This is a genomic window from Alteromonas ponticola, assembly GCF_012911815.1.
In the GTDB taxonomy this organism is placed as follows: Bacteria; Pseudomonadota; Gammaproteobacteria; order Enterobacterales; family Alteromonadaceae; genus Alteromonas; species Alteromonas ponticola.
In genome coordinates this window covers 229,903-287,573 of sequence record NZ_JAATNW010000006.1, presented here as the reverse complement: position 1 = coordinate 287,573, position 57,671 = coordinate 229,903, and the positions used below count along the sequence as shown (strand labels likewise).

Genomic DNA, 57,671 nt, shown 5'->3' with positions numbered 1-57,671 from the left:
GGGGTACCCAAAGAATACTTTCTGTCACGCTCATTTTCCCATTATTACCCAAAAGCCCAGGTTAGCTATCACCCCGGGTTTTATCCCGATGCACGGCCTGCATAGCTACCTATGCAGACCCTGTAAGGCGGCTTGGGGAGCCTGTTTGGTGAGGGTAAAGTCTATACTGGGCAAGGTAGTTTCAGTTTGTATACCTTCCAGATACTCATTAACACAAACAAGCCCAGCCATATCACGACACATTAATTTTGGCGTCTCGGCTAAATGTAAATTGGGCTGGGTGAACCAAATCACCATTTTTTCACTGTCACCATCTGACAACGCATACAGTAAATGATAAAGACGAATAAAGGCGAGCTGAATTTCAGCTTCTTTCGATTCAACTTCAAACCCAACCAGTGCCGTTTGTAACAGGCCACGCTCACTGACGCCTAACATAACCGAAGCTTCATAGGGTGTTAACCCCAGCTCCTCATATGCCCAGGTAAACGCTTTCATAATCACTGCGGGTTGGTAATGTGCGATTGTCATTAGAGCTACCTTCTCATGCTTGCAACTGATACATAGGAAAAGCTTTAGCCAGATTCGTTCCAAAATTGTTGTAATCTTACAAAGTGTTAACGTTTTTGTGTAAAATTCATACCACTGTTAAGCCTCTATTGCATGATTGCAGCGGGCTGCGTTTACAGTTCGTTAACAAATTACGATGGCGAGCTACCCTATGTGTGGATAACTTGAGCACCTCACTATGTTCATCTTTAACGTGAATATATAAGAAAAATTTTCAATAGCGGCGGGAATTAAATTCCTGTCGGTCTAACATTCTATTTTTCAGAACCATAAACTCAATTTAATGAGTTGTTTATGCTAGCAATTTTCTACTATTGTAAGATAACAGCAGGAAACGGCACGGGGAGAACTCATTGAAACACACATCTTCAGGGTGGGGATGGTTACTGATCACAATTCACTGGTTAACTGCCCTGACCGTATTCAGCATGTTCGCAGCAGGTTTGTGGATGGTAGACCTGAATTACTACAGCGATTGGTACAAAACCGCGCCTCACTGGCACAAAAGCATTGGATTGTTGTTGGCTGCATTAACCCTTTTCAGGGTGGTATGGCGACTGGTTGGCCGCCGTCCACAGAAGTTCGGAAGTAAACTTGAACAGCGTGTGGCCAGCCTGGCTCATCTGTTTATTTACCTGCTGCTGTTTACGCTATTTTTAAGTGGATACCTCATCTCTACCGCCGATGGCAGAGCAATTGATGTCTTTAACTGGTTCACCGTTCCTTCACTTGGGGAACTTATTGATGATCAAGAAGATATCGCCGGGAGTATCCATTTTTATGTGGCATGGGCGTTAATTGGTTTGGTCAGCCTGCATGCGTTGGCCGCTTTAAAGCATCACTTTTTCGATAAAGACGCAACACTCAGACGTATGTTGGGTCAGAAACAAACACCTTAATTAGGAGAAACAAATGAAAAAACTGGCATTAGCATTAGCACTTTCACTCAGTGCAAGTATCGCCAACGCGGCTGAATACGTCATTGACACTAAGGGTGCACATGCTTCCATCAATTTTAAAATTCAACATCTAGGGTATTCATGGTTAGTTGGCAGATTTAATGACTTTAGCGGTGAATTCAGCTACGAAGATGGTGAACCTAAAATGTCAAAAGTTAATGTGACCATCCAAACGGACAGTATTGATTCTAATCACGCAGAACGTGATAAACACTTACGTGGCGATGACTTTTTAAATGTGAAAAAATTTCCGGAAGCTAAATTTGTCAGTACTACGGTTACAGACGAAGGTGATGGCCAAATGACGATTATCGGTGATCTGACCTTACATGGCGTAACTAAATCAATATCCATAGATGCGCATAAAATTGGTGAAGGCAAAGATCCCTGGGGTGGCTACCGCGCAGGTTTCGCTGGCGAAACCAAAATTGCGTTAAAGGACTTTAACATCGATTATGATCTGGGTCCGGCATCAACCGAAGTTGAATTGATGCTGCACGTGGAAGGTGTGAGACAGTAATATCTGCCATCTAAATGTACGGTTGACTGATCGTTAAACCGCTTTTATTTGATCCACCAGCAAGATAAAGGCGCTTCTTTCAAGCTAAAGAAGCGCTTTTTTATTCATCTCAGTAACCCGTCAAAGCACAAAACCACATACTATCAGGCCCATACGCTTACATTGTTCAATGTAATTTCAGGCGCATGCCAACAATATTGCCCAGTTTACGACTAAGCAGGACGATCACGCCGCGTAAATAGCCATGAATGGCAAATTGGTGCATGTTGTATAGCGACAGATACACGATTTTTGCGAGCCGCCCCTCAATGAACATGCTGTTATTAGACAGTGCCCCCATCAAACTTCCCACTGTACTGTAGCGACTTAAATGCACCAGTGAGCCATAGTCACGATAGTAGAATGGTTCCAGCTCACGCTGCTTGAACAAATTGAGCAGATTCTTACTTGCGGTGGCTGCCATCTGATGCGCAGACTGAGCCCGGGGAGGTACCCAGTTGTTATTCTCCTGCTTAAATCCACAGCAATCACCTATCGCGAAAATGTTATCGAAGCGCGTGCTTTGCAACGTGGGCTTCACCAAAATCTGATTTGCGCGGTTGGTTTCAAAAATATCTAATGCGGTTAAGAAGTCAGGGGCTTTCACTCCTGCTGACCACACCAGCAAATCCGCGTTCAGTCGTTCACCATCAGCGGTTTCAAAACCCGATTTGTAGGCACTGGCCACGCGGGTATTTTCCAATACATCGACGCCTAACTTGACCAACGCTTTTCTCGCCGAGTCTGCAATTCGTTCAGGTAGTGCAGGTAATATCCGTTTGTCAGCTTCAATGATGGATACTTTGATGCGCTTGGAGGACATTTCAGGCATGCCATAGGCTCGTGCAAGATTCGCAACATGATATAACTGAGCCGCCAGCTCAGTTCCGGTGGCTCCGCCGCCTACAATAGCCACATGCAACACACGATTATCAGTGGCATCATTATTGATTTTTAGCAGCTGATTTAGCAACGCTTTATGAAAGCGCTCAGCCTGCACCAGAGAGTCTAAGAAAAAACAATGCTCTTTCACGCCCGGGGTATTGAAGTCGTTACTTTTGCTGCCTAGTGCCATTATCAGGTAGTCATAATTCAGACTCCGCTCCGGCAGAATTTGATGCCCGTCTTCATCATTAAGTGCTGATAAGGTAATTGACTGTAATTCGGCATTCAGGCTTTTCATCTCGCCCAGCTCGAAACGGTAGCGGTGTTTTACCGCGTGCATACGATAATCCACACCATCAGAATATTTATCGATAACCCCAGCCGCCACTTCGTGCAGCAACGGTTTCCACACATGCGTGCGACTTTTGTCTACCAGTATAATTTCAGCTTGTTGCTGTTTTCCTAACGATTTAGCCAGTTTCGTGACCAGTTCGAGTCCGCCTGCGCCGCCTCCCACAACTACTATCTTTTTCATGGATAACTACTCTTTTTAATTGAAAACCGGTTATCACCACGAATACTCCGCTGAAAGAAGAAAATGACGGGGTTGGCCGGGAAAATAGCGCGGCCCGGTGAAGGTGGTCAAATCAGCGCGCTCAGCATAGCGGGTATCGAGCAGATTATAGATGCGAAAATGCAAAGTTGTTTGCGGGTTTAACTGATAATGGCTGCGCACGTGCAAGATGTCGTGTCCTGGATAGCTCTGCGTATTTTCAGCATCAAGAAAGTACTTATTGATATGCTGCCATTCCAGGGTAATTTCAAGTGGCAAGGTCGACGCCCAGGTTAATTGGGTATTGGCCATTTGTCGGGGCGCAGTGTCCATTTCATTACCCACAATGGAAGTTTGCGTCCCTTCAGCCTGACTGGTGTAAGTATGTTCTGCGTAGGTCATTGCGGAGCTAACTGCCCACTGCGGGTGCAGTTGCCAGCGCAGTGAAAGCTCAACGCCTTCGTGTCGGGTTTCGCCATCGCTGACGTTAAAAAAGTCATCGTCGCGATAAATAACATTTTCCTTATCAAGCAAGTAGTACGCTAGCTCCAAGGACAGATTAGTGTCCGAATAGTGAGCGCCCACTTCTCTAAATACCCCGCTTTCAGGGGAAAGGTCGGCAACCGTTTGTTCTCGTTGCAAACGAAATAGTTCTGTCGCCTGCGGCATCCTGTAACCGTCAGCCACACTGGCAAAGAAGTTGACGTTGTCACCCAGGGTATAGTTAACCGATAGCTTGGGTGAAAAACGATTGAAATCAACATTAGTATCGGCGGGACGAGAATAGCGACAGCCTCCAAAACCACACGCTTCACCGTTTTCTTTTAATCTTCCTGGTGCTATCAATGTATTATAATCATATGTCATCGTTTCGTAGCGCGCACCGACAGCAATTGTCCAGTTGTCCCAGCGCTGGGACACCTGAAATAGCGGCGCAAGCATTCGTGCATCCACTTCGTAATCGTAATGCGTGCCTTGCGGGATTGTCGCCATTAAAAAATCTGAACCCAGGGTAGGCCCATCCTGAAACTGTTTCAGTGTTCCTTGGGTATATTCAGCATCAAGTCCCGCAACAACCTTCAATCCATCGGACCGGTATTGCCATAATGATTGCAATCCCCCCCCTTGCTGGCTATTTAACTCCAGCGGCTTACCCGGTAAAAAGTGCATAATGAACTGCATGTCCTGATCACGGTAATAAGGCGTTATGGTGAAACGTTGGTTATTGCTGTGGCGCCATTCAAGCTGCGACCATACTCTCAGCGCTCTGGCCCATCGATAGGCTTCGGGGTTTTCGTTCAGATTGATTAACTCATCGCTCTTGTAGCTGTCTTCACCAGTTAGGTAACCTGCGGTTTGTTGATCCAGGTGGGTATAGGTGATACCTGAATTGACTGAAAAGGACGCCAGGTCATAACGGTGACGCAAATTTATTTTTTCCTGATAAACCGATTCGTCGTCGCGAAACCCGTTATCGCGGGTGATGCTGACGTTTGCTCCTAATCCTGAGTCGCCCTGATCAACGCCGTAACGTCCTTTTATTCTTTTGTAGCCGTACGAACCTACATCCACGCCTAACCATTTCGCCCCCCGGGTGGTGTCTGGGGTGACTACGTTGATCACACCATGTAACGCATTAGAACCGTAAACCACCGTCGCCGGACCTTTAATTACATCAATCCGTTGGGCCATTTCCGTGTGCGCTTCAAAAAGCTCATTATTATTACAAAAACCCGCTGCTCTGATTGGAATTCCATCTTCACTGGTGAGCACTGCACCGCAGGCTCCGGCTCCGGTTAGCACCGGAGATCGCAGGGCGGGCAGGTATTCCTGACCACTGCCTCGCTGTAATCCCACGCCGGCGATTTGCCGTAACGCCTCTTCCACATGAGTAGGGGCAATATCAATTATGGCTTGTTCATTTACGCTCTCCAGGGCGAAGGAGGTGGTTGAGTCTACCCACTGATAGCGTTGAGAAGTTGTAGTAATGCGTTCGATATCAGAATCAGTCGTCTGGGCGTTTACCAGCGTTGGTGCAAAGCTGAACATCGCCAGGAAACCCGACACGGTTATAATTTTTATGTACGTCATAAGCAACTTCTGTTTAAGCGAGATGGTAGATACAGGCGCATCACACATAAGATCAGCGCCTGTAAGCACTAAAGAGCTTTAGTTGTCGGCTGCCTGAGGCTCACTTTCAAAATAAAGTAGCCCAACAGCCCTGAAAGAACTGAACCGATGACAATGCCAAGTCTTTCGTCAAATAACAAATTAACTCCGGTCTCTTCAAATGCCAGCGAGCCAATAAACAAACTCATCGTGAAGCCGATACCACACAGCGCTGACGTTCCATATAAGGTCAACCAGGACACGCTTTTGGGTAACGAAGCCAAGCCCATTTTAATCGCTAACCAGCAAAAACCGAAAATACCAATTTGCTTACCTAAAAACAGACCCAATGTAATCCCAATAGGCACACCATGTTTGATTTGCTCCACACTAATACCTTGTAGATTCAGGCCAGCGTTGGCAAATGCAAATACCGGCAGTACAAAAAAACCTACCACAGAATGCAAGTCATGCTCCAGCGACTTAAGTGGTGAATAATCATCTGTATGTTTGCCGCGCAGTGGAATGAACAACGCCAGCACGATACCCGCCAATGTTGCATGGACTCCGGATTTTAAGGTTGCGATCCACATGATGACGCCTACCAAAATGTAGGGACTGGTTGACAGCACACCTCGTTTATTAAGAATGGCTAATATTGGCACGCACACCGCGACAATAATCAATGCAGTCAGTGAAATTTTGGAGGTGTAGAAAAAGGCTATTATAAGAATTGCACCGATGTCATCGAAGATAGCCAGAGAAGTTAGAAAAACCTTTACTGACAGCGGCACTCGGGGGCCCAATAACATTAATACACCTAACGCAAACGCAATATCCGTTGCGGCCGGTATTGCCCAGCCTTTAATTGCAACCGGGTCGTCATAGTTGAAATACGCGTAAATGAGTGCAGGGACCAGCATTCCCCCGATTGCTCCCGCCCCGGGTAGGATAATGTTGCGCTTGTCAGCCAGCTCGCCTTCAACAAGTTCGCGCTTGAGTTCCAATCCGACCAGAAAGAAAAAGATCGCCATCAAGCCATCGTTAATCCACAACAGCATGGGCTTAGCAATTTCTAATGCACCAACCCTTACTTCAACGGGCGTCGACAAAAACATGTCGTAATACCCTGACAGTGGTGAGTTAGCAATGAGGATGGCGAACAATGCTGCTATAAAGAGCAGAATACCGCCGGCGGACTGCAATTTAAAAAAAGACTGAATGAAGGATTCTTTAGAGTTATACATTTAATACTGAAATTTAGTTACCTGCGTTTTGCCGCTAGATTACTATAAATTTCAACGGGGTTTAATAAAATAAAGACGAGAACCGAGGTTAATCAGTGGTAAATAATGGCCTAAGCTCACACGTTATCTAATGAGAAGGTCTTCGCGTAGTAAATACCGCATCTGACCTAACGCCCCGTGGAAGCGTGTGGTAGCGCTTCTTTTCCTCTTCAGTAAGATTTAACAGCTTCTTAAGGGCCTTTTTTACTTTACGTTGTCTAGGTTTGAAGTCATCTATCCATCTGTCCATTTTTACATCTCCGAATTAAACAGAATTACCCTCTATGTATACGTTGTCAGCACATCACGGTTCGAGCATAAACTTTATTTAATCTTTGTGGATGGCACAGCTGCGCTGGATTTTTCATCGTATATCAAGGATGATTAGTGCCCCAGCAATTCGCAAACCATTAGATAAGGTAACGCAAATGTATAAACTGGTACTTATCCGTCATGGAGAAAGTCAATGGAATCTTGAAAACCGCTTCACAGGTTGGCACGACGTCGACCTGACTGAAACAGGTGTCGCCCAGGCTAAAAACGCCGGACAGATGTTAAAAGATGCTGGCTTTGAATTCGACACTGCTTACACGTCAGTGCTTTTGCGAGCAATTAAGACGCTGAATCTTGCACTGGATGAGATGGGCCAACATTATATTCCGGTTAAGCGTAACTGGCGTTTAAATGAACGTCACTACGGCGCGCTTACAGGTTTGGATAAAGCCGAGACTGCGGCCAAACATGGGGATGAGCAAGTAAAAATCTGGCGCAGAAGCTTCGATGTACCGCCTCCGTTCGTAGACACAAACGATGAATATTTTCCCGGCCATGATCGTCGCTACCGCCACATCGACCCGGCCATTTTGCCACGCGGTGAGAGCCTTGCATTAACGATTGAGCGGGTTTTACCTTACTGGCATGATGAAATTCGCCCGGCTATTCAACGCGGTGAAAACATCATCATTGCTGCTCACGGCAATAGTCTGCGTGCGTTGGTCAAATATTTAGATGGCATGTCAGAAGAAGAAGTGCTTGGTTTAAACATTCCAACGGGTGTCCCCTTGGTTTATGAACTGGATAAAAACTTAAAACCGATTTCCAAAGAGTACTTAGGTGATCCGGAAAAAATTAAAGCCATGATGGATGCGGTGGCGAAACAGGGTAGTGCGAAAAAATAGCAGACTTACCGCAAAAAAAAGCACAGGTGTTTACCTGTGCTTTTCAATCGTCTCACCATTGTTAATACGAACGGTCGATGGGTTCTAATCCATTTGCCCGCTGTTCAATAGCTTCAGATAAACTGTAACCGGTTTCAATCCACTTACGCGCTTCTAACGGAGTGAACTGATGTGAACGCCATTCCGCTGCTTCTCGGTATGTCAAACCTGCCGCACGCCATTGAGCTGCATCAGTTGCCATGTAACCTGCTTGTTGCCATTCACGCGCTTCTACCACGGTAAATGTACCCGTGTTCCATGCCTGGGCTTGTGGAACGGTAAACCCAGCAGCACGCCAGTCCTGAGCCTGCTCAGCAGTAAACCCTGCCGCTCTCCATGACGCGATCTCAGTTTGACTCATGCCATCCCAATCATCATGGCTGTGCACGACACAACCTGCTAGCCATCCCACTAAAACAACCACTAACAAATGTCTTACCATTTTCATCTCCTTACGTGATGTTTTTTATTTCACTAGCAACAATCTTGTCCAGTGATGAATTAACGTACAGAAGAATGAATAGTTCGGTTCTTTTTTTACTTTAAAATTTAATCTAAAATTTTTGTTAACTCACTGAGCATCAATGAGAACGTATGCGTGAGACCGCTTCCTTCCAGTTGCAATACGCCTCGTTTCGCTGCGCTTTGGTCATGCGTGGAGTAAATGTCCTTTCTACTTGCCATTTGCCCGCGAGCTCCGCAAGCGATGTGTAGATACCGGCTTGCAGACCGGCCAGATAAGCAGCCCCCAGCGCGGTGGTTTCGGTAATTACCGGACGTTGCACCTGGGCGCCGAGAATATCGGCCAGAAAGCCCATCACCCAGTCGTTGTTCGCCATGCCACCATCTACCCGCAGTGTGCACGGACGTGCTCCATCACTTTCCATGGCTTTTTGCAGATCTTTAGTCTGATAGCAAACCGACTGTAAACCCGCGGCCACAATTTCACTGATGCCTGTATCCCGGGTCAGCCCTAGAATTGCGCCCCTCGCGTCCGGATCCCAGTAAGGGGCACCCAGCCCGGTAAAAGCAGGAACCAGAAATACCCCATTGTTACGACGTGCCCGCTGCGCAAGCGCTTCTGTTTCTTCTGCATTATCAATTAGTTTCAGACCGTCACGTAACCACTGTACTGTGGCCCCCGCCATAAAAATACTGCCTTCCAGACCATATGTGACCTTGCCGTTCAGACGGTAGGCCACGGTCGCCAGCAATCTGTTTTCTGATACCAGGGGTTCATCGCCAGTATTGAGGATCATAAAACAGCCGGTGCCATAAGTGCTTTTCGCCATGCCTTTTTCAAAACAGGTTTGCCCTATAAGCGCTGCCTGTTGATCGCCGGCAACCCCCTGAATAGGGATCGCCCTGCCAAGCAAAGCAGTGTCCAGTTGACCGAAGTCTGCCGCGCAATCCTTTACCTCAGGAAGCATACATTCGGGTATAGCAAATAAATCCAGTAATTTTTTGTCCCATTGCTGCGAATGGATATTAAACAACATGGTACGCGATGCATTGGTGGCGTCGGTGACATGCTGCTGACCACCGGTTAACCGCCAGATAAGATAGCAATCTACGGTACCGAAGAGCAGCTCACCATTTTCGGCGGCGGCTTTCGCACCTTCAACGTTATTCAGGATCCAATTGACTTTGGTCGCCGAAAAATAGGGGTCGATGAGTAATCCGGTGGTCTTTTTAACATAGTCTACCCGTTCAGGGTCAGCGCTCAATTGCCGGCACTGTTCGGCAGTGCGTCTGTCTTGCCAGACGATGGCAGGATAAATGGCTTTGCCAGTTGACTTGTTCCATATCAGCGTGGTTTCGCGCTGATTGGTGATGCCGATGGAGGTGATGCCAGCAGGAGTAAGCGCGCATTTTTCAAATACTTTTTGCAGCGTTTCAAGCACGCTATGCCAAATATCGTCAGCGCTGTGTTCGACCCAGCCATCTTGCGGATAGGACTGCGCAAATTCCTTCTGTGCAATCGCCATGATCTCTCCTGACTCGGAAAAGATGATGCTGCGCGAGCTTGTTGTTCCTTGGTCTATAGCAAGTATGTATCGCATCAGACACCTTTGTTTTAATCATTGACCCTGTGGGTAAAACTTATCACTCATGGCGCTGCTGACACAATGAGCCCATTATTTTGCAACATTTTACGCTTTAATAGTAATCGTCAATGGAGACATTGGGTAGATGTATTATGCTGTATTCATCATTTCCTTTTTTACCACGCAGGGCTAGCAGGTGACGTCCACAACTCCTTTTGTTACCGATTTACTGATCATTGGTGGTGGCATTAATGGGGCTGGGATAGCCGCCGATGCGGCCGGACGCGGGCTATCGGTTGTACTGTGTGAACAGGGAGATCTGGGTAGCGCTACCTCTTCTTCTTCCAGTAAACTGATTCATGGTGGACTTCGTTATTTGGAACAGCGCGAATTCAGACTGGTGTACGCTGCTTTAAAAGAACGCGAAGTCTTGTTAAAAAAAGCCCCGCACATTATGCGGCCACTGCGTTTCAGGTTACCCCACCAACCGCATTTGCGCCCCCAATGGCTGATCAGGTTAGGGCTGTTCATTTATGATCGACTGGCAAAACGCAATCAACTGGAGCCATCCCGGAAAATACACTGCGATGCCAGCGGGCCATTATCAGCGGATATAAAGACCTGCTTTGAATATTCAGATGCCTGGGTTGATGATGCACGTCTGGTGGTTTTAAATGCGTTAGCTGCGCGGGACAAGGGAGCCAGTATCAGGCCACGCACCACTTTTTTGCACGCCGACCAGCAACAGCAACACTGGCTTGCCAAAATCCAAAGTCAGCATGGTAAGACTGAGACTATCCGTGCCAGAGCGATTGTTAATGCCGCTGGACCTTGGGTGATGTCCACGCTGCACAACGTCGCACCCTCGGATAATGCGCATTCGATGCGGTTAGTAAAAGGCAGCCACATTGTGGTGCCTAAACTCTATTCGGCTGAACATGCATATATCCTACAGCACGAAGATCAGCGCATCGTGTTTGTGATCCCTTATGAAAACTACTTTTCTTTAATTGGGACCACCGACGTCGACTTCAATGGCGATCCTGGCGATGTGCAAATATCTGATAATGAGAAAAAGTACCTTCTAAGCATCGTCAACCGCTACTTTACAACCCAAACATCAATCGCTGATATCGTGCATACCTTTAGCGGCGTGCGCCCTTTATTGGAGGAAGAAAACACGTCGGCACAGGCCGTCACCCGAGGTTATAAGTTAACCCTGTCGGGTTCAACAGAAGAGGCTGTGTTGATGAATGTATTTGGCGGTAAAATTACTACTTACCGGCGTCTGGCCGAACAAGCTGTAAACAAGCTCGCCAGGTATTTTCCCGCAGCAACTCACGCATGGACCGCTACAGTCCCGCTGCCAGGCGGTAGTTTTGATAGCAAGAGTGCACTGCGTTCTGAATACCAACAGCGCTTCCCTTGGCTCGCCGATGATCTTTGCGGTGAATATGTCTGTCGCTATGGCAGGCTATGCGAACAGTTTCTTGATGATACCTCATCGATGGCTGCATTAGGCGAGCATTTTGGACACAACTTATATCAGACAGAAGTTGACTATCTTCATGACAAAGAATGGGCGCAGACCGTAGAGGACATTTTATGGCGGCGAACGAAAAAAGGTCTGCTGTTCTCAGCAGAACAGGTAAACCACCTTCAACACTACCTTTCAACCCTGATGAATTAATACTTTCACGCGTAAATGCAGTAAACTAGCGCAAAATTGAATTAGTGAGGATCGCTACGGTGGCATTACAGTGGTTTCCCGGGCACATGCACAAAGCCCTGAAAGAAATAAAAGAGTCGCTCAGTCAGGTGGATATTTTGATTGAAGTGCTGGATGCACGCATCCCCTACTCAAGCGAAAACCCTGAAATAGCGAAAATCCGTGGCGACAAACCGTGCATCAAAATTCTGAATAAATTTGACCTTGCCGATCCTGAGATTACCGCCAACTGGCAGGCATATCTGGAAACTGAGCGCAACGTAAAAACCATCACCACCTCCAGTGATAACCCGACAAACAGTAAGCAAATTATCAACTTGATCCGTGCTATTTGCGCACAAAAAGAAGCTTCAGCCAAGCACATTAATGCAATGATCACGGGGATCCCTAATGTGGGCAAGTCCACCTTGATCAATATTCTGGCGGAACGCACGATTGCCAAAACCGGTAACGAACCCGCGGTGACAAAAAGCCAACAACGCATAAATTTAGGTAGCAGGATTGTGTTATTCGACACCCCGGGCGTACTGTGGCCTAAATTGGAAAACCCTCATTCAATTTACCGTTTGGCCTCCTCAGGCGCGGTAAAAAACACCGCGATGGAATATGACGATGTAGGATTTTTTGCCGCTGATTATTTAATCAAGGCGTATCCTGAGCGTATGCAGGAACGCTATAAACTGGATGAACTGCCAGCTACCGAAATAGAGTTTCTTGAAGCTGCCGCGAAAAAGCGTGGCGCAATTATGGCAGGAGGTCGTGTAAACCTGCACAAAATCTGCGAGGTGCTGCTTAACGAATTGCAGTCTGGCAAATTAGGTCGAATCAGCCTGGAAACGCCGCAGATGCTGGAGAGGGAAAAAGTTGAGATGGCAGAAGCGGCAGCCAGAAAGGCGGCCGCTAAAGCAAAGCGTAAGCAAAAATTCAAAGAAGGTTCTCTTACCCCGGATAAACAAGACCGGAAAGAGAAACGCACCGCAAAACGTGAGGCGCAAAGTCAACGGATGAAAAAACGCCCTGACTGAGCAAGTGCAAGCGCACTTAACGCAATGCCTCGATACGTTTTTCCAATGGCGGATGGCTTGAGAATAACGCCTGAACTTTGCCTGCACTGATGGCAAATGCCGCCATTTCATCCGGCAATTGCGGCGAGTTCTGGTTTTGTTTCAGTCGCATTAACGCGGCGGCCATATCCTGTTTGCTGGTCAACGCCGCGCCCCCCGCATCTGCTCTGTATTCCCGGTGACGGGAAAACCACATCACGATCATCATTGCCAGAATGCCTAATACCACCTCGGCAATAATCGACACAATCCAAAATGCCGGGCCGTGACCGCGTTCTACTTTGAACACAACCCGATCAACCACATGGCCTATGATGCGCGATAAAAACACCACGAACGTATTCACCACCCCCTGCAATAGCGACATGGTTACCATATCGCCGTTGGCGACGTGACTGACTTCGTGAGCAAGCACCGCTTCTACTTCGCGCTCATTCATTCCTCGCAGAAGCCCGGTGCTGACAGCAACCAACGCATCGTTTTTGTTCCAACCGGTGGCAAATGCATTTAACGAGGGATGGTCAAAAATCCCCACCTCGGGCATGCCAATACCCGCCTGCTTCGCCTGACGTTGAACCGTACGTACCAACCATTGCTCAGTGGCATTGGCGGGTTGTTCAATGATCTGAACACCCATGCTTTTTTTCGCCATAAACTTAGATAAAAAAAGCGATATAAAAGCACCACTAAAGCCAATTACCGCAGCGTAAATAAGCAATGCGGTTAAGTCTAAATCCACACCATTTTGTGCCAATAACCCCTGTATACCAAAAAGGCTAAAGGTAATACTGAGTAATGCCATGATGGCAATGTTCGTGCCGATAAAAAGTGCGATGCGTAACATGAATAATTCCTAAAGTGCGTTCACGGCGATAATATGGATACAGTAAGCGAAAAGCGCAATAGTGTCAGCGAAAATTGTGGCTTATCAGCAGCAAATATTTTGGGAAAAGCTGGATGTCACATGATTAAATCAGAAGTGCTGCACCCGGTCGGTGCCATACCCAGAGGGGATGAATTGTTATCATTATTATGCCCCTTCTGGGTAGCACCAGCAGAAAGGGCATGACACGAACTGGGTATTATGGTTGCGCGTTTACCAAATGCTCCTCAAAGAACATGACTACAGCTTGCTGATAAACATCGCGATTTTCCTTTTTGCGGTAACCATGCCCTTCATTTAACGCATTCATGTACCACACTTGTTTACCCTCGTCGCGCAGCGCTTTCACAATTTGCTCTGCCTCACTGACGGGGACGCGCGGATCGTTTTCCCCCTGGATCACAAACATGGGAACATTGATTTTATCTACATTATTGCTGGGACTGATTTTCTGCAGGAAATCATGCATTTTTTGATCGCGCTCATCGCCATACTCAACCCGACGCAGATCACGACGATAATCTTCGGTATTTTTCAGGAACGTCACAAAATTGGAAATGCCGACAATGTCTACTGCCGCACTAAGTCGGTCGCTATAGTGCACCGCGCTGGCCAACACCATATAACCACCGTAACTGCCACCAAAAACGGCTACCCTGTTTTCATCTAAATCCGGTTGCGTCGCAATCCAGTCTAACAGTGCGCCAATATCTTTAACCGAATCCTCACGCTTAAATCCATTATCCAGATTGATATATTCTTTACCGTAACCTGACGAGCCGCGCACATTAGGCACCACAACCGCCGCTCCAAGCGTATCCATCCATAATTGGTAAGTACTTGCAAACGATGGACGGCTTTGCCCTTCAGGGCCACCATGAATCGAAATGATAACCGGCCGGGGTCCTTCCGCCTTAGGTTTGTAAACAAACGCGGGGATTTCTCTGTCATCAAACGTGGGGTAGCGCACCAGCTCGGGAAGCACAAAATTTTCAGTGTTCAGGCCACCCACCTCACTGTGTGTCCAACGGGTTAATTCAGCGTATTCAGTGGGCTTGCTGTTAAGGTTCAACACATAAGTATCACTCGGGGTTTGCGCCGTATTCAGCGTCATCGCCAGTTTACTGTCATCCGGACTGAAGGTGATGCCGCCAATGAGTCCAACCGGAATGGATTGCACCGGCTTGTAGTTGAAACTGTTTGTATCAAGCAGATATAGCTTGCTGATACCGTCCTCGTTGGTGGTAAACGCGGCTCTTTTTCCATTATTACTGATAGCAAAACTTTCAACGTCCCAGTTGATCTGATCGGTGATGATTTTTAAATTATTGTTTTTAATATCGCGATAGCCAAGCTGAGTAAATTCACTTTTTTGGTTAGTGGAAAGGAAATAGCCCTCGTCGCGTGGGCCGAAGGCCAATGAGAAGTTAACGGATGGACTTGACTCGCTACCATCAATGAGCGTTTTTTCGCCGCTTTCGACATCCAAAAGATAAATTCGCGAGTCGCTGGCACTGATATACTGCTGGGTAAGAATGGACGTACCCTGTTTGTTCCAGTCAGTTGGCCCCCACCAGCTGCCATCGGTTGATTCAAGCACTACCCGTCGTTTTTCAGGCGCTTGCGGGTTCATTACCCATATATCATTGGCACTGCCATTGCGTTCGGTGCTCTGATAGGCCAGCCACTTGCCTGAATCGCTCCAGCTGATCACGCCGTTACGCGACTTACCATCGGTCAGCATGGTGCTCTTGCCGGAATCGGGGTCAAGTAAAAAGATTTGGGAAAACTCGCTCCCTCCGGCATCCATGGTGAAGGCAAGGTTATCCGTTTTTGGCTGCCGCTCGACTGAACCAATCGGTTCTTTAAAGAAGGTGAGCTGGTGACGTGCACCTGCTGGCATGTCAACACGGTGAATTTGCCCTACATCACCAAATCGAGTAGTGATAAATACGCTTTCACCATCATGGCTGAATGCTTCAAACGGTGCCGAGCGAATATTCTGATACTGATTTAAGTCGTCGACGACTTGCTCTGGTATTTCAGGGATGTTTTGCAAAACCAGATTGCCATTATTGACGGTACGTTCTTCTGCAGCCTGCGCAAACAGGGTCATTAGCGACAGTGCGATTAGGGTACTTGTTAGTTTCATACAATAATTCCATTTTTATTCAAACGCTTACTAGTGTTGATGACAGACTAAGATTAGGCAAGTTGGATGTGGTGAGTAACTTGTAACAAACCGTTAGATTAATTGCAGAAGCATTGCAAATCGCAGTGGCGTCTACCGCAACCGCTAAGTATCAAGCAAAGAAAGTTCAACCGCTCACCAACCCATCACACCATTTTATAACGTCGTCTGTGCCGTTTGTGTATCCACTCTGGAGCAAACACACGATTCACATTAGTTTTACTGCTATTGGTTTGTTCCGGCTTTCCTGGTCTAATCCCTGGACCGAGCTTGGGGCCCTGGTGCCCCTTTTTTCTATGCTATGCCTTAAATCCTTTGCCGACAATATAGACCTCTCTTGAGCGAGGTCGTGAAGCCGCCGGTTTGCGTATAATCACCTTATCAAACGAGCTGCGAACATCCTTCATGTATTCATCATATCCTACGCCCTGAAACACTTTTGCACAAAAGCTGCCGCCGGGTTTCAGGACATTTCGGGCCATGTCCAGTGCCAGTTCTACCAAATACATTGAGGCATACTGGTCGGTGGTATTAACGCCACTTAAATTGGGTGCCATGTCGGAGATTACGGTATCCACGCTGGCTCCATTCAGCATTTGCAAAATCTGGTCGTAGACCGCTTCTTCGGTAAAATCGCCCTGTATAAAATCCACGCCAATGATGCTGTCCATGGGCAGAATGTCTGACGCGATAACGCGACCAGCCTGTCCAACGATGGGGGCAACGATTTGCGACCAGCCACCCGGCGCAGAGCCCAGATCCATTACCACGTCGCCGGGACGGAACAATTTGTCTTTGTCGTTAATTTCAATCAGCTTGTAGCTTGCTCTGGAGCGATATCCGTCAATTTGCGCCTTTTTTACATAAGGGTCGTTAACGTGCTCGTCCATCCATTTTTTGCTGGTTTTTGACTTTGCCATTCGCTCAATCTGCTGTGTGCTCTTCAAATCGGTGCATATTGTAGTATTCCAGCAGGTGATTTACCAATTCGCCTGACTTTAAGACTATTAACCGATACAATCTGGTTACACCCTTTCGCAAACAGTGACTTAGAGCTTCAACATGAAATTGGACGATGTAAAGAAACTACATCATAAAAAATACCGGAACCAATCAGGGTATTTTCTTGTTGAGGGCGAACATCTGGTGCTGGAATTATTTAATGCGGTCAAACAGCCTGCTATACGTCGTGCGACTCGAATTTATGTTACTGAAGAGTATCAGCAATGGGCACAGCAACGTGCCAACCAATGGCCAGTTACTCTGGTATCAAAAAAACAAATGATGCAGCTCAGTGACACCAAATCCCCTCAGGGTATTATCGCCTGTGTCCCTTTATCGGCAGCGCAGGTGGATCCAACACGGTTCAGCGGCGTCGAAAAATGTATCTATCTGCATGAAATTCAAGATCCCGGTAATTTAGGCACCATCATGCGCACGCTTGCCTGGTTTGGTAATTTCAGACTATTGCTAAGCCCGAACAGTGTCGATCCATATAACCCTAAAGTCATTCGAGCAAGTATGGGAGCCATCTTTCATTTACCCCTCGAACAAGATGTACCGATAGATTCACTCGCTGCGCGATTTGATTCGTTTGCTTATCTGGATTTGCACGGTAGCTCTATTACCCAATCAGAGTTTACCCAATACGCCTGCTACCTGTTTGGCAATGAAGCCCGAGGCGTGCCGCAAAGCACCTTGTCTGAGGTTAATGCCAAAGCTTTTACCATTAAGGGCAAAGGAGATATCGAATCGCTGAATGTCGCCAGTGCATTAAGTATGTGCGCGTTTCAGTTGTCGACGCGGTAGCGTGTTAAAAAATTGCTTACCCCTTGTTTCACTCTATCTGTACGTTGACTTGCCTGTTGCGACCACGCTCTTTCGCCTCATACAAGGCTTCATCAGCCCTTTTCAGTAACTCAATCGGTGATGTTATCCTGTCTTTTGACGGACGGGCAGTGACTGAACCCACACTGACGGTGACGTGCTCGGATATGGGACTTTTAATATGCGGAATGGCCTGATTGCGGATGGCCTCCAGAATTGTATTAGAAACCGTTTTAGCGCCGGCTAAATCTGTGTCAGACAGAACACACACAAACTCTTCTCCACCATAGCGGGCGAAAAAATCCTGCTCTCGTCTCATTACATTTTTGATAGCAGTTGCCAGCTCCTTTAAACACTCATCCCCCACGGCGTGACCATAAGAATCGTTGTAAAGCTTAAAATGATCAACGTCAAACAAGATTACCGTAATAGGCCACTGATGCCGTACTGCCAGTTGAATATCATGATCAATACGCTTGTCGAATGCACGCCGATTTGCCACGCCAGTTAGCCCATCTGACAGTGACATGTCTTCTAATATTTGTTTTTGCTCTTCGATGGTATGGGCAAAGGTCTCAAATGATTTGGCGATATCTGAAATCTCGTCGTTACCCGAAATAGCAAAACGGGTATCACGCCCGGCTAGACGGTCACGGACGAAGTCATTTAGTTTTTCCAGACGAGTGACAATTCTCGACTGAATCACATAAATTACCACGATCAAGATTAGAATTGCGATCACGCTGATCGTCCCTAGTATGTTGATCTGATTTTTTACCAGCGTGGTGGTGCGTTTCGATTTTGCCAGCGTGTCTTCCGTAAGCTGGTAAGCTCTGTACTCAGACATTCCTGCATAATCGAGAATAAAATTTCGTACGAAATTACCACGGCCTGTGGCGCGTCCCTTCGTGCGAAGGTGACTAATTTTTTGGGCAACCAGACCTGTTTTGGTAATGATTAGTTCCTGCAAAGCCTGTAGTTGTGTATCAGCTGCCGATTGCTGGCTTTCGGGTAAAACCAGAATCAGTTCACTTAGTTCTCCGAGTTGTTCCTCAAGCCTTCTTTCGGTCTGCCTGATTTCTGCGAGCCGGTCCAATGTTGCGACCCTTGAGGCCATTGCAACCACATCGGCGAACACATTTTTCCAATTGGTGTTGTCGATTATTTGATCTTCGTCTGCCTGTTCTGACTGCGATACTGTTACGGCATTGTAGAGTTGGTATACCGAGTCGAGTGTTTTCTGAATTGTCGCTTCTGTTTCCAAACGACTCTTTACCAACTGGTTTAACTCACTTATTTCCAGATCCAACCCCTGAATGTGGGCCAGTAATGCGGGGTCGGCGTTGGGATCAACCGCCAGCACTTGAAGATCAGCCACCTGCTCCTGAAGCTGCGTGTACAAGACCCGCCTGACTACTTCGTTCTGCGCGCGGGTTAACCCCTCAGTGAGGTAGGTTAACTGATTTACCTTGCCAAAAATTCGTCCTGAAATTGCCAGTGACGGTACTGATTCTTCAGTAAGTTCGGTAAGAATGTCGCTAAAGCTTTGCAAGCGGAAAAACGCCAGCATCGAGACCAGAAAGAATAGAAAGATAATGGTCGATATTGAGACTAAAAAGACCGCGGACAGCGGGACTCTTTTGCCCCTCAACCATGACGCATTGGCTTTTGTGGTAGCAGAAGCTTTCGTGTTACTCACCAGGCTTCCTTTTGGCAACATCAACCATTCTATTCTCAATTTGCGGATTGATTTGCCCTTGCTGTCTCATATTAGTGATCACGATATCTGACAGCAATGGAGGAAACTTAGTATTTCCGGACTCACCTTCCCGCTCCTTAAACATCCAATATCCATCCCCACCCTCAGCGAGATACTGGGTGGTGGCCAACAGATAATTCTTTTCCGGCGCGATGGGCTCGCCGTCAATGGTTACCTTCAATACGCGTTCTTTAGCAGGTAACCTGCTGTCGTAGGTAACCTGCATACCGGCGACATGAGGAAAACGTCCTTCCAGCGATTCCAACATACTCAGCCCGTTCTCCAACGCTTGTATGATAACTTTTCCTTTGATGTCCAGTGTTGCCACTTTATTTCTGAAAGGCAGTTCCTGGAAAATATCACCGCGGGTGATTAACTCTCCCTCCTGATAGTATTTTTCAGCTCGAATTATCCCCCCATTCAACAATACAACATCAGCCTGAGTGAAACTTTTGATCGCATCAGTCAGTAGATTTGCAAATGCATTCTCTCCAGAGCGTACCGCTTTTCTGCTTGTATCCATGGGGGCTTTTAGCTGACTAATTTGTTCATCCAGTAACCGATTCAACCGCATACTATAACCGGTGGTTTGCGCAACAACTTCCGGATCAGGAGCAAATTGGTCCAGATTAAGCAATTTAGATTCTATTGTCAGACGTTCTGATTCATTTTCATTTAACGAGCAACTTACCACAGCGGCCTGGGCATACCGACTTAACAGCACATTTCTTGGGTGCGACCACACCGTTTCCTCACTCCGGATATCTAAGTCAGGATCGGTAAGAAAAGCCAAATCGATAACACCCTGTTCCAGTTGCTTTTTAACAAAAAGTGACGGGTGAGAGTAAAGTAAAACAACTAATTGCGCGCCGGATGCCCTTAGTTGTAACGCTTTCACCTTAACTTGCTCGCTGGGGTCTATAACCTGTGCACGTTCAAGCGGATATTCCTCTGTTACTGAAGGATCCACTACACTTACTATGCCAATCGATAGATTACCTTTTTCTATCAAAACACGGTCGACTAAGCCGGTAGGCGTACTGCGAACAAGAGGGTCAAAAAGGTTACTGGCGACCATTGGGAATCCCGCTTCAAACGCGCGTAACGAAAGTTCGTCTTCGTAATAACTGAATTCTCGTTGACTCACGCCCATGGCATCGGGCTCAAGGCTGTTGAGTACATCAATAATATGCGCGCCGCGATCGAAACCGGACATGGGACTAGGTCCTAAACTAGCGCCACCAAACAAAAACGCTGTCTCAGTTTCCTGCGCTCGGACTTCTTTGAGCAGCGTTGCCAGCCTCGAATACGCGCCTTTGCGTTCGTCACCCACTACCGGCATGTCAGCAGTAAAAACAAAGGTAATGTTTTTTTCATCTGCCCACGCGCTAGCCACTAATGTGATTAGCATGATAAGTGTACAGAAGCGAAGCGAAGATAACTTAAGGTTCAACGAACTACTTTTTTGATAACGTGAGTTTCCGCTAATTATTAACGTCTATTGACTGGGTTGCAAAGAGAAGTGTGGATTATTCGAATTAAATCATTGAGTTTTTAATCGTGCGGTTCGCTGCATGGACGGAACAAACAATGTTAGTTGCCCGCTTATGTCGTTTAGATACATGCATGAACGGCTAACATGGCTCAACGCATCTTATAATCTGTACTTCCGGACGATTTCGTTTTGCTCGATCTCGTTTAAGTTGGTGACGAATACATAAACAAACGTAAAAAAAGATGACCATAAAAATCAAAAACGCCATTCTGATCAATGCATCGGTTCTGCTATCCGTAGCCTTTAGTAATAGCATTTTTTGGGCTTTTTCGATTACCGATCACGCCTTAATTACTACCTCGAGCGCCATTTTATCAGCGTGTTTGGCAAATCAATGGACGTGGAAATTAGCAAAAGGAGAAAATAGTTCTGAACCAAATTGATTTGATTGTCCTTCCCCTATTAGGCGAAGACCGCAACCTCCAATTACAATTACTGGCCCGTTCAGAGATGAAAATGGGTAGCTAGAATTTTGTTAGTTGATCCAGGGGCCTAGAAGTTAATGTGAAATGCATCTATGTTGTGAAATAGTAGGTTGTAGCGTCATCACAGTTTTTGGGATAAAAACCACTAAGTGAACCCTCTTTAGGCACATGCGCTCTTAGAAAAACCAGCTAGATTTAACTTTGCTAATTCGAGAAAAGGAGCAAGGAAGTGAGATACGTTAACAAAATCAACTTTACAGTCGGGTTACTTTTTTCGCTACTCACTTTCACCGTCAACAGTCAGGTAGCGTGGGTCGGAGAAAAAATTTGGACTGGCAACCCCAAGCAACCTTGGGCAGAAGTGATCATTACTGATAATAAGCGCATTGTTAATGTTGGCGACAAGACATTATTGAGTGGCTTTACTGGCAAGGTGAATCAAACGGATGGAGCACTTATCGTTCCTGGGCTGATTGATAATCACACTCATTTTATGACTGGCGTAGAAGGTCTTGTGTCCGTATCCACACTGGGCGCGACATCAAAAGAAGATTTTGTTAATCGAATAGCTTCGCACGTTACCAAGATAAATGAGGGGGAATGGATCACCGGTGGAAAATGGGATGAAACAAATTGGGGTGGTACCCAACCAAACCGGCATTGGGTCGACAACGTCACCAAAGATCACCCCTTACTGCTGATGCGAGTGGACAGTCATTCTGCACTGGTAAACAGTAAAGCATTAGCGTTGGCAGGAATTGATGATAAAACACCCGATCCAGTCGGTGGCAAAATTGTGCGGGATAAAGATGGTGTGCCTACTGGCGTGCTAAAAGATGCAGCAATGGAAGCGGTGTTTAAAGTAATGCCAAAGACCACACAAGATGAAGAAGACAGGTTGCTTGCTATAGGGATGAAGCATGCGCTGAAACACGGTCTTACCCAAATTCACAGCATACCCAATGTGCTGGAAGACGCGGGCTGGCGCGAATACAACTTATTTAAACGTGCCAATAAGAATGGAACCCAGACCCTTAGGGCGGTTATCTATGTGCCGCTTAAAGATAGACAAAAATTAGCTGACATTATTGCCGCAGATGGCAAAGGTGACAGTTGGCTTTCGTGGCCCGGTGTAAAGGCAATGACTGATGGCTCGTTAGGTAGCCGCTCAGCCTGGCTTTATCATCCTTATAGCGATGACCCGTCGAACAGTGGAATGCCCATTCAGCCTATCGCTAAATTAGAAAGCGCAATTGAAGAAGCAAATAACCTTGGGTTACAGCTGGCTATCCACGCCATTGGCGATCGCGCGAATGATGCTGTCCTGGATATTTTTAGTAAACTTAAACCCCCTCCGGTACGACCCAGGATTGAACACGCTCAACACCTAAGCCAGGACGCAGTAGCGCGTTTTTCTGCTTTAGGCGCTGTCGCTTCAATGCAACCTTACCACGCTATTGATGATGGCCGCTGGGCTGAGAAACGAATTGGTAAGCAACGCTTAACAGGCACTTATGCCTTTCGCTCTTTAAAGGAAACCGGGACGCGGATTACGTTTGGTTCTGACTGGAACGTGGCGCCGCTTGATCCTATAGCGGGAATTTATGCCGCGGTCACGCGGCGCACACTCGATGGCGAAAACCCTCAAGGCTGGATCCCAGGGCAGAAAATTAGTGTTGAAGACGCGTTAACAGCTTATACCATCAACAATGCATGGGCTGTTGGCATGGAAGACCAGATAGGTTCAATTGAAGTTGGCAAGTTCGCAGACTTTGTAGTGCTTGATCAAAATCTGTTCAATATGGCACCGGAAGACATAAGAAACACCAAGGTGTTAATGACGGTTATAGATGGAAATATCATGTATCAGTCTGAATAAGATGCGATTTCTGCGAATTGAATTGGTATTGCATTGTGTTTTGGAGGTTGCGGTCTGCGCTCATTCTGGTGAATGCAATGACGGTTCTTTGTCAATGTAGCTGTGGAGGCAATTCAATTTCTACAGCAGATAATCCTCTACGCAACGCCGACGGCCGCTTTGAGCTCAAGAAATATGGGAGGGCATGACACCTTATTACCCTCCCATAATCCTGTGGGAGAGTAATAAATTTTCACACAGTTACTCTCTACAGATACTGAATCGTGGTAGTTAAAAAACGATGCTAAAAAATAAACTCTGTTTCAATGTATATCTTTAGTAATAAAGTGCCATTCTATTACTGATTGTCCCGAAATATCCAATAGAATAATTTTCATAGCAAATGAAAAAAACTATGAACTACCTCGTAGGTACAAGCTGGAACGTCAAGGAAGAATATTTTCCCTTATAAAGTAATTTTTTAGCAAATACTTACTCAATTCAGCAATCTTACCCACTCTGGTTCATCGAGACCGACTCTAGATAATCCTGCGCTATATTCTTCTGCTATTCGTTGAGCATACAATTCTTTCAATTCAACAATGAACTCAAATTTTTCTGGTATCTCATCGCAGAAATGAGATGGCTCAAAATATTTTTTTTCTGTTCTTTCACAATACTTTGCTATCACAATACCATTGAAACCATTAAACTTAACAGTTCTTAAAGCAAATGTTCCCTTATCAATTTTGAGTTTCGTTCCATCTGGAGTCAAAAAGTTAAACCCTCCCCCTTCATCTATCTCAGAAAGAGAAATAAATAGAAAGCGTCTGCTTTCGAAATCTTTAAGTCGAACTGAATCACATCGCTGCTGGATACATACATAATACTTTCCCTCTTCTGATGTGCTCTTAACAACCGTACCTAAAGATAGGCTCGGCAGATAACTTGTATGTATAAAAGCATGCCTATGATAGCAAAGGTTGGCAAACTGCTTGTTTATCTCTTCATACTTTTCAACATCAGTAAACAAAGTAATTGCATACTTAGATGATAACGTTCTAGCATTACTTTTAGATAAAGCCTGCTCACTATTATCAGCTTTTACATTCTTTACATTTCCAATCGCCTGAACAAATTTGTCAACCACATCGGGATTAGATCCCAGAAGCTTTAACAAAACTGAATGAGTTCTAGAATACTCGAATTTATCTTCACTACCATCGTTTTTAAGCAATAACTTTGACTTTTCGGTGACGTTATCTTTAAGCCATTTTTCAATATAGCTTTTATCGATAGTCCGGTTAAGTTGCTTGTATCGAAGCAGGGAAGTAAAGGTATCGCCTATTAGTTCAACCAAAAGCTCATTCGCATCATCGGTATTTGGGAGTAAAACCTGGTGAGCTAAATAAGCAGCATCAAGCTCTCTAGAAAATTTACGCACAATATGATGAAAATTCTGTCGAATTTCCGTAAGTGATTCCATAGCAAAGTTAGAAAGCAACCCAGCTGTCATTGCTGAAAATTCTTTGGAAATAAAGCTTGGTAGCTCGTCGTAGGATATAATCTTCCCTCTTAATGCTGGATTATGCTTTGCCCTTCCATTCGCGCTATTTGATTTTCCGACAACCATAATTTTGCAGCTATCTGAAATTATAGTGAATGGATCTGAATCGCAAATAGAAAAGTTCTCTATATCTCCTTCTTTTAAAGAAGCATTAATTTCTGTCGCTATGTATTGAAGATCTGTCTCGCCAGTGTATACGATTATCAATTTGATACTGTATTCACATTCAGAAGCAGAGACCAGTGACCGGATGATACGCTTGGTATAAATACCTCGAACATCATCATCATCATCATCGGCCTCATCATCATAGTCACCGTCCTCAATCGGCACGTCGTCCAAAATAATTTGCCAATCAAGCACGGCCACATCAGATTTCTTGGCTACTTCACTAAGCACTTCAACATCGCTTTCAACTATAGGCCTATAAACAGCGCATATTTTTCCATTTTCGGAAAACACTCGCGTGATAGACTGAGCATCGAATTCATGCTGATCTCTATGCCCGTCTGTTGAATATGCTTTATCATCTACAAAAATTATGCTCTGAATAAAGTTGTTAGCTATAATTTCAGAATGTCTTGAAAAATCATCCATTATTTTCATTCGCCACTGCTATTTTAAACGTAACATTTGAGCCTTCTCGTGGTTCATCAAGCTCTAGCTTATACCCTACAGACTCTAAAACCTCATTGCTAATATGTAATCCCATCCCTCTGCCATTCTCTTTACGGGTGAATCCAAGTTCAAATATTTTTTTTCTGTCTTGGATAGCAATCCCAACGCCATTATTAGAAATATAAATATTATTGTCTTTATCTGCGTGTAAACGAATGACCTTTTCTTTTTCACCGCTATCATTCAACCAGTAAATAGCATTATCGATTACATTGACAAATACGGGATAGAATGAGGAACGATAGCCCCTTAATTTTGCGCGGGCGAAACCTCGGGTATGTTTAAATGTTATATTATGTCTTTCCATACGACTTTTAAATAAGTCAATAAGAAAAGTCTTAACCTCAAGTAATTTTATATCTTCAGCTTTTCTATTTAATCGCCGATTAAGAGGTGTAAACAAATTTAAATAGCCATCAAGGTGTTCAAAGTTGATTTTTATATTATTGTACACCCCCTCGAGCTGTTCATTGACATCTGACCAAGCTTTAAGATCTCTTAAACTAGCGCGTACAGAACGCACTGTACTATTGAATTCATGGTGAATCACGCTTACCGCAAGCCCGAGCTGGCTCAACTCTACATCGGTGTGAACTCTCTCTTTCAACTCTTCAAGCTCGTCTCCTAGTGCGTTTGTGATTTGCTCGTTAGTTATATAATTATTATTCGCATCCTTTTCCCAATAAATACCCTCAAGCTGCCTAATGAGAGCATCTAAAATAGCTGTATTTCTTTCGGAAACAGAGTTAATCTCAGCAGATAAAGAGTTACGTGTGGCAACTAAATCGATATCTTTTTCACTAGATATAGAAACAGTTTTGAACTTGTCTTTTACAAGTCTGATTTGATCATCTAAATCGATCATTAATTCACTAGTTAAGCTTTTTACTCTTTTGTTTATATCAGTGACTGATTCGGTAACACTTTTACGTTTTTCAACATTAATCTGTTTTGCTTGATCTGAAATGCTCTCAACTGCTTGCTCCAATCTCCTACGCTTACTAATAGATATGGCTAAGTCAGAAATTGTGAATTCGACGATTTCATCGATTTTTTTATAAGCATCACTAAAAACTATACTGTCCAAACGCTCCATTTCTTCCATGTAAGTCTCATAGTCACGCTTGAGCTCACCTTTGATATAAAAACCTCTTGGTGCGGGAATCATAAGTGACTTTCTAAAATTGTCGATTTTCTGTCTAGAGCGTGACTCAATATCTAGTAATTTTTGACTCGCAATGTCATGATCTTTTTCAGAATATATACTTTTCACATCAAGATTAATATCTTTCAAAAGCTTATCAATGGTTTCAGGAAGTGAATCTTCTTTTTGAGATATGAAGAAACTATTTAAAGCATCCTCAAACTTTTTCTTTCTCTCTTTAGCTTTCTTTTCTCTTTCCTCTAAAGCCTTATAGGACTGCTTGATTTCGTTGCGTTTCGCTCGCCATATTTCAGCTTTAGGTGAAGGGGAACTTTCATCTGTAGAAAAGAAATCACCAGCTAGTTGAGTAAAGAAGTTCTTTAATATTTCCCTTAACTGTCGATATGCTTTATTTTCTATAAAGCCTTCTCGCCCAGCTTTTTCTTTTAGCTCACTGTTAAATTCTTCAGAAAGCCTTATAACTCCAAACATTCTCCTATATGAAAAAAAATAACCAAACCACTGGTTTCTGCGCTTTTCTATTTCCAAATAATCGTAGTCCGAATCTCCGTAAGGCAATATTCTGATATTATCTTTATAGACATATAATCCACCAAATTTCTTAGATTTAGCGTAAATTTGTGCATGGTTTACAGCATCAACTATCGATTCTTTCTGTACGCCTTGAAGATAAGCAAAGTTTATAGAAAATGGACCACACCTAGTTGGATTAAAATTGTTACCTCTCCAGTTCACAATATGGTCAAAAGTTTTCTCTCTGTATATTTTTACCATTCCTTTAAACTGGCCAAATTCATCAAAATTCCCTTCAAAATGATGATCAGCGAGCTCAAAGTCATCTACTGAAAAGAATTCCTGCTTGTCTATAAGGTCTTTATATTCATGGTCATCACTACGGTAATCGCGGAAAACGATTTCTAACAAAGGTGCCGGATGCTTTGGCGTCATAGTATCGTGGAAGCCCATAAGCATCTTTTCTATTTTCGTCGCTTCACCGGCTTTGGAGTTTCCATCTATATCCGAATGCAAAATATCATCAACAGAAGATATATAAAAAAATGTTCCCCCCTCTTCAGGTTTTTCCCAAGGGAATTTCCCGATAAGCTTATTATTAAACTTTTTAGGACAAATATCGAACTTCTCAATTGTAGATTTTATTTCCGCATATTCGCCTTGGCTTAACTCATCAGAATCCTTGAGCTTAGTCAGTGATTGAATTATCTGCTCTTTCATAGAATCAATATCTGACTTTTCAGGAAACCTTTTGAACTCTTGGACGGGAATCGCTATATCTTCTAAATTCAAGCCAGGAATTTCAAACAATTGCCAGTTAATTAAGGCAACGGTTATCCCTTCTATATTTTTAGCTTTGGTCACGATTAATACTTGTTTGCCAATGGATGCTATTGCGAGTCTTCCAATTCCTTTTTCGCCCATAGAAATTCTAGGAGATTTGGTCTCATCGACTCGTGGCTTCAAGGATTTTCGGTGCTTAACTTTCGACTCCGTGCCTAAAGTCAGCCAACGTTCCTGAAATTCCCTTTTGGTCATTCCCATACCATCGTCTCTCAAAATGAAGAGATCTCTCATTCTGAAGTAGTCAATATCAACTCGATCAGCATAGGCGTCATGTGCGTTTTTTAACAATTCGTTTATAGCGGTTGGTATACCTGCTATTTGTTGACGCCCTAGTAAATCTAAGGCTCGTGCTCTAGTTTTAAAATTAGCCATAACTTTGTTCAACTTTTTTAAGATAGTATCCCTAATCCATATCTAAGTAGTTTTGATAATGTAGGTTAGCAGAGATTCCAAAACTCTCTGCCAAACGGCATGGGACTGCGTTACCTATTTGTCTCGCCATTGACCCTAAAGAACCATGGAATACATAGTTGTCTGGAAAGGTCTGTAATCTAGACGCTTCTCTAATACTTATGGCCCTGTTTTGTTTAATATCAGGATGTCCAAACCTGCCATTTGAGTAGCTATGACATTTAGTAGTTAAGGTGGGTGCCGGTAAGTGCCAACTCATTCTCCCGTAGGTGTCCGTATGCCCCTTATAATTCTTGTGACACTTGTTTACTAAATGTTCCGGCCAGTCTCTTCGATCACCACCTTCCGGCGTGTGCATGATTCGAGTCAAATTAATTTCTTTCATTTCAGCGGAGACATGTAGTTTATCCAACGCACAAGTACTGCCTGCTTCTAGTTTTGAATACCCTTCAATATAATCCCTGACAGTTGCATATGGTTCTAGGCCATCTCCATGAGTCTTCAACGGTTCACTTATTTCGCCTAACCGACTTGCTAAAAGCACAAATCTTTTTCTCTTTTGGGGAACACCGTAATCTTCCGATCGTGCTATAAAAGCTTTGTACTGATAATTCAAATCAGTGAGAAGTGAAATAAATCTTCTGTACGGACCTTCGGCATTTTCATCGACCTTTTGAATACCAGGCACATTTTCAATCAGGATATAATCAGGTAATAACCGATGAATGAAGCGGTGAGTCTCATCCAGTAAAGTTCTACGGGCATCTTCTCCATACTTAAATTTATTCTGAGATGAAAAAGGTTGGCAAGGGGCACAAGCGGCCATTAAGAGAGGTTGATTATCTGGATTTCTTTCACGAATGACAGCAGAAACATCCTCTTCTGGAATTTCTCGGATATCTCCTTCAAAGAAGGCTGCTTCAGGAAAATTAGCTCTGTAGGAGGCTGCCGCATCCTTGTCAAAATCCAACCCTAAAACAATATCACAACCAGCTTGGCGAAGTCCTTGACTCGCACCTCCACAACCAGAGAAAAAATCCATTACAATCAAATGCTTACCCTAAACTTAGATTATACTAAAATAATATTAAGACGCCAGCATATTATGGTAACAAAAATAAGTTTTTAAAGTAAGATTAGCAGTTAACGCTACGCCTCAAAAAAATTCTGCTTAACCTCCTACAAACATTGTCAAATGTGAGTGGCTCATACCTACAGGATTTTTGATATGGTATTAAAAGTATTGTTCGATATCTTCAATGGGTTGTTGCGGTATTATACCCGTAAAGGAACAGATTTTCTGACAGTGACAGCCAAGCAAATTGCTGCCGTTGAGTGTGCGATGAATGCGAGCCCAAGGTAATCCCTAGGATTTAAACAGCTAACTATGGTGTTCATGCGGTTACGAGACGCGGCTCAATTTTGTGTGTGGGGAACTTCGGGGTTGAGTCCGCGACATTTGTAAAAAGAAGCCGGCTATTGTTACCGGCTTCTTTTATTAGCAATATACTATTTTACTTAGTAGGACACTTTAAAACAAAGTATGAAATTATATTACTCACTCACAAACCAAATAAGCCGTGAGCTAACAACTACTCAACCGTAACTGACTTAGCCAGGTTACGCGGTTGATCTACGTCGGTTCCCTTGATTAACGCTACGTAATAAGACAGCAGTTGTAGCGGGATGGTGTAGATGATCGGCGCGATGGGCGCTTCACAGTGAGGGACGTTGATTACACGCATAGTTTCGTCAGATAAGAAATTTGCATTTTTATCGGCAAACACATACATGATCCCGCCGCGGGCGCGTACTTCTTCAACGTTTGATTTTAGCTTTTCCAATAACTCGTTGTTGGGTGCAACTACGATGACCGGCATTTCTTCGTCAATCAAGGCCAGCGGACCGTGCTTTAATTCACCCGAGGCGTAAGCTTCAGCGTGGATGTAAGAAATTTCTTTTAGCTTAAGCGCACCTTCCATCGCTATCGGGTATTGATCACCGCGGCCCAGGAACAGGCTGTGGTTTTTATCTGCAAACTCTTCAGCCAAATCTTCGATACCCTGGGTAATGGCAAGGGTTTCCTCAAGTTTCGACGGTAAGCTGTGTAACGCGGCTATGATGTTGTCTTTGTGCTCGGCACTTAATCCATTGTGTTTACCCAAGGCAATGGTCAGCATCAAGAATGCAGTTAGCTGGGTGGTGAATGCTTTAGTAGACGCCACACCAATTTCTGCACCGGCTTTGGTCATAAAGGCCAGGTCCGATTCACGTACCAGTGATGAACCCGGCACGTTACAGATTGTCAGGCTGGACATGTAACCTAATTCTTTCGCTAATCTCAATGCGGCCAGTGTATCAGCGGTTTCGCCTGATTGAGAAATGGTCACCAGCAGGCTGTTTTCGTGGACCACTGATTTACGGTACCTGAACTCAGACGCGATTTCGATGCCGCATGACACGTTGGCGTATTGCTCAAGCCAGTAACGGGCTGTCATGCCTGCGTGATAGCTAGTGCCGCAGGCGATAATCTGTACGTGTTTTACCTTGGCAAAAACGTCTTCGGCACCGGCACCAAAGATATCCGCTTCTATGTCTTTTTCGCCTAGGCGACCTTTCAGCGCATTACGCACCACGGTGGGTTGCTCGTGAATTTCTTTTAACATGTAATGACGATAACCCGCTTTATCGCCTGCATCGTGCTCGATATTCGACTCGATAACTTCACGCTCTACCGGTTCGCCATTTTTATCAAACACGGTCACTTCACGACGGGTTATTTCTGCAACGTCGCCTTCCTCAAGGAAGATGAAACGTCGGGTTACTGGCAACAACGCCATTTGATCTGACGCAATAAAGTTTTCACCTAAGCCCAGACCAATAACCAGCGGGCTACCCGAACGCGCAACAACCACGCGAGAGGGGTCTTCTCTATCCATTATGACGGTGCCATAAGCGCCGTGAAATTGTTTTACCGAGTTCTGCACCGCTTTTAGTAACGAAACACCTGCTTTGAGTTCTTCATTTACGGTATGAGCGATAGTTTCGGTGTCAGTGTCGCTGGTGAAGGTGTAGCCTTTCTTCCTTAGCGATTCGCGCAACGGCTGATAGTTTTCGATAATTCCGTTGTGCACTACGGCAACGCGTTCGTCTGAAAAGTGCGGGTGGGCGTTAGCTTCAGTTACGCCGCCATGGGTAGCCCAGCGTGTGTGAGCAATGCCCGTTGTGCCTAGCGCATTCCCCTGGGCAACGGCATCAGCCAGTTCCTGCACCTTGCCAGTGCGACGAATGCGATTAAGCGAACCATCCTGCTGTAACAGCGCCACCCCGGCGGAATCGTATCCACGGTATTCAAGGCGCTTTAAGCCTTCCAGTAAAATTTCAACTACATTACGTTCGGCGACTGCGCCCACTATTCCGCACATACATGACTCCTAATTACTTACCGCGGCGCGGATGACATCCACGCCGTACGCGTTAATTTGTTTGATTGCTTCGTTATCAATTTCATTATCGGTCACCAAGGTAGAAATGGATGACCAGGGTAATTCAACATTTGGGATCTTGCGGGCAAGCTTTTCTGATTCTGCCATCACTACCACTTTAGACGATACCTCTGCCATTACACGACTTAATGATGTCAACTCATTAAACGTTGTCGTACCCCGTTTAAGATCAAGTCCCGCCGCACCTAGAAAGGCAATATCAAAATTGTAGGCCTGCAACATAGATTCAGCCATCTGGCCCTGAAACGAATGTGAGAGCGAATCCCACGTGCCGCCGGTCATCAATACCTGAGGCTCATTCTCTAACTCTAATAGCGTGGTGGCCACATGCAGAGAATTTGTCATCACGACCAAACCACGCTTTGCCGATAGCAATGGCATCAGCGCTGCTGTGGTACTTCCGCTATCAATAATGATCCGTTGATGATCTTTGATCAGGTGCGCTGCGGCAATCGCGATTTCAGACTTACGTTTTGAAACTGTAGTTTCATTACCTGTCTCGTTTTCCGCAGGAATCCGCACCGCACCACCAAACCGACGCAACAACAAACCGCTACGTTCCAGTTCAGACAAGTCTTTACGTATGGTGACTTCAGAGGTAGATAATCGCTGCGCCAGTTTGTCAACAGCCACTTCGCCATCAGTATGAAGCTGCTCGACAATGGCACGACGTCGCTGTTGCGTATTCCTTTTTAACATAACCCGAAAGATAAAGTTTCGATTTGAAAGATATCGTAATATTTTAATTACGAATTGCAAGCTTTTTATGCGAATTTAACGTTATATATTACGATGTGATTAAAACGTGACCCTCGTTCGCTTCTGCCACTGCCACCACACCAGCTAAAATTTCGACACTGGCCAGCATGTCATGGGTGCTGATGGGTGGAGGCTGGCCTCCGTCTATGGCGTAGGCCAGTTGCTTGTAAAACTGAATGTAACGTCCCGATTCGAGAGTGACTGTCTCACAACCATTTTGTGAACATAACTCACCCTCCCTAGCTCCCAACCCGAAGGTACCAGCAGACGGGGAAATACCGTTTTTCAGTTGGTCTTCCTGTGAGTCAAGACCAAACTGGCGGTAGCTACCTTGTGTTCCGCGTACTTCAAAGCGCAACGTTTCGTTGGCCTGAAAGCATGAACTGCCCACGTGGTAATTAAGATCCGGATAGTGCAACGTCAGTTCAAAGTTGTCCGTTGACTGACCATTTTCTCGCTGCGTGTGTAAATACCCACTTATCTTCTGAGGCTTGCCAAGCAACGCTACCGCCTGATCAATTAAATGAGGACCGAGATCCCAGAAAATGCCGCTACCGGCGTCAGCATTTTCTCGCCAACGGTTTTTCGGCTGTGGTCGGAATCGATCAAATCGAGAAACGATGTGTTTAACGTCACCTAATTTATTAGACGCTAACAGGCGACAAACAGTAATAAAATCGCCATCAAATCGGCGGTTATGAAACGCACATAATTTGAGTTGCCGGGACTCAGCTAATGCTACCAGTTCGTTGGCCTCTGTCACCGACAGCACAAATGGCTTTTCGACCAGCACGTGACTGTTAGCTTCCAAGGCTTTTCTGGCTTGATGGCCATGCATCAGATTGGGTGTAGTAACAATGATCAGGTCGAAATGCTGGGCATGAATGGCATCATCCAGCGCCCCATACACCCGGCACTCTGGCAGAATAGCGTTAACTTTAGCGGCATCAGAAGACACCACTGCGTCCACGTTGAACGCATTTAAACAGCGTAGAAAAGGAAGGTGGAAGGTTTGTGCAGCATAGCCGAAACCTACAATTAATGTTTTTATCGCCATGCTGCTTCCTTTTAGGTTTTAGCTTTCAGCTTTTTTTTCGGGTCGGTTCCAACCCTCGATGTTTCGTTGTTTGCCACGCGCAACGGCTAACGCATCGTCACGCACCTCCGATGTGATTACCGAACCCGCACCGACTGTAGCACCGTCGCCAATCTTAACCGGTGCAACCAGTGAAGAGTTAGAGCCAATAAAAGCATTCGCGCCGATGATGGTTTTTGATTTGTTTACACCATCGTAATTGCAGGTAATGGTGCCTGCACCGATGTTCGCATTGGCGCCTACTTCTGCATCCCCCAGGTAAGTAAGATGATTAGCTTTGGCACCTTCTCCCAAGACCGATTTTTTCATCTCAACAAAATTACCTACTTTTGCACTAGCTTTCATCACCGCGCCGGGTCGCAAGCGTGCAAAGGGACCTACGGTGCAACCCTCGCCCACCTGCGCACCCTCAATAACTGATTGTGGTTCAATGACAGTATTATCGCCAATTTCGCAATCTATCAATATACAATTTGCACCAATACTCACGTTATGGCCAATTTTAACCGAGCCTTGCAGAACCACGTTAACATCGATGAAGACATCCTGCCCCGTGGTGACTTGGCCGCGAACATCAATTCGTGCCGGATCGGCCAGCGTCGCACCGTTCGTCATCAGCGTTACCGCCTCACGTTGCTGTAACGCACGCTCTATTCCGGCAAGATGCATGCGGTTATTCACACCTTCAACCTCAACCGCCGTGTCAGGCTGTGCAGCTTTAATGACTTTACCTTCCTGTGCTGCCATGGCGATCACATCGGTTAGATAATACTCACCTTGGGCATTGTCGTTACCCAACGCGTTGAGCCAACGCTTCAAATCTGCGCCGCCCATAATCATCATTCCGGTGTTTATCTCACGAATACGCTGCTGTGCTTCACTGGCATCTTTGTGCTCAACAATGGCAGTAATCTGCTCGCCATTACGAATTATGCGGCCCATGCCGGTTGGATCATCCAGCTCAACGGTTAACAACGCCAAGTCACATTCGCGTTTCACCGCCACCAGGCGTTCCAGCGTCTGTTGCTGAATTAACGGTGCGTCACCCACCAGAATCATCACGTCTTCGTCGTCCTGAAGGTGCTCTGCTGCCTGCTGAACCGCATGACCGGTACCTAGTTGCTCCCCTTGCAAACACCAATTAAGGTGTTGTCCGGTAATGGCTTCTTTAAGCTGGTCGCCACCATGACCGTACACCAGATGAACCTGTTGTGCGGACATCGCTTCAACAGTATTGATAATACGTTGAACCATTGGGATACCACCCACTTTGTGCAAAACCTTAGGCAGGGATGACTTCATGCGAGTGCCCTTGCCTGCAGCCAAAATGACTACTGAAAACGCCATAGTTTTTCCTGTGTATAGATTACTTTTAAAGACAAATTAAAGTCAGTTTAACGAAGGCAGCTGATTAAGTCAGCGAATGAATGCATTATTTGTTCGCACAGCGAGAAAAGATCAAAAATGGTTTCTGGAAGATTAAATTTCGTACAGGTATACTTAGTTAAAATGCAAAAGGGAATAAGTAAAGCAATGTTCAACGAACGCAGTTGTTTTACCTTACACATGGAGTGGACGTAGCCAGTGAAAGCCTTCAGGATGTTGCACAGAAGCTTTTTGTTGCTGTTTGCCATCGTTATTATTTCAATTGTTACGCTTGTACACGTCAGCATTTCAACTATTGTTGCAGAGCAAAGCCGGGCCCAGCAGCAATCACTTTCTCCTGCTATTTCATTAATTGTGGAACAACTTCTTAAGCCACTGCACGTGTCTGAAGTTCTTGGCAAATCGCAAGAAGTTGAAGCGCTGTTAAATGCCGAAGAAGTTGATGAAGAAGCGGTATTCCGAGTACTTCAAAGACTGCAAAGCGAGTTTGATTTATTTTTTTTCCTGGCCAGCGAAAAAGCGCGGATCCAATATGATGCGGATGGCAGTAAACGTTCATTAACAGAAGGTGACATCAGCTGGTATTTCAAATATAAGGATCTGCCGCAAGATAAGGTGGCAGATATCGGCAAGTGGGAAAACCCTCATTTCTTTATCGATATAAAAATCTTCAATGACTACGGCGAATTTCTGGGTTTTTTTGGAATTGGCAAAAGTTTAGCTAGTTTTGTGAGCATTTTTGAAACCTACAAACAACAATTCGGTTATGACTTTCTTTTTGTCGATGAGAAAGGCGACATTATGTTGTCGTCAGATCCCGCTCTGATGGCCGACAGTTCTAATTTTACCAATTTGTCGGAATTAACCTGGTATGCCAGCCTGCCAAAGGCGGTGCAGCAGCAACGCGATCTGAATAATAAGTTAGTTACCATCGAACATGAGGATTACCTGATTGCGGAGGTTAGGCTTAACCAATTTAATTGGACGGTATACCTGTTGAGTCCATTGCAAGAGCGTCAATCTGAGATCTCTCAGGGGTTTATTATTAGTGTGGTGACCCTGCTGGTGGTCATTTTTTCGTTATTCTTGATGGTTTATCACCTGCTGTACTATTTTAGACGGGACATCAATGCTGAGCTCATTATTCGAACGACACACAGTTTGCCGCCCAGGGAAGAAATGGAGTCTTATTATCAAAAGCTGATGAGCCAACACAATGCTGTGAGTATTATTCTGGTCGATTTGGATAATTTCTCTCAACTTAGCGATACCTATGGTAGAAATGTCGCCGACGGTGTGCTGGATAAAGTCGCCGGTTATCTTTCTGGTCAGCTTAATCAAAGCGATGTTCTGGGGCGGTGGAGCAGCGAAGAGTTTATCATATTGCGCCCGCTCTTTGGCCCCCATGATGCCTTTGAGTTTGCGCAGCAGCTGCGCTACGGCATTGCGACTTTATCAGGCCCTGACAGCCAGCCTGATGCAAAAATCACCGCTTCTTTCGGTGTCTCCTTTACTGCCATTCCACGCCCGATGAGTGAGATCACTATTAACGCTGAAGACGCGCTTTACCAGGCTAAACGTGATGGCTGCAACCTAGTGCGCATGCAGCTAATCGAGTAAGCGTTTGAAATGTAGGCAACGTTAGTTGACACGACAATTAACGTCCGCTTTTTTCCTGGAGAATGTTTTCGTTACGCCGGTAGTCAACGCCACCCCGGTTAAAATCAGCCCACCACCAATCAGCGTCTGCACCGACAGCGCTTCACTTAAAAATATTAACCCCCACACGATGCCAAACAGGGGCACCAGGTAGGCAACTGTGATCGCTTTAGCCGGGCCGACGTTGGCGATTAAACTAAAATACAGAATGTAAGCGATCCCCGTGCCCAGGACCGCCAGCGCAATCGCGTTGTTCCAGGCTACTGCTGACGGCATCGCTTCTGGCATGGTGTATAGCGCTAGAGGCAACAACAATAACGACGCGGATGCCTGACTACCGGTGGCCACAGCCAAAGGTCTGACGCCCTGTAAATACTTTTTCATCATACTTGCAGCCAGTCCATAGCAGGTGGTAGCAAGTAGCGCGGTGATAATAGGCAAAATACTGATACCCTGCTCACCAATCTTTTGTGCGCTGATCACTGCCACGCCTAAAAAACCGATGATCAAACCCAGTACGGCTGGCTTGGTTAACTTGTCGCTTAACCACACAAAGGCAATGAGCGCACCGAACATGGGCGCTGTTGCGTTTAAGATGGCATTAACGCCGGCTTCCAGATGTAGACTACTGTAATTGAATAATGCAAATGGAATGGCGGTGTTGATCGCGCCAATTAATGCAATTGCTTTCCAATGCACCAGCATATCCTGCATACCGCCTTTAAATACCAGTACAACCAGCAACACCAGCGTGGCTAACAGAGTACGCACTTCGACCAACGCGAAAATGCCAAATTCGGGCACAGCCACGCGCATAAAGATAAACGAGCCTCCCCAGATTGCACCAAGCAATAATAGTGCGACAACGTCTTTTACTGGCATACGCGCTCCTGTTGTTCTAACGCTAGCAGAAACGCTTTTCGCTCAAGGCCGCCTGCATACCCGGTTAAAGTGCCATTGCTGCCTATAATTCGATGGCAGGGGATAATAATAGCAATGGGGTTGCGCCCGTTGGCCATACCTACCGCACGCACGGCTTTTGCGTTATTTATGCTACGGGCGATGTCAGCGTAGCTGGCGGTGTCACCGTAACCAACCGCCCCAAGGGCTTGCCAGACTTGTTGCTGAAATGGCGTGCCATGCGGACAAAGAGGCAAAGAGAACTCGGTCAGCTCTTTGGCAAAATAAGCCTGTAATTGCTTAGCTCCTTCGCAGGTATGTTGATTGGGAGACGCTTCACGCGGCGCATCGCAAAACCTTACCCCGTTAATTCCTTCAGCGCTGGCACGTATCTCCACGGTACCCAGTGGGCTGGCAAAAAATTGATTGTAGCCGTTACGCATGCTGTTTCTCCTGTGCGGCGAGGTACCAAAGATTAAGGGTGAGATAGCTTCGCCAGGGTGAGGCCATGTCTGCCTTTATTTGTAACTTTGTCGCCATATTACGCGCTACCAAATCATTCTCAAGAAAGATATCGGGTTCACCACAGCCACGAACTAAAAAATAATTGAGTGTCCAGTTGCCAATCCCTTTGATATTTAAAATGGCATCGTTGGTTGGTGTTGCTACCTTACTGTCACAGCAAAGCTGTGCGAACGCGTTCAGTGCCCTTTTACGCTGCTCGGGCATGCGCAAAAAGGATAAGTCACTGCTGGCAACGCTCACCGGATCGGGGAATACCGCGCCGTACTGCACAGTCTTTGAAAGGTGTGAAACTAGCTTATTTAATTGCGTGGTTGCGGCGCTCAAGCTTACCTGTTGCCCCAGTATCGCCCTGCATCCTGCTTCAAAGGCACTAAAAGCCCCGGGAATACGCAAGCCTTTACAGAGTTGATGCGAATGCAGCCCGCTTTTTTTCAGGGCCGCTGAGATCGGGTTAGGGTCAGCATCAACGTCCAGTACGCGACTGATGATGCGAATAACCTGATAAAGGTAGCGCAGCTCATCCAGTCTGATTTCAACGTCAAAAGCATAGTGCTGCGCATTATGCACGGCAGTAGCATGACCGCTGACACCATTAATTTCAAACACTCTTGAATAGCTGTTTTCAGTGACCGTCTCCACACCTGCGATAGCCCGTTGAGCAAGAAAGTCACGTACCCAGTGCCAGTTGTAAGGTGGACGATAAGCCAGCCTGATTTGAACGGAAGGCGAAAGCCCGGGCAAGCTGACATCCCTGACCATTTTCCTGATGGCAGTTGGAGTCAGCTTCCAGTGCTGTTGCAGCAGGCTTTGCAATCGTCTGGCAGAGGCAAATCCCGCGGCGTCAGCAATAATCTCAACCGATAAACTACTATTCTGCAACAGGCGCTTAGCCAACATTAACTGATTAAACAGCTGAAAGCGTTTGGGTGTTACGCCCAGATATTCTGAAAACAGTTTATTTAAATAACGCGACGTGACACCCAACCTGCTGGCAATATGTTCAATGGACTGGATGGGAATTTCGCTCAAGAGTGCCTGGGCGCGCGTCACAGTGGTATTAACGCCATGCCAGGCACACGAGCCGGGGGCGCTATCAGGGCGGCATCGCAAACAAGGACGATAGCCATTCTCGATGGCCTGCGCAGCAAGAGTAAAATACTCGACGTTCTGTTCAGCGGGCAATCTGGCAGGGCAAATGGGCCGACAAAAAATACCTGTGGTTTTCACCGCAACGAAAAATTTTCCGTCAAAACGCCGATCTCGACTTTCTCGCGCGGCTTGGTAAATTTCAACATCATGTTGGAGCATGAAAATTCCAGAAGCTGTTAACAAGGGCTTAAGTTTACTCGTATCAGTGAGGATGTATGCGACGATTTCGGAACTATATATTGTCTCGTTTATTTGCCGGGAATGAAAGTTTTTGCGTGACTTGAATAAAACAGCAGTTGATCCGGGAAACTCAGCCCAGCATAATAGTTCGATGCGAACCCTAAAACGCACTAAAACTATAATTCAATTTCCGGGGTGACATTGCCTGTTCTCAAGCGGTTTTTATCGCGCTTATTCCTTTTACTTTCTGTTCTAGTAAGCATCTCGCCTGTGAATGCGGCTGATCGGTGGCTACAGAATTATGCCAGCGAGGTAAGACGTGACGCGCAGAAGTATCGCATCCCAGGCTACGCATTTGTTTATTACCAGCAGGGTGAAACACCAAAAATTTACGTTTATGGTAAAACTCACGCCAAAGGCAAAGCCATCGATGAGGATACGGTTTTCCGATTGGCCTCGGTGTCAAAAACGTTTACCGGGCTTCTTATGGCCAAACTGGTGGAGCAGGACGAATTAACCTGGGAAACCAAAATTAGTGAACTGGTGCCTCAACAGAACTTTGCCGGCAAGGGCATGAGTTCGCTTGCGCTTGAACATATTGTAGGGCAATCCAGCGGGTTTATGCCGAACGCCTACGATAATCTGATTGAAGCTGATTATTCGTTAGACCGGGTGCTATCCAGTCTGGCCTCGTTGGAGCCGATTTGCGCGCCCGGTGAATGTTACACCTATCAAAACGCCTTGTTCGGCGCAATCGAAAACTACCTGCTTAATCAGGAAACCTCATATCATCGCCAGTTACAGGAACAACTGTTCTTGCCGTTAGGTATGAAACATGCCAGTGCGGGAAAAGGCGCTTTAGTGAGTTCGCAGCAGTGGGCACGCCCACATATTGCTATCGCGCGCAATCGCTGGCGAGAAGGTGAGGTGGAAAGTAATTATTATCGGTTCGCCCCTGCTGCTGGGGTTAATGCCAGCATCAGTGACATGACAATTTACCTACAGGCGTTATTGGGTGAATTTCCTACTATAGTGCCGCCTGAAATTGTTGATAAAGTGTCTGCCCCACGGGTAAAAACCAAGCGTGAAACTTATCGCAGAGGGTGGCGTGGCGACTTGCAGGACGCACATTATGGTTTAGGCTGGCGTGTATATAATTTTAATGGGCATCGGGTGATCTATCATGGTGGCTGGGTGAAAGGGTATCGTGCCGATGTTTCTTTTGCACCCGATTTCAAGTCAGGCTATGTGATGCTGATGAACGCCGAATCGAATCTTATCAATACCACTACTGCTGAATTCTGGAAACGTTATTTTGAGCACAAGGTTCAGCCCGACAGGGCTCGGGCTGATTAGGATAGGTAAACTGTGGGCAGCAAGTTTATGCTGCCCCGGCTGGAACCTGTCAGGGTTTGAGGTAGGTGTATCCACTTAAACAGCTTTCATAGAAATCTGTCCATTTTACGCCTTCTCTTGGATTGATTTTTCCTGTGGAAATTTGCTTGTCAATCATACGCTTAACATCAGATGCCATGGCTCGTGGATTGTACTGCATAATATTAAGCACATCCTCCACCGAAGAGCCTTTGACCACTTCTTCTATATAGAAGTCTTGCGGGTCGTCATCGTAACTGAAAATATGTACTTCGTTTAAACGTCCAAACAAATTGTGCATATCGCCCATTACGTCCTGGTAAGCGCCAGTTAAGAACAAGCCGATGTAATAGTCTTCGTCTTTCTTAAGTTTATGCATCGGCATAATATCGGTAATTTCGCGGCCAATAGTGAACTGGTCGATTTTTCCGTCACTGTCACAGGTAATATCTACCAACGAACAATTAACCGTGGGCTTTTCATTCATTCGGGTAAGCGGCACCACCGGCAATAACTGATCGATTGCCCAGGTGTCAGCAGCGGACTGAAACACCGAGAAATTACATAAATATTGCGACGACAAGCTGTAGTCAAGTTCCTGTAATTCTTCTGGCACATACTCTTGAGTAGAATAGTAAGTGTGCAGCTTGCCCATAATCTGCCAATAAAGCGTTTCAATTTTACCCAGCTCTTCTAAATTGAGGACGCGCAGTTTAAACGCATCCAACGCCTGTTCTTTCCACTGTGAAGCGTCATTAAACACTTCCTGCATATTGGTCTGTTCATCAAACGATTCCGCCAGTTCGCGAATATTCTTGACGAAAATGTGCTCACCCTGTACTTCGTCGGTGGCCATGCTGGCGCTATCCGAACGAATTTCACCGACAATTTGCGTAACCACACAACTGTGGTGTGCAGTAATGGCTCTACCACTCTCACTGACCAGATTAGGATGCGGCACCCCTTCCATATCACACACTTCCTTCATGCCGTAAACCACGTCAGCGACGTATTCCTGCATATTGTAATTGCGCGATGAGTCGTTGGTCGACTTGGAGCCATCATAGTCAATACCAAGGCCGCCACCCACGTCGACATAATCCAGCTCGAATCCCATCTTATAGAGATCGGCGTAAATTCGTGCACCTTCCGTCATGGCTTCTTTTACCGCACGGATGTCGGTCAGCTGACTGCCGATATGAAAATGCAGCAGTTTAAGGCAATGGCTCATACCCTGCTCTTCAAGATAACGAGCTGTGTTGATGATCTCGGTAATGGTTAAGCCGAACTTGGCGCGCTCGCCCCCTGAACTTTCCCATTTACCACGCCCTTTAACCGTCATTTTGGCTCGTACACCAATAATTGGCTCGATGCCAAGTTCCTTGGACGTTTTAACCAGCAGCAATAGCTCAGAGTACTTCTCGACCACTACAACCATGCGGCGGCCCAGCTTTCTTCCTAACAACGCCAGACGCATAAATTCTTCGTCTTTATACCCGTTTAAAACGGTCAGCGAGCCTTCGTTGGTGTTCATCGCCAACACCGTAAGTAACTCGGCTTTTGAACCGGCTTCCAAGCCGTAGTTAAATGGCTGCCCGGCATCAACAATTTCTTCAACTACTTCGCGCATCTGGTTAACTTTGACCGGATAAACACCGAGATATTCACCCTGATAATCGGCTTCAGCAATTACGTCTCTAAATGACGTATTCAGCGCTGCTACCTGTGAGCGCAAGATATCATGGAACCGCACTACCACAGGGAATTGGACTCCCTCTTCGCGGATCTCATCAATGACCGCTTTAAAATCAATTTTTACTGAGGAATTGTCTGGGTCAGGCAATACCTTAATGTTGCCATTTTCACCTATCTGAAAATAGCCGCCGCCCCACTGAGAAACGCCATACATTTTTTCAGCTTGCTCAATATTCCAATTGGACAATGTGAATCACCTTTTTTGGTAAATGAAAAAGTAGGGGCGCACCGATGCGCCTATGTAGTCGCCGACATTATAGTAGTAGACAAATAGGATGCTATCGAAATTGTCAGTTAGACGGGAATATTTTTTCGATATGGTTTATATCGGTATCGATCCACAGCTGGATCGCGTCGACCAACTCACTGTCAACCAGATCGTTTGCCCAATCCAATGCCTCGCTTACTTCTGTAGTACGATATAACGGAAAACGCAAACCTTCAAAAAATTTGACCAGATAATTTCCCTGGTCAGGTGTCGCTTGCAACCAACACTCGCCCTTTTGCGAACGACGGTCGAAGCGTACATCGGTTTTTGAAATTTGTCGCTCTACCGATGGCTTAAGTTGCCACTGCCTCATATCAACGAACACACCATATTTTCGCGATTTAAAGTTGCTGATATGTCCTGCTAATTCAGATAGATAGCTTAGATCTGTGGACATGCTCCAGTCGCCGGAAAATTTGATAAGTATCAGATTTTTTACACTTCGAATCGCAAAACTACTCATCGGTATACCACACGCATTCACTAAAAAAATTGCCTACACCAAACTGGCATGAAAAATACAAATTGGCATCTGAACATTTTATGCAAAAAGAATGACAACTTAACCCTAAGACTTAGATTTTACGCCGTTGAATGTACAAAGAGTCAGATGAAACCACACTTGAAAAATTAGTCAGCTCGACAACTTAGTCCGACGAATGACCAAATTCGACAAGTGATTTTATAGCATCGGTTTGAACTAACAACTTTTCTGCTATGTGCGTCACTTTCTCTTTGTATAACGACAAACGAGGCCTGATAGTTTCGTCCGCCCAAACAGCACTATGATAGTGACGATAATAATTAATTACATCACTGACAATCTGCCCTGCAAACATTTCCTTATCGAATCCGTCGAGGCGCAGTTCCTGCTGTAGGAAATGTGCCATTTTATCTATATCGGGGATAGAAAGCGCACTGCCCTGCGTCACAATCTTAAGGTTTTGGTGTTGAAACAGAGACGGTAATTCATGCACATCGGAAAAATACGCCGTATTGACTGTTCTGGGCTCAAGCACTTGCTTAAAAACTCTTTGAGAATTTTTTTTTCGCTGCAATAAGTACACGTTGGCATCGACGCTTCCAACTAGTTCCATCACATGGACGGCAGCACCTTCTGCAAATACAATCTGCTCTGCACTTTTGTACCGTTTTAACTGTTCGATCAGAGGATAGGCTTCAGGCCGGAAAATATCAAAGCCATTGTTTTCCATAAACTTGTCAAGATATGCTTCCCCTGCAAACGCGCCCCGCAATCGGAACGGGGTACGGCTTACATAAAGACGCTTCGGCAGCGCGGGATCGTTTTTAATGTTAGCATTTGCTTCGCAGGACTTAAGAAAGTCAAGAAAGGGTTTGCTGACCGGTATCCCCGATCTGAATAAGCTTTCCTCTTCTGAGACAATTAAATTTTTAACGGTCATCTGCTTTGTCTGTAAACAAACTTTTGACTTCTCCATACCAAGATATTCTAACGTCTCATAAAAATGGGGAGGGAGAACTGGCAGCCCCTCTTTAAAATCCGGGATACGGTTTTTTGGCTGGAAGATGACTTTCTTAACTTTCGTTCTATCGCCCCCCTCATTGTATAAACGTAATCGATGAATACACTCTGCCAGGAAATGACCGAAATTAGAAAAAACTGGCCCACCGTAATAATAGGTTCCGGACTTTGTCCAGAAAGTTTTTTTCGTAGTGTTAGTAATGAAGTCGGTTTGCCTTTTAGTAAGGTATTGGCTAGCAAACTTCTAGCTGCATTGACCTGGAAATGTGACGAATAATCAGGTGAAGATTCTTCCTTGGGCCCGTTGTGAACCAGAGTCGAGATGGAATAATAGAGATTTGGGTTTTGCGCTTGTAAGGTACTGGTCAGTTCGCTTATCTCGGCAGTATTGATACCTTGCTGCTTGAATGGGAGTTGTTTTAACGACGGGATTTCTGAATTGAGCTTACTAACATCGTACTCGTTAAGTAACAGTGAAAATTTTTCTGATAAGCCAACGAAAAAAAAAAAACGCTGATTACTCAGCGCTTTTTCGAACCATTAAGCGGGATGGCGATTGTCGGGTAAGGAACAGCCATTACTGGCTGCCCCTCCCCTAAGAACCGTACGTGCGAGTTTCCCCGCATACGGCTCAAGCCTTTATAAGTCGGCAGGCTATAGCGACCAGCGACCAGAAGAGGTGCCGAGTGGAAAACCACTCGGACTTAATTAAATCACCCCAACAAAGTGAAGAGCATAAATTAAAGTGCTAATAGCACAGATAACTTTTGCAACATCACAATTCAAAGTGACTTTCAGATCGTATTTCATGGCTAGTGCCTTTAATAAGATCTGGACGTCCAGATTATAAACCTGGTATTTATATACCGCTGTAGCCGCAGCGGTTGAATCAATTTACACGTGCTCATTGACTCATTTCAGATATCTTTTGATGTTCTACCTTATTTAGGCACCGCCATATTGAAAAACCAAGTCTCTTGGGTAAATCAATAAAGGAGAATTGACCAAAATCAACCCTTAAGCCGCTTTCTCAAAGCGACCATGCGGAGTGAGATGCTCCACCTCTTCTTTATAAGAACCACACATATAAAAATCAAGTCTTTTGACTATTTTTTATGCAAACATCACTGCAATCCAAAAGATGGTAAAGCATACCAGTACTTAAGATTACATATTTGACCAGGCTATCAATAAACCAAAACCATATCTTTATCAGCAGAAAAGAACCATGAGATATGAAGTTTAACAAACCCTTTATCTTCGGTGACATCTACCTTAAACCCTTTGTCCTTAAGGATATCTCTAGCCTCTTTAATAGAACATTTCTGAAGTTTAAACTTCTGAAATTCTACACTTATGCTAGTTTTATCGTCCTTTTCCGCACTTTGCTTGATAGCGCGAGATGCTCTCATTGCTACACGTGCGCCAGTTAAGGTGTTGAAGCCACTCAAGCTTCGGGCTTCGTCAACATTAATAATATTCATCATGAAACTCACTACTTCTATAAAATTTAATGGTTGTGATGCAACTGCCTGTGGCAATTGGGATGCAATAGCACTAAGTTACTCAATTTGTCGCTCCCCCCATTCACCCTTTCAACAATATGATGGATATTCCATCCTGTTTCCTTGGTAATCAGGTCGTTGCACATCTCACAGCGTTTCCGCTGTCTGAGCCAAAGCGTTAGCAATTTGTCCCTACCATTCAATGAATTCTTCCAAGCTCGCTCTAGGCGCTGCTCAAAGTATTCTTCGAATTCCGGTAAATACGGATTTGCCTCTGCTTTTATCTTAATGTGTCGCTTAATCGCAGTATCCATGGTGTAAATGAGTCGAGCTGTATTGCCTTTTCCATTCACTCCAGAAAATACCCAGTTACGGTTGCCCGCTGATTTAAAGTATTTATCTTTAACCCAACGTTTATGACGGTTGTTATGCCGCCTTCGGCACCATTTCCAGAGCATCTTCCAAACCCTATAGTCCACATAATTGAAGGTCTCTTTAGCCACCACATGGCGATGATAATTTGCCCATCCCAGTAAAACGGGATTTAGCATCATTATCAGATTACCCGCAGTGACCGTTTTGTTACCCGCAATTATTTGCTTCAACTTTCCGAGTACATTTCGCATATTCTTCCGGCTGGGCTTAATTAAAAGCTTACCGTTGTAACTGCGTAAATTCTGTCCCAAAAAATCAAAGCCTTCTGAAGCATGGGTGATCAGTGTTTTCTCTTTCGATAGCGCTAAACCTCGCTCAGCCATAAAGGCTTCAACTATTGGCCTAACTTTATCTGCTAGTAACTCTTTCGAGATACCTGTAATGATAAAGTCATCAGCGTACCGAACGTAATTGACCTTGGTCTTGTAGCTGGCTTTGGTGTTTTTCTGCCCAAAATGGGATTCAAGCACCGTTTCCAAACCATCAAGCGCCATATTGGCCAACACTGGAGAAATGATCCCGCCCTGAGGCGTCCCCGCTTCTGTCGCATGTAAACTTCCAGATTCCATGAATCCTGCCTTAAGCCATTTTCTGAGTACTTGTTTATCCAACGGAATGTTGGCAAGTAACCAGTCATGACTAATGTTGTCGAAACACCCCTTAATATCCCCTTCCAGTATCCATTTGGCTGAACTCTTCCTACTGATATTCACAAAGCACTGCTCTATTGCATCAGCGGTTGAGCGCATGGGTCTAAATCCATAGCTATTACGATCCGCGGTAGTTTCCGAAACCGGCTCAAGACCAAGCAGATATAACGCCTGCATAGCTCTATCAAGCATGATCGGAATACCCAAAGGACGGCGTTTGCCGTTTGCTTTGGGTATGTACACCCTGCGTAACGGCTTAGGCTTATAGCCTTGCCGCCGTAATCGACTAATGGCATTCCATTTACTATCTGGTGTGCTCCATAACTCCCCATCGACACCGGGCGTTGCTTTGCCACGGTTCTCAGTTACCCGCTTGACAGCCAACGCCTTGGCAGCAAACGAGCGCACCAACATGCGTTGTAGGGCTTTCACCCTTCGCCACTGTTGCTGCTTAGTCGCCTTCGCGATCCGCACCTGTAACCCTCTCACTTGCCTGTGAACCAGATACCAGTTAATGGTATGCCAGCCCGAAGGAGGGTGGGAGAATGCAGGTACTGACATTGTCGTACTCATCTTGCTTTCCTCCTTAACCTAAAATGGAGAAAAGCTCGCCCCAAAAGGGATGGCTAATCCCCATTTGGGTTGGTTTTTAAGACGGCTTTACAAGCCTTCACACAATTAAAGACCAGTCTGAAGTCTGCACCTTTTCAGGTTGGGGCAAAGTTTGAACCCCTATCTGAGCTATTACCGCTCAGCATTCGCTTTTTCAGACCTCCTTTACCCGCTCATCCAACAACGCTCCTTACGGATTGCCTGCCTGCATCACTGAAAACAGTTATAAGGCGGATAAACGGGCTTACCGAGTACCATTGCAGTTACACGAGCAACGTAGGTTCTGTCTATCTACCGGTGGTCATAAGACGGCGTAACCCCAGATGTAAAAGGATTAACCGACCACGTACCTTTTGGTCAGAGTGTATAAACAACATTCCACTCCTTGCGGTTGACGGTATTTATCAACAGTTCAGTTACCTTAACCATATTGCTCAGCCGAGCCCTCAGTCGACTCGTTGTTAGCCAACTATGCTCATCCTCACGGATGAAGCATTGCTTTCGCAGAGGTACATTGTCAGGAAGCTTCGCACCATACCGTTACCAGCATCGCACTTTCCCTAGGCTACTGTTAGCCGTATAACAGGTCTCACTACCGCATTGCATAGGCAAAACGATGAGACAATAACTACAATGGCTTACGCCCGTAGGTTAATTACGTCGAGACTAATGATTGCTAGAGGTAAAACCTCGGAAGGTTTATCCTTAGCTTTTAGGTATAAAACTACTTAATTACAAAGTGCCTGAAAGGCTGCGCAACTAACTCTCGTAGCTACAACATTCGAGGGTATACTCGAAACTCTTAAATTGTTCGTTTCTTCTTAGTGCCAGTGACCCGAATGGTCCTGGTGGCTTGGTTTTCCAATCGTACAAACACGACTGCGCGACCTCATCACAAAGTGATGATTCCGGCATTCGGTTTATACCCCCGAATACCGGAGTCGACTACTAAATTTGCAGGTGGGCTAGTGGTACCAACCAAACAAGGTTGGTACTCACTATCAATATAGCCTGCTAGGTTAGCTACCTACGCGACTCTCGTCGCACTACATCATGCCGCCCATGCCGCCCATGCCGCCCATATCAGGCATTGCTGGCGCGTCATCTTTAGGAATTTCAGCAACCATTGCTTCAGTCGTGATCATAAGCGAAGCAATTGACGCTGCGAACTGCAGTGCAGAGCGCGTTACTTTAGTTGGATCAAGGATACCCATTTCCAACATATCGCCGTAAGTGTCATTACCTGCGTTGTAACCGAAGTTACCCGAGCCGTTCTTCACTTCGTTAACTACCACTGATGATTCTGCACCAGAGTTGATAGCGATTTGACGAAGTGGTGCTTCCATTGCACGAAGGGCCAGTTTGATACCCACTGTCTGGTCTTCGTTGTCACCTTTAAGGTCAACTAATTTTGCTGCCGCACGAACCAGTGCTACACCACCACCAGGGACTACACCTTCTTCAACCGCTGCACGGGTCGCGTGTAATGCATCCTCTACGCGGTCTTTCTTCTCTTTCATTTCAACTTCTGTGGCTGCACCCACTTTGATAACAGCAACACCACCTGACAATTTAGCCAGACGTTCCTGAAGTTTTTCTTTGTCGTAGTCTGAAGTTGACTCTTCAATTTGACCACGGATTTGCGCACAACGACCTTCAATGGCACCTTGTTCGCCAGCACCATCAACCACTGTGGTGTTATCTTTGTTGATAACAACACGCTTCGCAGTACCTAAATCTTCCAGTTGGGCTTTTTCAAGCTCAAGACCGATTTCTTCAGAAATTACCGTACCACCAGTTAATGTAGCGATATCCTGAAGCATCGCTTTACGGCGATCACCAAAGCCTGGTGCTTTAACTGCTGCAACTTTAACGATACCACGCATGTTGTTGACCACTAGTGTCGCCAGCGCTTCGCCTTCAACATCTTCAGCAATAATCATCAGAGGCTTACCGGCTTTTGCTACGCCTTCAAGGGTAGGTAGCAGTTCACGAATATTAGAAATTTTCTTGTCAACCAACAGGATGAACGGGTTGTCCAGCTCGACTGTGCCGTTTTCCTGGTTATTGATGAAGTAAGGAGACAGGTAACCGCGGTCAAACTGCATACCTTCAACCACGTCCAGTTCGTTCTGGAGTGCCTGACCTTCTTCTACAGTGATAACGCCTTCTTTACCTACTTTTTCCATTGCTTGTGCAATGATCTCACCCACTTCTGCATCAGAGTTAGCAGAGATAGTACCTACCTGCGCAATCGCTTTGCTGTCGGCACAATCTGTTGATAAAGCTTTCAACTCTTCAACGGCTGCGATAACTGCTTTGTCGATACCGCGCTTCAGATCCATCGGGTTCATGCCCGCAGCAACTGACTTCAGACCTTCAGTTACGATAGATTGCGCCAGTACGGTAGCAGTAGTAGTACCATCACCCGCTTCATCGTTAGCCTTGGACGCTACTTCTTTAACCATCTGCGCGCCCATGTTTTCAAACTTGTCTTCAAGTTCGATCTCTTTTGCAACAGAAACACCATCTTTAGTGATGGTAGGTGCGCCAAATGACTTGTCTAAAACAACGTTACGGCCTTTTGGACCCAATGTAACTTTAACTGCGTTTGCCAGAGTATTAACGCCTTTCAGCATTTTTGTACGGGCGTCATCTCCAAAACGAACTTCTTTAGCTGCCATGATTAGTTTCCTCTAAAATCAGTTAATTGATGATTACTCGACAATCGCCAGGATGTCGTTTTCGCTTACGATCAGCACTTCTTCGCCGTCCAGCTTTTCAGTTTTAACGCCATAACCATCATTAAAAATAACGGTGTCGCCAACTTTTACATCCAAAGCTTTCACATCACCGTTATCCAGGATGCGACCATTACCGACAGCGATAACTTCGCCGCGGGTTGATTTTTCTGCTGCAGAACCAGTTAACACAATACCACCAGCAGATTTGGTTTCTTGCTCAGCGCGCTTGATGATAACGCGATCATGTAAAGGACGAATTGCCATTTTCAAGTCTCCTGAAAATCCAACTATTTAAGGTTTTAAATTTGCTTTGATTACCTTTCAGGCACAAAGCTTTTTCGGTGAGCCTGCCTAAGGTAATTTGCCCAGACAGGCGTAATTTGTTTCTGCGGGGTTAAATGGGGTAGTCGCAAAGCGATCTCAAGGGGCACGATAAAAAAAATGTAAAAATTTTTAATCCAGTCGCTTGTTATTGTCGTTATCGGATTTTTCCTGATATTCACCCTCAATCACATCCTCTTCACTCCTGCGCGGTTGCGCAGATGATTGGTAAAATTGATGCGATTGAAACCCTGCGCCACTGACCACCTGCATGGAAAGGTGCTTTTTAAGTTTTTTGGCAAACAGTTTTCGAGAGGGTGGCAACACCAGTAACAAGCCAAAAATATCGGTGATGAAGCCCGGTGTGACTAGTAAAACCCCAGCCACTACTAACATCAGTCCTTCTAACATTTCCTGACCAGGAAGCTGATTGGATTGCATTTTTTGCTGGGCTGTTCTTAACGTATGCACACCCTCTCTGCGCACAAAATAAGCACCGATAAACGCACTAAGCAATACCAGAGCTATGGTGTTCCAGCCACCGATAATGTCTCCCACCTGAACCAATAAGGCAATTTCGATAATGGGCATGATGGCAAACAGTAAAAACAAATTGCGCAAAGCGATATCCTGAAAAAACGACATTAAATAACTAAGATGGGGGGAGTTCCCTAAATGACAACCTTATTAAACTAATTTATAAAAAGTGAATGATAAAGCGCGTGTCAGCGGTCTTGTTTTCCGTCGATGCAAACGGGAAGATCATGCTAAGCTAAGTGGCTTGCTTAATTTACAACAAGTAAAGGAGTAACGAATGTCAGTTTGCCTCGTATTTTGCACCGTTCCAGAAGAGAATCTGGCGAAAAAAGTGGCCTCAGCGTTGGTGGATAAGAAATTGGCAGCCTGTGTGAAGATCATACCCAGAGTGTCAGCGGTTTATCGTTGGGAAGGTAAAGTTATTACTGACACAGAATGTCAGCTGATTATCAAAACCGTTACAGACTGTGTGGAAGAGGCCTTTACTTTAGTGCATAGGCATCACCCCTATGATGTTCCTGAGTGGCTGGTCGTTCCCGATGTACAGGGTAGTGATAGTTATATTAGCTGGATAGGCGAACAAACCACAGCGTAAAGCAGTGCATTTGGGTGACGAACGATGTCATTAACAAAGTAGTAAGAGAGATATATTTAGTGAAAATCAAACAGATGCTTTTATTGGTGCTGACCTTGTCGGTAGTATTACCCGGTTACGCACAGTTTCCTGCAGATAATGCTACCAGTGGGCTGTTCAATGACGAGCCGGAATTCCTGCCCGTCGACCAGGCGTTTGCGTTTGATTTTACCCAGCAAGACGAGTCATTACGCATTCATTTTACCATCGCTGAAGGCTACTACCTATATAAGCATCAATTTAAAGCAGCCACCAAAAACGTCGAACTGGGTGAGCCACAGTTCCCTCCCGCCAAAGAAAAGGAAGATGAGTTCTTTGGCTTGAGCGAAGTATATTTTGATCAGGTCACTTATACGTATCCGATTGCATCAGCGCAACAGGACGGTGTAGTAAAGCTGCGCTTTCAGGGATGTGCTGAAGCGGGTCTGTGCTATCCACCCACAACCAAAGTTATTTACCTGTCACAAGTGGGTGCAGTCGATGACAGCCAGGCATACGTAAATCCAGCCACCGTGCAACCGGCGTCTCAGTCGCAACAGTACGACTTAGCCGCGCGACTAACCGAAGATGATTTACTCATCACCCTGCTGTTATTTTTAGCGTTAGGCATCGGGCTGGCATTTACGCCCTGTGTTTTTCCTATGTACCCCATTTTATCAGGCATCATTTTGGGGCAAGGCAAAAACGCTTCGCTTAGTCACAGCTTTCTGTTGTCGTTTGTTTATGTGCAGGGTATGGCAATTACCTATTCGTTGCTTGGTTTGGTGGTGGCTTCTGCAGGTGTGCAATTTCAGGCTGCACTGCAACACCCGGTTATTCTGATCTCCTTTATCATTCTTTTTGTACTGTTGGCCTTTGCCATGTTTGGCACCTACAACCTGCAGCTACCGGCAAGCTGGCAACAAAAACTGAATAACCTGAGCAATTCACAATCCCGCGGTAAATTTGGCGGTGTGTTTGTAATGGGAGTGCTATCCGGGCTCATCGCATCCCCCTGTACCACCGCGCCACTTACCGGAATTCTGCTATTTATTGCTCAGACCGGAGATATGTTTTTAGGCTTTATTTCATTATATGTACTGAGTATCGGCATGGGTATCCCGTTGGTACTATTTGGTATGAGTGGTGGCAGGCTGTTACCGAAAGCCGGTAACTGGATGAATGTGGTAAAAGTTACCTTTGGCTTTATGATGCTGGCGGTAGCACTGTTCTTCATTGAACGGTTGTGGAGCAATCTGTTCACTAATCTGCTGTGGGCACTTCTGGGATTGGCTACCTTTGCTTATTATCAGGTAATGAATCAAAACACGCCACCGACGTTCATGAAAGGTGTGCGCGCTGCCGCGATTTTTGTGGGGCTGTTCGTGAGCGTTTTTGTTGGCTATCAAACAGTACAACAAGGTCTGCGCATTCCGCTGGACGTGCAGTCAAATTCAGGCACAGCAAGCGCCACGTCGCACCCTGACTTTATTGTGGTGAAGGATCTCGCAGATTTTGAGCAAAAACTCGCCGATGCCAATGCAAAAGGTAAGTCTGTGATGGTCGACCTATATGCCGACTGGTGTGTCGCGTGTAAGGAATTTGAGAAATACACCTTCCCTGATCAACGCGTTCAACAGGCACTGGCCAACACGGAGTGGATGCAAATTGATCTGACTGACAATACACCAACCAATCTGGCCTTTCAGGAACGGTTTGAGATTTTGGGGCTGCCGACCATCTTATTTTTCGATAATCAGGGTAACGAGTTAAAGCAATCCCGCGTGACTGGCTTCATGCGCGCTGCGCCGTTCGCCGAACATGTCGAACACGCTTTACCTGACGCAGTCTCCGGACAGTAAGCGTGATGAAATGGGTCGCCGTTGGCTTTGCTTTGCTGCTAAATACAGCGCATGCTAGCCCGGGCTGCTTTGATAACTGGTTTTGTATCAGTACCACTAAACAGCAAAACACCAAGCTGGCAAATATCCGTTTGCAGGATAACCTGCCGGTGGTAGTAACCGTCAGTTCTTCGGCCATGACCCCTTCAGAAATTACACTTTCATTACAAAATACTGAATCACAAACCCTTGGACAGATAACATCACCTCATCAATTTTGGCACACCATGCAAGTGAGCTGGACGGCAGGAACGTTAAACGCCCGACATGATGATGCGTTCGCCTATCGTTACCCGGTGGCAAACGGCAAAAATAGTATCGTGCAAGGTTTTAATGGCAGTTACAGCCACCAGGGCGCATCCAGATACGCTATCGATTTTGCTGTACCTGTGGGTACTGAGGTCGTCGCTGCACGCAGCGGTAAAGTAATTGATGTAGAAGCGTCATTTGATCGGGGCGGCCCGGCCAAAAAGTATGCACGGTATGCTAATTACGTGGTGATCTTGCATGATGATGGCACCACCGGCGAGTATTATCACCTGCAAAAGGATGGCGTTCTGGTCAAGCGCGGTGACAGCGTAGTGCAGGGTCAACCCATTGCAAAATCAGGCAATACCGGCTTCTCATCGCTACCCCATCTGCATTTTGGCGTTTATAAAGCGCTGCCGAACGGAAACTTTCAATCAGTCAAATTTGCATTCGACGACAGCCTCAGCGACTAAATTTGCGCCGATAATTGCTGATTAGACCAGTATTTTGCTGCTAAATCTTCATTCCTGACTATAATCTTTGGTTAATTTAAAAAGTTTCCGCCCAACTGGTTTTTTTTCGTGCAACTTGCACAAAATTTTGTTGGAATGAGAAATACCTGACGAGTTTCCGGAAGATAACTGCATTTTAATGAACATTTTGCTTTTGAATGGGCCTAACCTAAATATGTTAGGGCAACGTGAACCAGACAAATATGGCACCCAGACCCTTGCTGAAATTGTTGAGAGTGTAAAAGCGCTTGCGCAACAACATGCGGTATCACTGGACCATTTTCAATCGAATGCCGAGCATGCGCTAATCGACCGCGTGCAGCAGGCGTTAGGCAAAGTGGATGCAATTATTATCAATCCTGGCGCCTTTACCCACACCAGTATAGCGCTTAGAGACGCCCTGCTCAGTGTAGGTATTCCTTTTTACGAAGTGCATCTCTCCAACGTGCATGCACGCGAAAACTTTAGACATCATTCCTATTTTTCCGATATCGCCGCTGGGGTGTTAGTGGGCATGGGTAGTTTAGGCTACCAACTTGCACTAACCGCAGCTGTTTCACATTTTAATTCGAACTAACAGACAGAGACCGAACATGGATATAAGAAAGATTAAAAAACTGATTGAGCTGGTTGAAGAATCAGGTATTGCTGAATTGGAAATCACCGAAGGTGAAGAATCGGTGCGCATCCACCGTGGCCCTACTGGTCAACCAATGATGCCACCTCAGTATAATTTTGCTGCGCAAGCGCCGGCACCGGCATTACAGGCACCGGCAGCACCAGCGCCGACAGCAGAACCGAGCGCCCCGGCAGCTCCCTCCGGCCACGTGGTTAAGTCGCCTATGGTCGGTACTTTCTATCGTTCCTCTTCTCCTACCGCTAAACCATTCGTTGAAGTAGGCCAGTCAGTGAACGTAGGCGACACCCTTTGTATCGTTGAAGCGATGAAAATGATGAACCAGATCGAAGCCGACAAAGCGGGTGTGGTTAAAGAGATTCTGGTGGAAAACCAGGACCCGGTTGAATTTGATCAACCAATGTTCGTTATCGAATAAGTGGGTTTGTCATTATGTTAGATAAAGTGCTCATAGCAAATCGCGGTGAAATAGCATTGCGTATTTTGCGAGCCTGTAAGGAGCTTGGCATCAAAACTGTTGCCGTGCATTCCACTGCAGATCGCAATCTTAAACACGTGTTGTTAGCCGATGAATCCATTTGCATAGGTGGAAACTCGGCTACCGACAGTTACCTTAATATTCCGCGCATTATTGCTGCTGCCGAAGTAACCAATTCAATTGCCATTCATCCTGGATACGGTTTTCTGGCGGAAAATGCAGACTTTGCCGAAGCGGTGGAGAAAAGCGGGTTTATCTTCATCGGTCCTAAAGCAGACACCATCAATTTGATGGGTGATAAAGTGTCAGCCATTAATTCAATGAAAAAAGCAGGTGTGCCCTGCGTACCCGGTTCTGATGGCCCGCTTAATGATGACGAAGATCGTAACAAAAGCATTGCCAAACGCATTGGTTACCCAATCATTGTCAAAGCCGCTGGTGGTGGTGGTGGCCGTGGTATGCGCGTGGTACGCAGCGAGAAGGAATTGGTTCGCGCGATTGAAACCACTAAAGCAGAAGCGGCAGCAGCATTCGGCAACGCCACCGTGTACATGGAAAAATTTCTGGAAAACCCACGCCACGTGGAGATTCAAGTTTTAGCTGACGGTCAGGGTAATGCAATTCATTTGGGCGAGCGTGACTGTTCGATGCAGCGTCGTCACCAAAAAGTAGTGGAAGAAGCCCCTGCGCCTGGTGTGTCTGAACAAATGCGGGCAAAAATTGGTGAGCGCTGTCGCCGCGCCTGTATCGAAATTGGCTATCGTGGTGCCGGTACCTTCGAATTCCTGTATGAGAATGGTGAATTTTATTTCATTGAGATGAACACCCGTATTCAGGTTGAACACCCCGTTACAGAGATGATCACCGGCGTTGACCTGATCAAGGAACAGCTTCGCATTGCCGCTGGTCAACCGCTGTCAATTGACCAATCGCAGATTCAGATCCGCGGTCATGCTGTCGAATGTCGTATCAATGCTGAAGATCCAGATAACTTTGTGCCAAGTCCGGGTAAAATTAATATGTTTCATTCGCCGGGTGGCCTGGGTGTGCGTTGGGATTCGCATATCTACGCAGGCTATTCAGTACCGCCTTTCTACGACTCCATGATTGGCAAGCTGATCACTTATGGCGAGAGCCGTGATGAGGCAATTGCTCGGATGCGCCACGCGCTGGATGAACTGGTAATAGATGGCATAAAAACCAATATACCTCTACAGCGAAGAATTATGGCTGACGAAAACTTCTTTGCGGGTGGAACCAATATCCACTATCTGGAGAAAAAGTTAGGCATCGCCAAATAACCAGACAAGCCCGGTTTATACCGGGCTTTTTATTACCCACTCAAAATGTTTCGGACACTTTCGTCATCCCTCAATCACTTTTCCATTTTAAGCCGTACAAAAAAAGGCTCGTCGGGGGGACGAGCCAAAATTGCAAGAACGCGTACGCACCTTCAACAGTGCAATTTTTTATACGTTCACTGGTGCCACCAGTTCTGTTCATTAAATTAAATTTATGTAATCTACATTTTTAGGGAGAGCAAAATGGGATCGTTCACTCGCCGACAATTTCTAGCGTCAATAATGGCAGGGTTGGCAGTAACCCAATCCGGATTTTTGAGCGCTAACGCCGTTAAACCGACCCGAAAACTAGGAGTGGCGTTATTAGGTTTAGGGAGTTATAGCAAAGGGTTGTTAGCGCCCGCTCTACAACACACGAAATTTTGTGAACTGCGCGGCATCATCACCGGCAGTCCGGA

46 protein-coding genes (2 of these 46 only partly in view) are annotated in these 57,671 nt (G+C 45.7%); 17 read left to right on the top strand and 29 right to left on the bottom strand.

The window, feature by feature from the left end; genetic code table 11:
* Positions 1-105, top strand: the 3' end of a protein-coding gene (locus HCJ96_RS12565; protein ID WP_169211409.1) for a GNAT family N-acetyltransferase. The gene continues 408 nt to the left of window position 1, outside the view; only the last 105 of its 513 coding nucleotides appear in the window; its start codon lies beyond the left edge, outside the window; its stop codon occupies positions 103-105.
* Here HCJ96_RS12565 and HCJ96_RS12560 read toward each other — a convergent pair whose 3' ends face one another.
* Entirely contained in the window at positions 106-531 is a 426-nt protein-coding gene (locus HCJ96_RS12560) for an antitoxin Xre/MbcA/ParS toxin-binding domain-containing protein (RefSeq protein WP_169211408.1), read from the bottom strand.
* Between the two features lie 392 nt (positions 532-923).
* On the opposite strand from HCJ96_RS12560, the gene HCJ96_RS12555 reads away from it, so the two are divergent.
* Both HCJ96_RS12555 and HCJ96_RS12550 read left to right on the top strand, forming a co-directional pair.
* A complete protein-coding gene (locus HCJ96_RS12555) occupies positions 924-1,469 on the top strand; it encodes a cytochrome b (RefSeq protein WP_169211407.1) in 546 nt (181 codons plus the stop codon).
* A gap of 13 nt (positions 1,470-1,482) precedes the next feature.
* Positions 1,483-2,049 carry a YceI family protein gene (locus HCJ96_RS12550; protein WP_169211406.1) on the top strand — a complete coding sequence of 189 codons (567 nt, stop codon included), beginning with the start codon at positions 1,483-1,485 and terminating at the stop codon, positions 2,047-2,049.
* 166 nt (positions 2,050-2,215) lie between these two features.
* Here the strand turns inward: HCJ96_RS12550 and HCJ96_RS12545 are convergent, their stop codons facing one another.
* From HCJ96_RS12545 to nhaA, 3 genes are all read right to left on the bottom strand, one after another.
* Positions 2,216-3,508 carry an NAD(P)/FAD-dependent oxidoreductase gene (locus HCJ96_RS12545; protein WP_169211405.1) on the bottom strand — a complete coding sequence of 431 codons (1,293 nt, stop codon included), beginning with the start codon at positions 3,506-3,508 and terminating at the stop codon, positions 2,216-2,218.
* Positions 3,509-3,541: 33 nt separating this feature from the next.
* The gene (locus HCJ96_RS12540; protein ID WP_246261359.1) at positions 3,542-5,617 is read right to left on the bottom strand and encodes a TonB-dependent receptor family protein; all 2,076 of its coding nucleotides are present in this window, start codon (positions 5,615-5,617) and stop codon (positions 3,542-3,544) included.
* Positions 5,618-5,685: 68 nt separating this feature from the next.
* Entirely contained in the window at positions 5,686-6,882 is a 1,197-nt protein-coding gene (gene nhaA / locus HCJ96_RS12535; RefSeq protein WP_169211404.1) for a Na+/H+ antiporter NhaA, read from the bottom strand.
* A gap of 467 nt (positions 6,883-7,349) precedes the next feature.
* Between nhaA and gpmA the strand changes: the two genes are divergently transcribed.
* Positions 7,350-8,099 carry a 2,3-diphosphoglycerate-dependent phosphoglycerate mutase gene (gene gpmA / locus HCJ96_RS12530; protein ID WP_169211403.1) on the top strand — a complete coding sequence of 250 codons (750 nt, stop codon included), beginning with the start codon at positions 7,350-7,352 and terminating at the stop codon, positions 8,097-8,099.
* 61 nt (positions 8,100-8,160) lie between these two features.
* On the opposite strand, the gene HCJ96_RS12525 is transcribed toward gpmA, so the two are convergent.
* Together HCJ96_RS12525 and glpK are read right to left on the bottom strand one after the other, a co-directional pair.
* Positions 8,161-8,580, bottom strand: coding sequence for a hypothetical protein (locus tag HCJ96_RS12525; RefSeq protein ID WP_169211402.1), 420 nt, complete (start codon positions 8,578-8,580; stop codon positions 8,161-8,163).
* Positions 8,581-8,719: 139 nt separating this feature from the next.
* Positions 8,720-10,201 carry a glycerol kinase GlpK gene (gene glpK / locus HCJ96_RS12520; protein ID WP_425483742.1) on the bottom strand — a complete coding sequence of 494 codons (1,482 nt, stop codon included), beginning with the start codon at positions 10,199-10,201 and terminating at the stop codon, positions 8,720-8,722.
* 181 nt (positions 10,202-10,382) lie between these two features.
* Here glpK and glpD point away from each other — a divergent pair, with 181 nt between their 5' ends.
* A complete protein-coding gene (gene glpD / locus HCJ96_RS12515; RefSeq protein WP_169211401.1) occupies positions 10,383-11,876 on the top strand; it encodes a glycerol-3-phosphate dehydrogenase in 1,494 nt (497 codons plus the stop codon).
* Positions 11,877-11,935: 59 nt separating this feature from the next.
* Positions 11,936-12,940, top strand: coding sequence for a ribosome biogenesis GTPase YlqF (ylqF, locus tag HCJ96_RS12510; RefSeq protein ID WP_169211400.1), 1,005 nt, complete (start codon positions 11,936-11,938; stop codon positions 12,938-12,940).
* Between the two features lie 16 nt (positions 12,941-12,956).
* On the opposite strand, the gene htpX is transcribed toward ylqF, so the two are convergent.
* From htpX to rlmE, 3 genes are all read right to left on the bottom strand, one after another.
* On the bottom strand, positions 12,957-13,823 hold the full coding sequence (htpX, locus tag HCJ96_RS12505; RefSeq protein ID WP_169211399.1) for a protease HtpX: 867 nt from the start codon (positions 13,821-13,823) through the stop codon (positions 12,957-12,959).
* A 238-nt stretch (positions 13,824-14,061) separates the two neighbouring features.
* Positions 14,062-16,014, bottom strand: coding sequence for a S9 family peptidase (locus HCJ96_RS12500; RefSeq protein ID WP_169211398.1), 1,953 nt, complete (start codon positions 16,012-16,014; stop codon positions 14,062-14,064).
* Between the two features lie 338 nt (positions 16,015-16,352).
* A complete protein-coding gene (rlmE, locus tag HCJ96_RS12495; protein WP_169211397.1) occupies positions 16,353-16,973 on the bottom strand; it encodes a 23S rRNA (uridine(2552)-2'-O)-methyltransferase RlmE in 621 nt (206 codons plus the stop codon).
* Between the two features lie 142 nt (positions 16,974-17,115).
* Between rlmE and HCJ96_RS12490 the strand changes: the two genes are divergently transcribed.
* A complete protein-coding gene (locus HCJ96_RS12490) occupies positions 17,116-17,862 on the top strand; it encodes a TrmH family RNA methyltransferase (RefSeq protein WP_169211396.1) in 747 nt (248 codons plus the stop codon).
* Positions 17,863-17,890: 28 nt separating this feature from the next.
* Here HCJ96_RS12490 and HCJ96_RS16555 read toward each other — a convergent pair whose 3' ends face one another.
* Both HCJ96_RS16555 and HCJ96_RS12480 read right to left on the bottom strand, forming a co-directional pair.
* Positions 17,891-19,579, bottom strand: coding sequence for a GGDEF domain-containing protein (locus HCJ96_RS16555; protein WP_169211395.1), 1,689 nt, complete (start codon positions 19,577-19,579; stop codon positions 17,891-17,893).
* Entirely contained in the window at positions 19,572-21,050 is a 1,479-nt protein-coding gene (locus HCJ96_RS12480) for a bifunctional metallophosphatase/5'-nucleotidase (protein ID WP_169211394.1), read from the bottom strand. Before HCJ96_RS12480 ends, HCJ96_RS16555 begins: the two co-directional genes overlap by 8 nt.
* 798 nt (positions 21,051-21,848) lie before the next feature.
* Here HCJ96_RS12480 and HCJ96_RS12475 point away from each other — a divergent pair.
* Positions 21,849-23,498 carry an amidohydrolase family protein gene (locus HCJ96_RS12475; RefSeq protein WP_169211393.1) on the top strand — a complete coding sequence of 550 codons (1,650 nt, stop codon included), beginning with the start codon at positions 21,849-21,851 and terminating at the stop codon, positions 23,496-23,498.
* Positions 23,499-23,973: 475 nt separating this feature from the next.
* Here the strand turns inward: HCJ96_RS12475 and HCJ96_RS12470 are convergent, their stop codons facing one another.
* From HCJ96_RS12470 to glmU, 7 genes are all read right to left on the bottom strand, one after another.
* Positions 23,974-25,650, bottom strand: coding sequence for a response regulator receiver domain (locus HCJ96_RS12470; protein ID WP_211162812.1), 1,677 nt, complete (start codon positions 25,648-25,650; stop codon positions 23,974-23,976).
* Positions 25,634-28,618 carry an ATP-binding protein gene (locus tag HCJ96_RS12465; protein WP_169211392.1) on the bottom strand — a complete coding sequence of 995 codons (2,985 nt, stop codon included), beginning with the start codon at positions 28,616-28,618 and terminating at the stop codon, positions 25,634-25,636. Before HCJ96_RS12465 ends, HCJ96_RS12470 begins: the two co-directional genes overlap by 17 nt.
* 31 nt (positions 28,619-28,649) lie before the next feature.
* On the bottom strand, positions 28,650-29,699 hold the full coding sequence (locus HCJ96_RS12460; protein WP_211162811.1) for a DNA cytosine methyltransferase: 1,050 nt from the start codon (positions 29,697-29,699) through the stop codon (positions 28,650-28,652).
* Positions 29,700-30,249: 550 nt separating this feature from the next.
* Positions 30,250-32,082: a glutamine--fructose-6-phosphate transaminase (isomerizing) gene (glmS, locus tag HCJ96_RS12455; RefSeq protein WP_169211390.1), complete on the bottom strand. Its 1,833-nt coding sequence runs from the start codon at positions 32,080-32,082 to the stop codon at positions 30,250-30,252.
* A 9-nt stretch (positions 32,083-32,091) separates the two neighbouring features.
* Positions 32,092-32,862 (bottom strand): DeoR/GlpR family DNA-binding transcription regulator, encoded by a 771-nt coding sequence (locus tag HCJ96_RS12450; RefSeq protein ID WP_169211389.1) that lies wholly within the window; start codon positions 32,860-32,862, stop codon positions 32,092-32,094.
* Between the two features lie 88 nt (positions 32,863-32,950).
* Positions 32,951-33,979, bottom strand: a complete 1,029-nt coding sequence (locus HCJ96_RS12445) for a Gfo/Idh/MocA family protein (protein ID WP_169211388.1) — start codon at positions 33,977-33,979, stop codon at positions 32,951-32,953.
* Positions 33,980-33,997: 18 nt separating this feature from the next.
* Positions 33,998-35,365, bottom strand: coding sequence for a bifunctional UDP-N-acetylglucosamine diphosphorylase/glucosamine-1-phosphate N-acetyltransferase GlmU (gene glmU / locus HCJ96_RS12440; protein ID WP_169211387.1), 1,368 nt, complete (start codon positions 35,363-35,365; stop codon positions 33,998-34,000).
* Positions 35,366-35,602: 237 nt separating this feature from the next.
* Between glmU and HCJ96_RS12435 the strand changes: the two genes are divergently transcribed.
* Entirely contained in the window at positions 35,603-37,024 is a 1,422-nt protein-coding gene (locus HCJ96_RS12435; protein WP_169211386.1) for a diguanylate cyclase domain-containing protein, read from the top strand.
* A 21-nt stretch (positions 37,025-37,045) separates the two neighbouring features.
* Here the strand turns inward: HCJ96_RS12435 and HCJ96_RS12430 are convergent, their stop codons facing one another.
* From HCJ96_RS12430 to HCJ96_RS12420, 3 genes are read right to left on the bottom strand one after another with little or no spacing between them, the layout of a single operon-like run.
* Complete coding sequence (locus HCJ96_RS12430; RefSeq protein ID WP_169211385.1) at positions 37,046-37,945, bottom strand: DMT family transporter; 900 nt, start codon at positions 37,943-37,945, stop codon at positions 37,046-37,048.
* Entirely contained in the window at positions 37,936-38,406 is a 471-nt protein-coding gene (locus HCJ96_RS12425; RefSeq protein ID WP_169211384.1) for a methylated-DNA--[protein]-cysteine S-methyltransferase, read from the bottom strand. The genes HCJ96_RS12430 and HCJ96_RS12425 overlap by 10 nt, the downstream gene beginning before the upstream one ends.
* Positions 38,399-39,796, bottom strand: a complete 1,398-nt coding sequence (locus HCJ96_RS12420; RefSeq protein WP_169211383.1) for a DNA-3-methyladenine glycosylase 2 family protein — start codon at positions 39,794-39,796, stop codon at positions 38,399-38,401. Before HCJ96_RS12420 ends, HCJ96_RS12425 begins: the two co-directional genes overlap by 8 nt.
* A 216-nt stretch (positions 39,797-40,012) precedes the next feature.
* On the opposite strand from HCJ96_RS12420, the gene HCJ96_RS12415 reads away from it, so the two are divergent.
* Positions 40,013-41,173, top strand: a complete 1,161-nt coding sequence (locus tag HCJ96_RS12415; protein WP_169211382.1) for a serine hydrolase domain-containing protein — start codon at positions 40,013-40,015, stop codon at positions 41,171-41,173.
* Between the two features lie 49 nt (positions 41,174-41,222).
* On the opposite strand, the gene speA is transcribed toward HCJ96_RS12415, so the two are convergent.
* The 8 genes from speA to HCJ96_RS12375 form a co-directional block, all read right to left on the bottom strand.
* Positions 41,223-43,133, bottom strand: a complete 1,911-nt coding sequence (gene speA, locus HCJ96_RS12410; protein WP_169211381.1) for a biosynthetic arginine decarboxylase — start codon at positions 43,131-43,133, stop codon at positions 41,223-41,225.
* A gap of 103 nt (positions 43,134-43,236) precedes the next feature.
* Entirely contained in the window at positions 43,237-43,677 is a 441-nt protein-coding gene (locus tag HCJ96_RS12405; RefSeq protein WP_169211380.1) for a hypothetical protein, read from the bottom strand.
* A 184-nt stretch (positions 43,678-43,861) separates the two neighbouring features.
* Positions 43,862-44,833 (bottom strand): glycosyltransferase 61 family protein, encoded by a 972-nt coding sequence (locus HCJ96_RS12400; RefSeq protein WP_211162823.1) that lies wholly within the window; start codon positions 44,831-44,833, stop codon positions 43,862-43,864.
* A gap of 1,072 nt (positions 44,834-45,905) precedes the next feature.
* Positions 45,906-46,205, bottom strand: coding sequence for a hypothetical protein (locus HCJ96_RS12395; protein ID WP_169211379.1), 300 nt, complete (start codon positions 46,203-46,205; stop codon positions 45,906-45,908).
* 23 nt (positions 46,206-46,228) lie between these two features.
* The gene (ltrA, locus tag HCJ96_RS12390) at positions 46,229-47,881 is read right to left on the bottom strand and encodes a group II intron reverse transcriptase/maturase (RefSeq protein ID WP_169211378.1); all 1,653 of its coding nucleotides are present in this window, start codon (positions 47,879-47,881) and stop codon (positions 46,229-46,231) included.
* Positions 47,882-48,966: 1,085 nt separating this feature from the next.
* Positions 48,967-50,604: a chaperonin GroEL gene (gene groL, locus HCJ96_RS12385; RefSeq protein ID WP_169211377.1), complete on the bottom strand. Its 1,638-nt coding sequence runs from the start codon at positions 50,602-50,604 to the stop codon at positions 48,967-48,969.
* A gap of 33 nt (positions 50,605-50,637) precedes the next feature.
* Positions 50,638-50,928, bottom strand: a complete 291-nt coding sequence (locus HCJ96_RS12380) for a co-chaperone GroES (protein WP_169211376.1) — start codon at positions 50,926-50,928, stop codon at positions 50,638-50,640.
* Positions 50,929-51,117: 189 nt separating this feature from the next.
* Complete coding sequence (locus tag HCJ96_RS12375; protein ID WP_169211528.1) at positions 51,118-51,606, bottom strand: FxsA family protein; 489 nt, start codon at positions 51,604-51,606, stop codon at positions 51,118-51,120.
* 193 nt (positions 51,607-51,799) lie between these two features.
* On the opposite strand from HCJ96_RS12375, the gene cutA reads away from it, so the two are divergent.
* The 7 genes from cutA to HCJ96_RS12340 all read left to right on the top strand — a co-directional run.
* Positions 51,800-52,117, top strand: coding sequence for a divalent-cation tolerance protein CutA (cutA, locus tag HCJ96_RS12370; RefSeq protein ID WP_169211375.1), 318 nt, complete (start codon positions 51,800-51,802; stop codon positions 52,115-52,117).
* Between the two features lie 74 nt (positions 52,118-52,191).
* Positions 52,192-53,997 carry a protein-disulfide reductase DsbD gene (locus tag HCJ96_RS12365; RefSeq protein ID WP_169211527.1) on the top strand — a complete coding sequence of 602 codons (1,806 nt, stop codon included), beginning with the start codon at positions 52,192-52,194 and terminating at the stop codon, positions 53,995-53,997.
* 5 nt (positions 53,998-54,002) lie between these two features.
* Positions 54,003-54,758, top strand: a complete 756-nt coding sequence (locus HCJ96_RS12360) for a M23 family metallopeptidase (protein WP_169211526.1) — start codon at positions 54,003-54,005, stop codon at positions 54,756-54,758.
* A gap of 178 nt (positions 54,759-54,936) precedes the next feature.
* Positions 54,937-55,374, top strand: a complete 438-nt coding sequence (aroQ, locus tag HCJ96_RS12355) for a type II 3-dehydroquinate dehydratase (protein WP_169211374.1) — start codon at positions 54,937-54,939, stop codon at positions 55,372-55,374.
* 16 nt (positions 55,375-55,390) lie between these two features.
* Positions 55,391-55,852: an acetyl-CoA carboxylase biotin carboxyl carrier protein gene (gene accB / locus HCJ96_RS12350; RefSeq protein WP_169211373.1), complete on the top strand. Its 462-nt coding sequence runs from the start codon at positions 55,391-55,393 to the stop codon at positions 55,850-55,852.
* 14 nt (positions 55,853-55,866) lie between these two features.
* The gene (gene accC, locus HCJ96_RS12345) at positions 55,867-57,213 is read left to right on the top strand and encodes an acetyl-CoA carboxylase biotin carboxylase subunit (RefSeq protein WP_169211372.1); all 1,347 of its coding nucleotides are present in this window, start codon (positions 55,867-55,869) and stop codon (positions 57,211-57,213) included.
* A 243-nt stretch (positions 57,214-57,456) separates the two neighbouring features.
* Positions 57,457-57,671: the start of a Gfo/Idh/MocA family protein gene (locus HCJ96_RS12340; RefSeq protein ID WP_169211371.1), read on the top strand. Its footprint extends 877 nt past the window's final position; 215 of the gene's 1,092 nt are visible here — the first part of the coding sequence; its start codon is at positions 57,457-57,459; its stop codon lies off the right edge, out of view.

Excerpts from the sequence above, each read along its gene's own strand:
- HCJ96_RS12560 (WP_169211408.1), bottom strand. The coding sequence starts at position 531 with ATGACAATCGCACATTACCAACCCGCAGTGATTATGAAAGCGTTTACC.
- HCJ96_RS12550 (WP_169211406.1), top strand. The coding sequence starts at position 1,483 with ATGAAAAAACTGGCATTAGCATTAGCACTTTCACTCAGTGCAAGTATC.
- HCJ96_RS12545 (WP_169211405.1), bottom strand. The coding sequence starts at position 3,508 with ATGAAAAAGATAGTAGTTGTGGGAGGCGGCGCAGGCGGACTCGAACTG.
- HCJ96_RS12540 (WP_246261359.1), bottom strand. The coding sequence starts at position 5,617 with ATGACGTACATAAAAATTATAACCGTGTCGGGTTTCCTGGCGATGTTC.
- nhaA (WP_169211404.1), bottom strand. The coding sequence starts at position 6,882 with ATGTATAACTCTAAAGAATCCTTCATTCAGTCTTTTTTTAAATTGCAG.
- gpmA (WP_169211403.1), top strand. The coding sequence starts at position 7,350 with ATGTATAAACTGGTACTTATCCGTCATGGAGAAAGTCAATGGAATCTT.
- HCJ96_RS12525 (WP_169211402.1), bottom strand. The coding sequence starts at position 8,580 with ATGGTAAGACATTTGTTAGTGGTTGTTTTAGTGGGATGGCTAGCAGGT.
- glpK (WP_425483742.1), bottom strand. The coding sequence starts at position 10,201 with ATGCGATACATACTTGCTATAGACCAAGGAACAACAAGCTCGCGCAGC.
- htpX (WP_169211399.1), bottom strand. The coding sequence starts at position 13,823 with ATGTTACGCATCGCACTTTTTATCGGCACGAACATTGCCATCATGGCA.
- HCJ96_RS12500 (WP_169211398.1), bottom strand. The coding sequence starts at position 16,014 with ATGAAACTAACAAGTACCCTAATCGCACTGTCGCTAATGACCCTGTTT.
- rlmE (WP_169211397.1), bottom strand. The coding sequence starts at position 16,973 with ATGGCAAAGTCAAAAACCAGCAAAAAATGGATGGACGAGCACGTTAAC.
- HCJ96_RS12490 (WP_169211396.1), top strand. The coding sequence starts at position 17,116 with ATGAAATTGGACGATGTAAAGAAACTACATCATAAAAAATACCGGAAC.
- HCJ96_RS12480 (WP_169211394.1), bottom strand. The coding sequence starts at position 21,050 with ATGCTAATCACATTAGTGGCTAGCGCGTGGGCAGATGAAAAAAACATT.
- HCJ96_RS12470 (WP_211162812.1), bottom strand. The coding sequence starts at position 25,650 with ATGAAAATAATGGATGATTTTTCAAGACATTCTGAAATTATAGCTAAC.
- HCJ96_RS12465 (WP_169211392.1), bottom strand. The coding sequence starts at position 28,618 with ATGGCTAATTTTAAAACTAGAGCACGAGCCTTAGATTTACTAGGGCGT.
- HCJ96_RS12460 (WP_211162811.1), bottom strand. The coding sequence starts at position 29,699 with ATGGATTTTTTCTCTGGTTGTGGAGGTGCGAGTCAAGGACTTCGCCAA.
- glmS (WP_169211390.1), bottom strand. The coding sequence starts at position 32,082 with ATGTGCGGAATAGTGGGCGCAGTCGCCGAACGTAATGTAGTTGAAATT.
- HCJ96_RS12450 (WP_169211389.1), bottom strand. The coding sequence starts at position 32,862 with ATGTTAAAAAGGAATACGCAACAGCGACGTCGTGCCATTGTCGAGCAG.
- HCJ96_RS12445 (WP_169211388.1), bottom strand. The coding sequence starts at position 33,979 with ATGGCGATAAAAACATTAATTGTAGGTTTCGGCTATGCTGCACAAACC.
- glmU (WP_169211387.1), bottom strand. The coding sequence starts at position 35,365 with ATGGCGTTTTCAGTAGTCATTTTGGCTGCAGGCAAGGGCACTCGCATG.
- HCJ96_RS12430 (WP_169211385.1), bottom strand. The coding sequence starts at position 37,945 with ATGCCAGTAAAAGACGTTGTCGCACTATTATTGCTTGGTGCAATCTGG.
- HCJ96_RS12425 (WP_169211384.1), bottom strand. The coding sequence starts at position 38,406 with ATGCGTAACGGCTACAATCAATTTTTTGCCAGCCCACTGGGTACCGTG.
- HCJ96_RS12420 (WP_169211383.1), bottom strand. The coding sequence starts at position 39,796 with ATGCTCCAACATGATGTTGAAATTTACCAAGCCGCGCGAGAAAGTCGA.
- HCJ96_RS12405 (WP_169211380.1), bottom strand. The coding sequence starts at position 43,677 with ATGAGTAGTTTTGCGATTCGAAGTGTAAAAAATCTGATACTTATCAAA.
- HCJ96_RS12395 (WP_169211379.1), bottom strand. The coding sequence starts at position 46,205 with ATGATGAATATTATTAATGTTGACGAAGCCCGAAGCTTGAGTGGCTTC.
- ltrA (WP_169211378.1), bottom strand. The coding sequence starts at position 47,881 with ATGAGTACGACAATGTCAGTACCTGCATTCTCCCACCCTCCTTCGGGC.
- groL (WP_169211377.1), bottom strand. The coding sequence starts at position 50,604 with ATGGCAGCTAAAGAAGTTCGTTTTGGAGATGACGCCCGTACAAAAATG.
- HCJ96_RS12380 (WP_169211376.1), bottom strand. The coding sequence starts at position 50,928 with ATGGCAATTCGTCCTTTACATGATCGCGTTATCATCAAGCGCGCTGAG.
- cutA (WP_169211375.1), top strand. The coding sequence starts at position 51,800 with ATGTCAGTTTGCCTCGTATTTTGCACCGTTCCAGAAGAGAATCTGGCG.
- HCJ96_RS12365 (WP_169211527.1), top strand. The coding sequence starts at position 52,192 with ATGCTTTTATTGGTGCTGACCTTGTCGGTAGTATTACCCGGTTACGCA.
- HCJ96_RS12360 (WP_169211526.1), top strand. The coding sequence starts at position 54,003 with ATGAAATGGGTCGCCGTTGGCTTTGCTTTGCTGCTAAATACAGCGCAT.
- aroQ (WP_169211374.1), top strand. The coding sequence starts at position 54,937 with ATGAACATTTTGCTTTTGAATGGGCCTAACCTAAATATGTTAGGGCAA.
- accB (WP_169211373.1), top strand. The coding sequence starts at position 55,391 with ATGGATATAAGAAAGATTAAAAAACTGATTGAGCTGGTTGAAGAATCA.
- accC (WP_169211372.1), top strand. The coding sequence starts at position 55,867 with ATGTTAGATAAAGTGCTCATAGCAAATCGCGGTGAAATAGCATTGCGT.